52 protein-coding genes (2 of these 52 cut by a window edge) are annotated in these 56427 nt (G+C 70.2%); 30 read left to right on the top strand and 22 right to left on the bottom strand.

All coding sequences use genetic code 11. The features are described from left to right. On the bottom strand, positions 1 to 182 hold the start of the coding sequence (locus AC07VM_RS11525; RefSeq protein WP_494911279.1) for a LysR family transcriptional regulator. Its footprint begins 754 nt before the window's first position; the window shows 182 of its 936 coding nt (coding positions 1-182); it begins with the start codon at positions 180 to 182; its stop codon lies off the left edge, out of view. 71 nt (positions 183 to 253) lie between these two features. Between AC07VM_RS11525 and AC07VM_RS11520 the strand changes: the two genes are divergently transcribed. Further along, complete coding sequence (locus tag AC07VM_RS11520; RefSeq protein ID WP_494911278.1) at positions 254 to 1984, top strand: L-aspartate oxidase; 1731 nt, start codon at positions 254 to 256, stop codon at positions 1982 to 1984. Between the two features lie 69 nt (positions 1985 to 2053). Here AC07VM_RS11520 and AC07VM_RS11515 read toward each other — a convergent pair whose 3' ends face one another. Next, positions 2054 to 2350, bottom strand: a complete 297-nt coding sequence (locus tag AC07VM_RS11515; RefSeq protein ID WP_494911277.1) for a hypothetical protein — start codon at positions 2348 to 2350, stop codon at positions 2054 to 2056. Between the two features lie 126 nt (positions 2351 to 2476). Between AC07VM_RS11515 and AC07VM_RS11510 the strand changes: the two genes are divergently transcribed. From AC07VM_RS11510 to AC07VM_RS11490, 5 genes are all read left to right on the top strand, one after another. After that, on the top strand, positions 2477 to 3973 hold the full coding sequence (locus AC07VM_RS11510) for an L-serine ammonia-lyase, iron-sulfur-dependent, subunit alpha (RefSeq protein ID WP_494911276.1): 1497 nt from the start codon (positions 2477 to 2479) through the stop codon (positions 3971 to 3973). A gap of 70 nt (positions 3974 to 4043) precedes the next feature. Further along, positions 4044 to 4796 (top strand): AAA family ATPase, encoded by a 753-nt coding sequence (locus AC07VM_RS11505; RefSeq protein ID WP_494911275.1) that lies wholly within the window; start codon positions 4044 to 4046, stop codon positions 4794 to 4796. 45 nt (positions 4797 to 4841) lie between these two features. Continuing rightward, on the top strand, positions 4842 to 5438 hold the full coding sequence (locus AC07VM_RS11500; protein WP_494911274.1) for a TetR/AcrR family transcriptional regulator: 597 nt from the start codon (positions 4842 to 4844) through the stop codon (positions 5436 to 5438). Positions 5439 to 5484: 46 nt separating this feature from the next. Then, positions 5485 to 6306: an ABC transporter ATP-binding protein gene (locus AC07VM_RS11495; RefSeq protein WP_494911273.1), complete on the top strand. Its 822-nt coding sequence runs from the start codon at positions 5485 to 5487 to the stop codon at positions 6304 to 6306. Beyond that, positions 6303 to 7037 carry an ABC transporter permease gene (locus AC07VM_RS11490; protein ID WP_267417303.1) on the top strand — a complete coding sequence of 245 codons (735 nt, stop codon included), beginning with the start codon at positions 6303 to 6305 and terminating at the stop codon, positions 7035 to 7037. The genes AC07VM_RS11495 and AC07VM_RS11490 overlap by 4 nt, the downstream gene beginning before the upstream one ends. Positions 7038 to 7052: 15 nt before the next feature. Here the strand turns inward: AC07VM_RS11490 and hrpB are convergent, their stop codons facing one another. The 3 genes from hrpB to AC07VM_RS11475 form a co-directional block, all read right to left on the bottom strand. Next, on the bottom strand, positions 7053 to 9605 hold the full coding sequence (gene hrpB / locus AC07VM_RS11485) for an ATP-dependent helicase HrpB (protein ID WP_494911271.1): 2553 nt from the start codon (positions 9603 to 9605) through the stop codon (positions 7053 to 7055). A 120-nt stretch (positions 9606 to 9725) separates the two neighbouring features. After that, entirely contained in the window at positions 9726 to 11333 is a 1608-nt protein-coding gene (locus AC07VM_RS11480) for an SPFH domain-containing protein (protein ID WP_494911270.1), read from the bottom strand. A gap of 167 nt (positions 11334 to 11500) precedes the next feature. Then, positions 11501 to 11929: a MarR family winged helix-turn-helix transcriptional regulator gene (locus tag AC07VM_RS11475; RefSeq protein WP_267417306.1), complete on the bottom strand. Its 429-nt coding sequence runs from the start codon at positions 11927 to 11929 to the stop codon at positions 11501 to 11503. Between the two features lie 301 nt (positions 11930 to 12230). Here AC07VM_RS11475 and AC07VM_RS11470 point away from each other — a divergent pair, with 301 nt between their 5' ends. Beyond that, positions 12231 to 12776 (top strand): DUF6611 family protein, encoded by a 546-nt coding sequence (locus tag AC07VM_RS11470; RefSeq protein WP_494911268.1) that lies wholly within the window; start codon positions 12231 to 12233, stop codon positions 12774 to 12776. 63 nt (positions 12777 to 12839) lie between these two features. Here AC07VM_RS11470 and AC07VM_RS11465 read toward each other — a convergent pair whose 3' ends face one another. Further along, entirely contained in the window at positions 12840 to 13385 is a 546-nt protein-coding gene (locus AC07VM_RS11465; RefSeq protein WP_494911267.1) for a hypothetical protein, read from the bottom strand. Positions 13386 to 13526: 141 nt separating this feature from the next. Between AC07VM_RS11465 and AC07VM_RS11460 the strand changes: the two genes are divergently transcribed. After that, entirely contained in the window at positions 13527 to 14516 is a 990-nt protein-coding gene (locus tag AC07VM_RS11460) for an NAD-dependent epimerase/dehydratase family protein (protein WP_494911266.1), read from the top strand. Between the two features lie 13 nt (positions 14517 to 14529). Here the strand turns inward: AC07VM_RS11460 and AC07VM_RS11455 are convergent, their stop codons facing one another. From AC07VM_RS11455 to AC07VM_RS11445, 3 genes are all read right to left on the bottom strand, one after another. Then, positions 14530 to 15636: a fatty acid desaturase family protein gene (locus AC07VM_RS11455; RefSeq protein ID WP_494911265.1), complete on the bottom strand. Its 1107-nt coding sequence runs from the start codon at positions 15634 to 15636 to the stop codon at positions 14530 to 14532. 63 nt (positions 15637 to 15699) lie between these two features. Further along, positions 15700 to 17016 (bottom strand): MFS transporter, encoded by a 1317-nt coding sequence (locus AC07VM_RS11450; RefSeq protein WP_494911264.1) that lies wholly within the window; start codon positions 17014 to 17016, stop codon positions 15700 to 15702. Further along, positions 17009 to 17785: a DeoR/GlpR family DNA-binding transcription regulator gene (locus AC07VM_RS11445; RefSeq protein WP_267417312.1), complete on the bottom strand. Its 777-nt coding sequence runs from the start codon at positions 17783 to 17785 to the stop codon at positions 17009 to 17011. Before AC07VM_RS11445 ends, AC07VM_RS11450 begins: the two co-directional genes overlap by 8 nt. 206 nt (positions 17786 to 17991) lie before the next feature. Between AC07VM_RS11445 and AC07VM_RS11440 the strand changes: the two genes are divergently transcribed. Next, on the top strand, positions 17992 to 18624 hold the full coding sequence (locus AC07VM_RS11440; protein ID WP_494911263.1) for an HAD-IA family hydrolase: 633 nt from the start codon (positions 17992 to 17994) through the stop codon (positions 18622 to 18624). A 73-nt stretch (positions 18625 to 18697) separates the two neighbouring features. Here AC07VM_RS11440 and AC07VM_RS11435 read toward each other — a convergent pair whose 3' ends face one another. The 3 genes from AC07VM_RS11435 to AC07VM_RS11425 form a co-directional block, all read right to left on the bottom strand. Continuing rightward, complete coding sequence (locus tag AC07VM_RS11435; protein ID WP_494911262.1) at positions 18698 to 20068, bottom strand: MFS transporter; 1371 nt, start codon at positions 20066 to 20068, stop codon at positions 18698 to 18700. A 101-nt stretch (positions 20069 to 20169) separates the two neighbouring features. After that, positions 20170 to 21015, bottom strand: a complete 846-nt coding sequence (locus AC07VM_RS11430; RefSeq protein ID WP_494911261.1) for an amidohydrolase family protein — start codon at positions 21013 to 21015, stop codon at positions 20170 to 20172. Between the two features lies 1 nt (position 21016). Continuing rightward, the gene (locus tag AC07VM_RS11425) at positions 21017 to 22024 is read right to left on the bottom strand and encodes an aldo/keto reductase (RefSeq protein WP_494911260.1); all 1008 of its coding nucleotides are present in this window, start codon (positions 22022 to 22024) and stop codon (positions 21017 to 21019) included. 229 nt (positions 22025 to 22253) lie between these two features. Here AC07VM_RS11425 and AC07VM_RS11420 point away from each other — a divergent pair, with 229 nt between their 5' ends. After that, positions 22254 to 23450, top strand: a complete 1197-nt coding sequence (locus tag AC07VM_RS11420) for a mandelate racemase/muconate lactonizing enzyme family protein (RefSeq protein WP_267417317.1) — start codon at positions 22254 to 22256, stop codon at positions 23448 to 23450. A 110-nt stretch (positions 23451 to 23560) separates the two neighbouring features. On the opposite strand, the gene AC07VM_RS11415 is transcribed toward AC07VM_RS11420, so the two are convergent. The 3 genes from AC07VM_RS11415 to AC07VM_RS11405 form a co-directional block, all read right to left on the bottom strand. After that, positions 23561 to 24880: an enolase C-terminal domain-like protein gene (locus AC07VM_RS11415; RefSeq protein ID WP_494911258.1), complete on the bottom strand. Its 1320-nt coding sequence runs from the start codon at positions 24878 to 24880 to the stop codon at positions 23561 to 23563. Between the two features lie 138 nt (positions 24881 to 25018). After that, a complete protein-coding gene (locus AC07VM_RS11410) occupies positions 25019 to 25972 on the bottom strand; it encodes a LysR family transcriptional regulator (RefSeq protein WP_267417319.1) in 954 nt (317 codons plus the stop codon). 9 nt (positions 25973 to 25981) lie between these two features. After that, a complete protein-coding gene (locus tag AC07VM_RS11405; RefSeq protein WP_494911256.1) occupies positions 25982 to 27187 on the bottom strand; it encodes an ROK family protein in 1206 nt (401 codons plus the stop codon). A 227-nt stretch (positions 27188 to 27414) separates the two neighbouring features. On the opposite strand from AC07VM_RS11405, the gene AC07VM_RS11400 reads away from it, so the two are divergent. The 6 genes from AC07VM_RS11400 to AC07VM_RS11375 all read left to right on the top strand — a co-directional run bounded on the left by AC07VM_RS11400 (position 27415) and on the right by AC07VM_RS11375 (position 36067). Next, complete coding sequence (locus tag AC07VM_RS11400; RefSeq protein ID WP_267417321.1) at positions 27415 to 28356, top strand: carbohydrate ABC transporter permease; 942 nt, start codon at positions 27415 to 27417, stop codon at positions 28354 to 28356. A gap of 6 nt (positions 28357 to 28362) precedes the next feature. Further along, the gene (locus AC07VM_RS11395; protein WP_267417322.1) at positions 28363 to 29322 is read left to right on the top strand and encodes a carbohydrate ABC transporter permease; all 960 of its coding nucleotides are present in this window, start codon (positions 28363 to 28365) and stop codon (positions 29320 to 29322) included. Positions 29323 to 29426: 104 nt separating this feature from the next. Continuing rightward, on the top strand, positions 29427 to 30767 hold the full coding sequence (locus AC07VM_RS11390; protein ID WP_494911255.1) for an ABC transporter substrate-binding protein: 1341 nt from the start codon (positions 29427 to 29429) through the stop codon (positions 30765 to 30767). Positions 30768 to 30869: 102 nt separating this feature from the next. Next, positions 30870 to 33041, top strand: coding sequence for an alpha-galactosidase (locus AC07VM_RS11385; RefSeq protein WP_494911253.1), 2172 nt, complete (start codon positions 30870 to 30872; stop codon positions 33039 to 33041). A 17-nt stretch (positions 33042 to 33058) separates the two neighbouring features. Next, positions 33059 to 35374, top strand: coding sequence for a glycoside hydrolase family 95 protein (locus tag AC07VM_RS11380; RefSeq protein ID WP_494911252.1), 2316 nt, complete (start codon positions 33059 to 33061; stop codon positions 35372 to 35374). 126 nt (positions 35375 to 35500) lie between these two features. Continuing rightward, positions 35501 to 36067, top strand: coding sequence for a dihydrofolate reductase family protein (locus AC07VM_RS11375; protein WP_267417326.1), 567 nt, complete (start codon positions 35501 to 35503; stop codon positions 36065 to 36067). Between the two features lie 12 nt (positions 36068 to 36079). On the opposite strand, the gene AC07VM_RS11370 is transcribed toward AC07VM_RS11375, so the two are convergent. Next, positions 36080 to 37042, bottom strand: a complete 963-nt coding sequence (locus tag AC07VM_RS11370) for an arsenic resistance protein (RefSeq protein ID WP_494911250.1) — start codon at positions 37040 to 37042, stop codon at positions 36080 to 36082. Positions 37043 to 37150: 108 nt separating this feature from the next. On the opposite strand from AC07VM_RS11370, the gene AC07VM_RS11365 reads away from it, so the two are divergent. The 4 genes from AC07VM_RS11365 to AC07VM_RS11350 all read left to right on the top strand — a co-directional run bounded on the left by AC07VM_RS11365 (position 37151) and on the right by AC07VM_RS11350 (position 41199). Beyond that, positions 37151 to 37837: a GntR family transcriptional regulator gene (locus tag AC07VM_RS11365; RefSeq protein ID WP_494911249.1), complete on the top strand. Its 687-nt coding sequence runs from the start codon at positions 37151 to 37153 to the stop codon at positions 37835 to 37837. Between the two features lie 85 nt (positions 37838 to 37922). Continuing rightward, entirely contained in the window at positions 37923 to 38609 is a 687-nt protein-coding gene (locus AC07VM_RS11360; protein ID WP_494911247.1) for a GntR family transcriptional regulator, read from the top strand. A gap of 201 nt (positions 38610 to 38810) precedes the next feature. After that, complete coding sequence (locus tag AC07VM_RS11355; protein WP_267418514.1) at positions 38811 to 39833, top strand: TerC family protein; 1023 nt, start codon at positions 38811 to 38813, stop codon at positions 39831 to 39833. A gap of 94 nt (positions 39834 to 39927) precedes the next feature. Next, the gene (locus tag AC07VM_RS11350; protein WP_494911246.1) at positions 39928 to 41199 is read left to right on the top strand and encodes a hemolysin family protein; all 1272 of its coding nucleotides are present in this window, start codon (positions 39928 to 39930) and stop codon (positions 41197 to 41199) included. A 16-nt stretch (positions 41200 to 41215) separates the two neighbouring features. On the opposite strand, the gene AC07VM_RS11345 is transcribed toward AC07VM_RS11350, so the two are convergent. The 5 genes from AC07VM_RS11345 to AC07VM_RS11325 all read right to left on the bottom strand — a co-directional run bounded on the left by AC07VM_RS11345 (position 41216) and on the right by AC07VM_RS11325 (position 44746). Beyond that, positions 41216 to 42118 carry an arginase family protein gene (locus tag AC07VM_RS11345; RefSeq protein ID WP_494911245.1) on the bottom strand — a complete coding sequence of 301 codons (903 nt, stop codon included), beginning with the start codon at positions 42116 to 42118 and terminating at the stop codon, positions 41216 to 41218. Positions 42119 to 42159: 41 nt separating this feature from the next. Beyond that, positions 42160 to 43068 (bottom strand): SDR family NAD(P)-dependent oxidoreductase, encoded by a 909-nt coding sequence (locus tag AC07VM_RS11340; protein ID WP_494911244.1) that lies wholly within the window; start codon positions 43066 to 43068, stop codon positions 42160 to 42162. Between the two features lie 34 nt (positions 43069 to 43102). Further along, positions 43103 to 43804, bottom strand: a complete 702-nt coding sequence (locus tag AC07VM_RS11335; protein WP_494911242.1) for a cation diffusion facilitator family transporter — start codon at positions 43802 to 43804, stop codon at positions 43103 to 43105. Further along, positions 43804 to 44139: an ArsR/SmtB family transcription factor gene (locus tag AC07VM_RS11330; RefSeq protein WP_267417335.1), complete on the bottom strand. Its 336-nt coding sequence runs from the start codon at positions 44137 to 44139 to the stop codon at positions 43804 to 43806. The genes AC07VM_RS11335 and AC07VM_RS11330 overlap by 1 nt, the downstream gene beginning before the upstream one ends. A gap of 64 nt (positions 44140 to 44203) precedes the next feature. Next, a complete protein-coding gene (locus AC07VM_RS11325) occupies positions 44204 to 44746 on the bottom strand; it encodes a small multidrug efflux protein (RefSeq protein WP_494911240.1) in 543 nt (180 codons plus the stop codon). A gap of 154 nt (positions 44747 to 44900) precedes the next feature. Here AC07VM_RS11325 and AC07VM_RS11320 point away from each other — a divergent pair, with 154 nt between their 5' ends. From AC07VM_RS11320 to erm, 3 genes are all read left to right on the top strand, one after another. Continuing rightward, positions 44901 to 46112 carry a sensor histidine kinase gene (locus tag AC07VM_RS11320; RefSeq protein WP_494911238.1) on the top strand — a complete coding sequence of 404 codons (1212 nt, stop codon included), beginning with the start codon at positions 44901 to 44903 and terminating at the stop codon, positions 46110 to 46112. Next, the gene (locus AC07VM_RS11315; protein WP_494911236.1) at positions 46109 to 46711 is read left to right on the top strand and encodes a response regulator; all 603 of its coding nucleotides are present in this window, start codon (positions 46109 to 46111) and stop codon (positions 46709 to 46711) included. Before AC07VM_RS11320 ends, AC07VM_RS11315 begins: the two co-directional genes overlap by 4 nt. Positions 46712 to 46935: 224 nt before the next feature. After that, the gene (erm, locus tag AC07VM_RS11310) at positions 46936 to 47700 is read left to right on the top strand and encodes a 23S ribosomal RNA methyltransferase Erm (RefSeq protein WP_494911234.1); all 765 of its coding nucleotides are present in this window, start codon (positions 46936 to 46938) and stop codon (positions 47698 to 47700) included. A gap of 12 nt (positions 47701 to 47712) precedes the next feature. Here erm and AC07VM_RS11305 read toward each other — a convergent pair whose 3' ends face one another. Continuing rightward, positions 47713 to 48537, bottom strand: coding sequence for an alpha/beta fold hydrolase (locus AC07VM_RS11305; RefSeq protein ID WP_494911232.1), 825 nt, complete (start codon positions 48535 to 48537; stop codon positions 47713 to 47715). 139 nt (positions 48538 to 48676) lie between these two features. Between AC07VM_RS11305 and AC07VM_RS11300 the strand changes: the two genes are divergently transcribed. The 7 genes from AC07VM_RS11300 to AC07VM_RS11270 all read left to right on the top strand — a co-directional run. Beyond that, positions 48677 to 49183 (top strand): methylated-DNA--[protein]-cysteine S-methyltransferase, encoded by a 507-nt coding sequence (locus AC07VM_RS11300; RefSeq protein ID WP_267417342.1) that lies wholly within the window; start codon positions 48677 to 48679, stop codon positions 49181 to 49183. An 89-nt stretch (positions 49184 to 49272) separates the two neighbouring features. Then, complete coding sequence (thrC, locus tag AC07VM_RS11295; RefSeq protein ID WP_494911230.1) at positions 49273 to 50676, top strand: threonine synthase; 1404 nt, start codon at positions 49273 to 49275, stop codon at positions 50674 to 50676. A 238-nt stretch (positions 50677 to 50914) separates the two neighbouring features. Continuing rightward, positions 50915 to 52252 carry a purine-cytosine permease family protein gene (locus AC07VM_RS11290; RefSeq protein WP_267417344.1) on the top strand — a complete coding sequence of 446 codons (1338 nt, stop codon included), beginning with the start codon at positions 50915 to 50917 and terminating at the stop codon, positions 52250 to 52252. 40 nt (positions 52253 to 52292) lie between these two features. Beyond that, positions 52293 to 53840, top strand: a complete 1548-nt coding sequence (locus AC07VM_RS11285) for a hydantoinase/oxoprolinase family protein (protein WP_267417345.1) — start codon at positions 52293 to 52295, stop codon at positions 53838 to 53840. Between the two features lies 1 nt (position 53841). After that, positions 53842 to 54942, top strand: coding sequence for an S-methyl thiohydantoin desulfurase family protein (locus tag AC07VM_RS11280; protein WP_267417346.1), 1101 nt, complete (start codon positions 53842 to 53844; stop codon positions 54940 to 54942). After that, positions 54939 to 56057 (top strand): S-methyl thiohydantoin desulfurase family protein, encoded by a 1119-nt coding sequence (locus AC07VM_RS11275; RefSeq protein WP_494911229.1) that lies wholly within the window; start codon positions 54939 to 54941, stop codon positions 56055 to 56057. The genes AC07VM_RS11280 and AC07VM_RS11275 overlap by 4 nt, the downstream gene beginning before the upstream one ends. Before the next feature lie 10 nt (positions 56058 to 56067). Next, on the top strand, positions 56068 to 56427 hold the 5' end (the start) of the coding sequence (locus AC07VM_RS11270) for an S-methyl thiohydantoin desulfurase domain-containing protein (RefSeq protein ID WP_494911227.1). It continues 669 nt past the right edge of the window; the window shows 360 of its 1029 coding nt (coding positions 1-360); its start codon is at positions 56068 to 56070; the stop codon falls past the right edge of the window.

Raw genomic sequence — 56427 nt, 5'->3', positions numbered from 1 at the left:
GCCGTGAGGGCGATGTGGCCGCGTGCACGGTGGAACAGCTCGGCGCCGAGCTCGCGCTCGAGCGTGGAGATCTGCCGGCTCAGCGACGGCTGGGCCAGGTGCAGGTGCTCGGAGGCGCGGGTGAAGTGTCCGAGACGCGCGACCTCGACGAACCCGCGGAGCTGCTCGAGGTTCATGACCATAGCCTACCCGCATCGTTTCCAGTCGGACTATGCATTGGAGTTATTAGGATCCCCTAACTAGCGTGGATCGCATGTCTACCCCCGAACGTCAGATATCCACCACCGTCCTCGTCATCGGCACCGGCGGCTCCGGGCTGCGGGCGGCGATCGAGATCGCCGAACACGGCGTCGATGTGCTCGCCGTCGGCAAACGCCCTCGACAGGATGCGCACACGTCTCTGGCGGCCGGTGGCATCAACGCGGCGCTCGGCACGATGGATGCGGACGACAGCTGGCAGCAGCACGCCGCCGACACCATCAAGGAGAGCTACCTGCTCGCCAACCCTCACACGGTCGAGATCGTCACGCAGGGCGCCGAGCGCGGCATCCGCGACCTCGAGCGCTGGGGCATGGACTTCGCCCGCGAGGACGACGGGCGCATCTCGCAGCGGTTCTTCGGCGCGCACACGTTCCGCCGCACGGCCTTCGCCGGCGACTACACGGGCCTCGAGATCCAGCGCACGCTCGTGCGCAAGGCCGAGCAGCTCGACGTCCCGATCCTCGACCACGTCTACATCACGCGCCTGCTCGTGCGCGACAACGTGGTGTTCGGCGCCTACGGCTTCGACCAGGCGGACGGCACCCGGTACCTGATCCACGCGGATGCCGTCATCCTCGCCGCCGGAGGGCACAACCGCATCTGGCGGCGCACCTCCTCCCGCCGTGACGAGAACACCGGCGACTCCTTCCGCCTCGCGGTCGACGCCGGCGCCCGGCTGCGCGATCCCGAGCTCGTGCAGTTCCACCCGTCCGGCATCATCGAGCCCGAGAGCGCCGCGGGCACGCTCATCTCGGAGGCCGCCCGCGGCGAGGGCGGCATCCTCCGCAACGCCCTCGGCGAGCGGTTCATGTCGAAGTACGACCCCGAGCGCATGGAGCTGTCGACCCGTGACCGCGTCGCGCTCGCCGCGTACACCGAGATCCAGGAGGGACGCGGCACCGAGAACGGCGGCGTCTGGCTCGACGTCTCGCACCTGCCGCGCGAGACGATCATGACCCGTCTGCCCCGCGTCTACCAGACGATGATGGAGCTGCAGATGCTCGACATCACGACCGATCCGATCGAGATCGCCCCCACCGCGCACTACTCGATGGGCGGCGTCTGGGTGCGCCCGGAGGATCACCAGACAGATGTGGAGGGGCTCTACGCGATCGGCGAGGCCTCGAGCGGACTCCACGGCGCGAACCGTCTCGGTGGCAACTCCCTCATCGAGCTGCTCGTCTACGGGCGGATCGTCGGGCAGGCGGCCATGGAGCATGCCGCCGGTCTCGACGCGCAGCGACGGTCGGCCGAGGCCGTGGCCGCGGCGCGTGCCGAGATCGACGACCTGCTGTCCGCCGAGGGGCGCGAGAACGTCCGCGCCCTGCAGCGCGCGATCCGCAACCTCATGACCGAGTACGCCGGCGTGGTCCGCTCGGAGGAGGGGCTGCGCGCCGGGCTCGCCGACCTCGACATGATCGAGGGCCGCATGGAGGACATCGGCATCCACCCGGACATCGCCGGGTTCCAGGACCTCGCGCACGCTTTCGACCTCAAGGCCTCGGCGCTCGCCGCCCGTGCCACCCTGGAGGCCGCGCTGGAGCGTCGGGAGACGCGCGGATGCCACAACCGCAGCGACTTCCCCGACAGCGACCCGACGCTGCAGGTGAACCTCGTGTGGTCGCCGACCCAGGGCGTCACCCGCGAGGCGATCCCGGAGATCCCCGCGGAGATCGCCGAGCTCATGCGCGAGGTCGACACCGCGGGCAAGCTCGTCGAGTAGGAGCCCGAACGCGTCGACAGGCTCAGGGACCCACCGGTCCCTGAGCCTGTCGAACGGCTGGAGAAGGGCTCAGTCGGCCTGCGGCTCCTCCGCGTCGATCACACCGATGCCCACGGCCTCGTGGTCGGGCTCGGGCTCGTCGCGCTTCGGGGCCTTGGGCTCCTCGCCGGGGGCCTTCTCGGTGCTCGGCTCCTCCAGCTCCTCGGTGCTGGGCACCTCGCTGGCGTCGGCGTCCTCCGGGGAGTCGGCCTCGGCCGGGGTCTTCACCTCGCCCTGGCTCGTGTCCGACGACGGGGTCGGGGTGGGAGTCTGCGCCTCGGGCGTGAGGTCATCGGTGGCTTCGGGCTCGGGGGTGCTGTCGGTCATGATCGTCCCTTTCGGCGATGTCGTCCGTTCAGGATGTCTCGACGGCGGTCGGCGAGGAAGGGGCTTGACTCGTCGGCGGGTTAACCACGGTGAACCGAGATCGCGGATCCGGCGTAGCCTGGAGGAGTGACAGCGTACGTCTCGGCCTTCGACCTCTTCTCCATCGGTGTGGGACCTTCGAGCTCCCACACGGTCGGACCGATGCGGGCGGCTCTCGACTTCGCCCGACGCCTCACCGCCACCGGCATCCTCCCGCGGGTGGCCCGCGTCGGCAGCACGCTGTACGGCTCCCTCGGCGCGACGGGCATCGGTCACGGCACGCCGGATGCCGTCGTCGCCGGCCTCCGCGGCCTCACCCCCGAGACGTGCGATCCCGCCGACGTGCGTGCCGCGTGGACCGACCTCCCGGAGGGCGCGGTGATCCGCCTCGCCGGTACCCACGACGTGCCCTTCGTGAAGTGTGACATCGTGTTCGCCCCGCGCACGCGCCTTCCCGGCCACCCGAACGCCATGACCATCACGGCGTGGGATTCCACGGACGCGGTCCTCGCCGAGGAGACGTACTACTCGGTCGGCGGCGGCTTCATCCGGCGGGACGGCGAGGAGGCGAAGCTCACCACCGCGGGTTTCCCCTATGCCTACGCCGACGCCGCATCGCTGCTCGCCCTCTGCGACGAGCACGGTCTGTCGATCGCCGAGGTCGCCCGCCTCAACGAGACCTCCCTGCGCAGCGAGGAAGAGGTCGCCGCAGGGCTCGACGCGATCTGGGACGCGATGTCGGACTGCGTCGACGCCGGGCTGCACGCCGACGGGGTGCTTCCGGGCATCCTCAAGGTCAAGCGCCGCGCGGGGACGATCCGCGCCCAGCTCGAAGAGGCCGAGGCCGGCGGGCATCGCGAGCTCCCCGGCGAGTGGCTCGGTGCCTTCGCGCTGGCGGTCAACGAGGAGAACGCGGCGGGCGGACGGGTCGTCACCGCGCCCACCAACGGCGCAGCCGGTATCCTCCCCGCCGTCGCCATGTACTGGTGGCGGTTCCTCGCCGACTCCGGGCTCGGAGCCGGGAACGCGGTCACGCCCTACGGCGAGCTGGTCGGGAGCGCGCTCCTCGGGTTCGAGTCCGACGCGCACGCCCTGTCCGAGGCGAGCGACCTCGATGAGGAGCAGACGGCCGAGGCGAACCGGCGCCGCGGTATCCGCCGCTTCCTCCTCACCGCGACCGCGCTCGGCTCGCTGTTCAAGGCCAACGCGTCGATCTCCGGAGCCGAGGGCGGATGCCAGGCCGAGGTCGGATCCGCGTGCGCGATGGCGGCCGGCGGACTCACCGCGGTGATGGGCGGCACCAACAGGCAGATCGAGAACGCCGCCGAGATCGCGATGGAGCACCACCTCGGTCTCACCTGCGATCCGATCGGCGGGCTCGTGCAGATCCCGTGCATCGAACGCAACGCCATCGCCGCCTCGACCGCCGTGACCGCCACGCGCCTCGCGCTGCGCGGTGACGGCAGCCACTACGTCTCCCTGGACGCCGTGGTCGAGACGATGCGCCAGACCGGTGCGGACATGTCGACGAAGTACAAGGAGACCAGCGAGGGTGGCCTCGCGGTCAACGTCATCGAGTGCTGAGCGGGCGCTCCGCCTCGACCGTGTCGGTGGATGCCGGTAGCCTCACGGGACACCACCACGGAGGGACACGATGGATCCGTTCTGGGACCCCCGTTCCCGTCGCCGACGCCAGCAGCCGATCGTGGCGGTGCGTCCGAACGACGATGCCCCGACCCCCGGTGCGGAGTGGCCGACCAGCATCCCCGCCGTCGCCCAGGTGCTGCAGGAGGGGATCGATCTCGACCCGGGAGTGACCTTCCTCGTCGGGGAGAACGGCAGCGGCAAGTCCACCCTGGTCGAGGGCATCGCGATCGCGTACGGGCTCTCGCCCGAGGGAGGTTCCCGGCAGGCGCGGCACACCACCCGAGCCACCGAGTCGCCGTTGTCGGAATGGCTTCGGCTGCAACGGGGTGTGGGGGCCAGCCGGTGGGGATTCTTCCTCCGTGCCGAGACGATGCACTCGTTCTACACCTACCTCGAGGAGAACCCGTCGGCCAACGGAGACGTCCCGTTCCACGAGATGAGCCATGGGGAGTCGTTCCTCGCGCTGCTGGAGAGCCGCTTCGACGAGCCCGGCTTCTACTGCCTCGACGAGCCAGAGGCCGCGCTCTCGTTCAACTCGACTCTCGCCCTCATCGCGGTGCTCCGTCGCATCGCCGACGAGGGGGGACAGGTGCTGTGCGCGACGCACTCGCCGGTGCTGGCGGCACTTCCCGGCGCGAAGATCCTCGAGGTCGGGGAGTGGGGCGTCCGCCCGGCGGCGTGGGACGACCTGGAGATCGTGAACCACTGGCGCTCGTTCCTCGACCACCCGGGACGCTACCTCCGTCATCTCCTGGACTGACCCTCGGCCCGTGGCGCTCCCGCACGAAGTCGTAGGCTGGCGGGCATGACCGAGCAGAAGGGGCCCCGTCGGCGAGGCCGCCCGCGCGGCGGGTCCGACTCGCGGGCCCGCATCATCGCCGCGGCGGTCGACGACTTCGGGGAGAAGGGCTACGACGGCGCGACGATCCGCTCCATCGCGGCGCGGGCCGGTGTCGATTCCGCTCTCGTGCACCACTACTTCGGCACGAAGGCCGACCTGTTCGCCGAGGCCGTCGGCATCCCGCTGCGCCCGGATGTCGACGTTCCGGGAATCCTGGCCGGTCCGCGCGACGAGATCGGCGAACGGCTGATCCGGTATGTGCTGGAAGCCTTCGAGCAGCCCGAGGTGCGGCGGCGCGGCGTCATGTTGCTCCGCACCGCCATCGGGAGTCGACTCACGACGCCGTTGCTGGCGGGTTTCCTGTCGCGCGAGCTCCTCTCGCGTGTGGCGGGGAGCCTCGACACCGACGACGCGGAGCTGCGGGCGTCCCTCGTCGCCTCGCAGATCGCGGGAATGCTGATCGCCCGCTATGTGCTGCGGCTTCCGGCCCTCGCGGCCGCACCGGTCGAGGAGCTCGTGGACCGGGTGGGACCGACCGTGCAGCGCTACCTGTTCGGCTGAAGCGATCCCGTTGACGGGATCGACCTCGGAGCGGATAATTCATCGCATGATGAATATCTCGCACGCGGTGGACATCTCGCAGCTGCGCGTGACCCGCGGACGCACGCAGGTCTTCGACGGCGTCGACCTCGCGATCCCGCGCGGGCAGATCACCGGGCTGCTCGGGCCGTCGGGCTGCGGCAAGACGACCCTGATGCGCTCGATCGTCGGCGTGCAGAAGGTCGCGTCGGGCGAGGTCACCGTGCTCGGAGAGCCGGGCGGGTCCCGTCAGCTGCGGCACCGGGTCGCCTACGGCACGCAGGGCGCCGCGGTGTACGGAGACCTGACCGTGAGACAGAATCTCGCCTACCTGGCCGCGCTCCTCAAGGCGCCCCGCGGCGACGCCGACCGGGTGATCGACGAGGTGGGACTCCAGGCGCAGGCCGGACAGCTGGTGGACTCGCTCAGCGGCGGGCAGTCCACCCGGGTGTCGCTGGCGATGGCGCTGATCGGATCGCCGGAGCTGGTGGTGCTGGATGAGCCGACGGTGGGCCTGGATCCGGTGCTCCGGGTCGAACTGTGGGGCCTGTTCCGGGGGCTCGCGGACCGCGGGGTGACCATGATCGTGTCGAGCCATGTCATGGACGAGGCGCTGCGCTGCGATCGGCTGCTCCTGATGCGTGACGGCCGCATCATCGCCGACACCACTCCGGCGTCGCTGCTCGAGGACACGGGCACCGCCGACCCGGAGGCCGCCTTCCTGGCGCTGATCGAACGCGATCGTGCGGCCGACCGGGAGCGGGGCTCGGACGGTGCGTCGCCTCCCGCGGGTGCGGCCCCGCGATCCCGTCGGGAAGCGCGGCGACAGCACGAGGAGGCCGGAGAATGAACGGCCGCAGGATCTTCGCCACCGCCGGCCGCGTGCTCGCGCAGCTGCGGCACGACCCCCGCTCGATCGCCCTCATGCTCGTCGCACCGAGCCTGCTCGTCGGGCTGTTCGCCTGGCTGTTCAGCGATCAGGACGGTGTCTTCGACCAGTTCGGCGGGGCGATCCTGGCGCTGTTCCCGTTCATCGTGATGTTCCTGATCACCTCGATCACGACCCTGCGCGAGCGGCGCTCCGGCACGCTCGAGCGTCTGATGACGACACCCCTCGACAAGGCCGACTTCATCCTCGGATATGCACTCGCCTTCGGGGTGATGGCTCTGCTGCAGGCCGTGATCACGGTGTCGTTCGCGGTCGGGGTGTGCGGGCTCGACGTCGACGGTCCGCTGTGGCAGCTGGGACTGGTCGCGATCGTCGACGCGCTCCTCGGCACGGCACTCGGGCTGCTGGCGAGCGCCTTCGCGCAGACCGAGTTCCAGGCGGTGCAGTTCATGCCGCTGCTGGTGTTCCCGCAGATCATCCTCGGCGGGCTGTTCATGCCCCGCGACCAGATGCCCGATGTGCTGCACGCGATCTCTGATTGGCTGCCGCTGAGCTACGCGATCGACACGATCAACGCGGTGACCGCCGGGGACGAGGGGTGGGATGTGTTCGGACCACTGCTGGTCGTGCTCGCCTTCGCGGTCGGCGCTCTGGTGCTCGCTTCGCTGACGCTCCGCCGTCGGACGCGCTGAGGCGGCTGTCCGACCTCAGCCCGCGGTGCGGCGCTTGGTGTGGCGGGTCGGTGTGGCCGCCCACGGGTCCTCGGGCCACGGATGCTTCGGGTAGCGGCCGCGCATCTCGGCGCGCACCTGGGCGTAGGGCCCCGACCAGAACGAGGTGAGGTCGTCGGTGACGGCGAGGGGGCGTCCGGCGGGGGAGAGCAGATGGAAGAGCACGGGGACGCGGCCGTCGACCAGCCGGGGAGTCTCCGACCAGCCGAAGCACTCCTGCAGCTTCACGGCGACGACGGGTCGGGCATCCGGGTCATCGGGCGCCGGGTAGGCGATGCGCACGCGTGACCCGCTGGGCACCTCGAGGCGCTCGGGTGCCAGCTCGTCGAAGCGCACCGCCGCGGGCCAGGGCAGCAGCCGGCGGAGCGCCGACGACAGATCCACTCGCGCCGCCGGGGTGCCGTTGGCCAGCGCGTCGAGCTCGGGTGCGAGCCAGGCATCGAGGGCGGCGAGCAGCCCCGTGTCCGACACATCCGGCCACGGCGATCCCAGCTCACGATGCAGCAGTGTCAGCCGGGACCGCAGCTCGACGGCGGGCCCGGACCAGGCGAACATGCTCAGCCCCTCGCGCCGGAGCGCTCGGCGCACGGCATCCCTTCCCTCTTCGGCCGAGGCCCGCACCGGCGCCGAGGACAGCGGGATCGCCCCCACCCGGCGCTCGCGGCGGGCCTGGACGCGGCCCCCGACGAACTCGGCCTCGACGCGGTCGGTGATCAGGTGGTCGGCCGCCTGTTCCATCTGCGCTTCGGTGAGCATCGCCCCGGATCGGATGATCGCCCCGGAGCCGGCGGCCGCGCGACCGGACCCGCGCGTGACATCGGCGATGGCCAGCCACTCGACCGCTGCGAGCGGTCCGGTCACGCCTGCGCGGGTGCCGGAAGCCAGCAGGAACGTGGCCCCGTCGCCCGTGCGGTCCACGCGGCGGGCGACCCGCTCCGGGAAGGCCAGTGCGATCACGAGGCCGACGCCGTCGAGATCGGAGCGCACGCCCGGCGTGGGCGTGCTCATGCGTTCGAGGCGATCCGCATCGCTGCGCCAGCGGCGCGCGTCGGGGGTGCGCCCGCCCCGCAGCGTGACGAGGGCCTTCGCCACGTCGGAGTCCGCGGTGCGCAGGTCGCCGCCCAGCAGCGCGACGACCTCGGCGGCGAGTCGAGCGCCCACCGTCGGGCTGCCGTCGCGCAGGGCTCGGGCGAGCCGCGGATCGGTCGGGAAGCGGGCCAGGTCGCGACCCTCGGCGGTGGCGCGGCCCTCGTCGTCGATCGCCCCGAGTCCGCGCAGAACCGTGAGGGCGTCGGCCAGGCTCTCGGCGGGCAGAGGGTCGATCAGTCGCAGTCCGACCCCGCCCGGTGCGCCCCAGCAGGCGAGCAGCAGGGCCGCGTCCGCGAGGTCGGTCGAGGCGATCTCCGGAGTCGGGCGTGCGGGGGCGGTGGCGTAGGTGCGTTCGTCGACGCAGCGGACGACGGTGCCTGCGCTCTGGCGGGTGGCACGGCCGGCGCGCTGCACGCACGACGAGCGGGAGGCGGCGGCCGTCACGAGCCCCGTCATCCCCCGTGCCGCGTCGCGCTGCGGGGCCCTGGCCAGACACGTGTCCACCACCAGTCGCACGCCGGGGACGGTGAGCGACGACTCCGCGAGCGAGGTCGTGACGATGATGCGGGGCGGTTCGTCCGGGCGGCGGCCGCGGATCACGGCGTCCTGTTCGGTGGCGGGCATCCGGCCGTGCAGCTCCCGGACATCGCAGGCATCGGTCGCGTCGCGGATACGCCGCGCGATCTCCGACACCTCGCGTGCACCCGGCGCGAACACCAGCACGTCGGCGGCCGGGTCGTCGCGGACGAGGTCCAGCGCGGCGGATGCCGTGGTGCGCGCGACGTGGTCGAGGAACGCCCAGGTGACTCCCCGTTCGTCGAGACGCGGGGCAGGACTCGGCGCCCAGCGCTCGGTGAGCGGGAAGGCGGGAACGTCGTGGTCGACGATCGGAGCCGGCTGGTCGTCCGTGCCGATGACGGCCGCGATGCGGGCGGCATCGAGGGTCGCGGACATGGCGATGAGGACGAGGTCGTCGCGCAGTTCGCGGACCTCCGACAGCAGGCCGATCAGGAGGTCGGTCTCGAGCGCGCGCTCGTGCACCTCGTCGATGATCACGGCGTCCACGCCCGCGAGGCCCGGGTCGTCGAGCAGGCGTCGGAGCAGTACACCGGCGGTGACGAACTCGACCCGGGTCTCCCGTCCGACCACGCGCTCGCCGCGGACGGTGAAGCCCACGCGCGAGCCGAGCGGCGATCCGTCGAGCTGCGCAAGCCGGCGCGCGGCTGCCCGGGCGGCCACACGGCGCGGCTGGGTGACGATCACGCGGCCGGGGGTGCGGGAGGCGAGTAGCGGTGGCACGAGCGTGGTCTTGCCCGTGCCGGGAGGGGCGCTCACGACCGCTGAGGTGCTCCTGTCGAGCGTCGTCGAGAGCTCGTCGATGGCGCCCGCGAACGAGAGACCCGCGCCGATCGTGGCGAGGTCGAAGGCGGCGGGCGTCATGCTCCCAGTCTGCCCGGATCTCCGGGGCCGTGGAGCGCCGGCGGAGCAGCCTCGCCCGGAGACAGCGGATGCCGCGACCTGATCGATCGCGGCATCGGCTGTGCAGTGGTGACGGTGCGACTACTCCGTGTCGGCGACGGGCGAAGCAGACGGCGGCGGAGTGGTCGGCTGCGACGCCCGGGTCGCGGTCGGCGCGGGAGCCGCGGCAGAGGCGGACACGCCTTCGCCGATGCCGCGACCGACGGCCTGGCCCTGGATGATACCGGCGAGGTCGAGCCCCGTGGCCGCGTGGACGCTGTCGAACACCGAGCGCAGAGCCTTGGCGTTGTCTGCCCCCACGACGTTCGAGGCGCCGTCCTCGCCCGAGCTGCCGATGATCGACACGTTGCCGATCGCCGCGTAGCCCTTCGAGAACTCGGCCATGATCGACGGCAGCACCTCGAGCACGCGCTGCGAGAGGAACGCGTCCTGGTTGGAGGCGATGGCCTTGGCCTCGGCCTCGAGGGCGGCGGCGCGGGCGTCACCCTCGGCGCGGATGGCGTCTGCCTCGGCGCTGGCGCGCAGACGGCGGGCCTCGGCCTCGGCTTCGGCCTGTGCGCGTAGGGCGTTCGCCTCACCGCTGGCCTTCGCGATCGCGGCCGCCGCTTCACCGTCGGCACGGGCCTTGTCGGCCTGGGCCTGCTGCTCGGCGATGCGGGTGCGGGCCTCGGCCTGCTTGACCTGCTCGATCGCGGCGGCCTCGGCGGCGCGCTCACGTGTGTAGAGCTCAGCCTGGGCGCGGGTCTCGGCTTCGTACCGCTGGGCGTCGGCGACGCGCTTGACGTCGGCGTCGAGCTGGGCCTGCTTGTTCTCGGCCTGCTGCTGCAGAACGGCCTGCTCGGCCTGGGCGCGGGCGAGAGCCTCGGCCTGCTCGGCCTCGGCGCGGGCCCGACCGATGCCGGAGTCGGAGTTGGCCGTGTTGGTGTCGAGCGCGGTCTGCTCGATCAGGTTGGCTTCCTTGTTGGCGATGTTCTTCTGGTTGATCGCACGGTCGGCGTTGGTCTGCGAGATCTCCGCCGACTGCCGCTTCGCCTGGATCTCGGGGGCGCCGAGCGACTGGATGTAGCCGACCTTGTCGGTGATGCCCTTGATCTGGAACGAGTCGAGGATCAGGCCCTGCTCGGCGAGCTCCTGCGAGACGTCGGCGGCGATCTGGTCGGAGAACTTCTTGCGCTCGCGCATCAGCTCGACGACGGAGAGCGTGGCGACGATGCCACGGAGCGCACCTTCGAGCTGCTCGGTGGTGAACTGCTCGATGGCCTTGTCCTGCGAGGCGAATCGCTCGGCGGCCCGACGGACCAGGATCGGGTCGGAGCCGATCTTGACGATCGCGACGCCGTCGACGTTCAGGGTCACGCTGTCGAGCGACTGCGCCTCGGCGTTCAGGGAGACCTGGCGCGAGCGCAGGGAGATGATCTCGTGGCGCTGCGTGATCGGGTTGACGAGCGACTTGCCGTTCACGATGACCGTGACGGGCGACTCCGACATCTCGGACGTGCTCGACCCGTCGGCGGCGATGACGGCGCGCTGCACCTTCTGCTTGCGCCCCGAGATGACGAGGGCCTCGTCGGCTCGAGCGACCTTGATCCAGCTGCGCGCGAACAGCAGCAGGATGAGCAGCAGGACGACGGCGACGACGACCGCGATTCCGACGATGACGAGGATGCCGACGATTCCGGCGATCTCCATGGATGACCTCCCTGGTTCCCCCCGAGGGGGCGGTCTCGGGCACGCCGTGGTGCGCGCCTTCGCCTCCACCCTGCCAGATCGGGGCCCGCTCGCGTCGGGCCGACCGTCATCATCGGCCGATCAGGGGAGAACCGCAGCAAGAGTGCGGGTCGTGCAGGGGGACGGGCTCAGCGCGTGCGGAGCTTCTCCGCGAGGTCGCGCAGCGTGCGGAGCTCGTCGTCGTCGAGGCGCGACATGCGCTCGGCGATCGAGCGCCCGTGCACGGTGGCGAGCGAGCGGAAGGCACGCGCGCCCTCCTCCGTCGCCCGGATCAGTGCGCCGCGCCCGTCGTCGGGATCGGCGCACTTCGACACGAGTCCGCGCGTGACCATGCGCTCGACGAGGCGCGAGACGCTCGGCTGGCTGATCAGCATGTTCGAGGTGATGTCGCGCAGCCGGGCGGTCATGTCGGGGGAGCGGGTGACGGTGAGCAGGACGTCGTATTCGGCCTGCGCGAGATGACTGTGCTCGAAGTCGGCGAGCATCTCGGTGAACAGCTCGTGCTGCGCGCGGAACAGGCTCTCCCATGCCTCCAGGGCGAGCTTGCGATCGGTCATCCTCACAGAATAGTGCGAACAGTAAAGGGCCGGTCGGAGAGGCTCCCGACCGGCCCTTGTCCCTTGCACCAAGAGTGTCCTGCAATCACATGCGGTGGATGCCACAGCAAACATTCACCGTGTGATCACTGTATAACGGCGAGATAACGAATGCAACGGTTTGATCACGGAAACTTCCGGACAGGTGATTCCGGTGAGGTCCTGGTCGGGTCGTCATCATTCCGCATGGAAAGCGCCGGGCACCGCATGGGTTCCGTCTGCAGCAGATCCTCGTGAGCGCAGCCGGAGGAACGTGGGATGCATGTCCGTGATCCACCGCCCCCACTCGCTCTCGCCGCACGCGACGCCTTCGGATTCGCGTCCTCCACGGTGGGGCTACGTCTCGCGGACCGTGAGCCATTTCGGCACCGTCGCGTGCGTGCTCGCGGTCTACCCGCCCGACTCCACGGAAGCGGAACGGCGTCTCGCCGAAACGCACCGCTGGTTCACACCGCTGTCGCTCGGTGGTGGTGTCGTCGCGTGGGTGATGCTGTGCGCGGCCGGCTTCCCTCCGCTGCTCGCCGCGGTGCTGCTGGTCGCCGTTCTGCTTCCGATCGGCATCGTTCTTTCGCGGCGCTCGCGGGGCATCCGCCGGCGCACGGTCACGGTGTCGGCATGCCGGTCCGGTCTCAGCGAAGACACCGTCGCCGAGCGCACGCAGCAACGTCGTCTCGACAACCTGGCCGAAGCACTCGGTGATGCCTCTCTCGCGTGCCGCCAGGGAGTGATCGGGCGCGACCGGTTCGACCGGATCTGGACAGCCGCCTACGCGCAGGCCGCTGCCATCGCCGCGGCGTCCGTCCGCTGACGACGCCCCCTCGACGCCGGACCTTCCCCGTGCGGCGAAGGCCGGACCGCACCCCGCGTTCGCCTAGTCCGCGAGGGGGCTGCCCAGATACTTGCGGCACGCCCCGCCCGGCTCCTCGGCATCGTGCGCGCGAACGTTCCGCAGTGTGACCGCGCCCGCGCAGGGAACGACGACCACGTCTCCCTCGCGAAGGTCGGCCGGCAGGGTGGCGACCGGGTGAGGCCATGCCGCGTTGCCCTCCTCGCCGGGGATCAGCTCGATCGTCGTCGCACGAGCTGTCGACGCTCGACCGATGAGGCGGCACTCCTTCCAGGCGGCATCGACACCCTCGAAGGAGCAGTCCGTGAGCGCGATGCGCTTGCCCTCCTGGCTGTCGACGCGCAGCGTGATCCGGAACAGCAGCACCGTCACGTCGGTCCCGGCGCCCGCCACCGGGAGATCTCCGGTGAGCACGGCGGGCGAGCCGCCGACCTCGAACAGGCGCATCAGTGAGATCCCGCCGACCACGACGTCCGTGGTCGTCGGCGTCGTGTGCACCGGCCACCGCCAGCGGTCGAAGGGAGCGGGGATGCTCTGGCGCAGCGTGGGAAGGATGTGCGTGAGGGTCATGATCCCGTCCTACGCCGCGACGTCCGCTCCGGTGAAGGAGGCCTCATGGAACCCATGCGCCCGCGGGCCGCTCGCTCACGGGTTCGCGACCGGATCCACACGACACCGCCTGGGGAATCACCGGCGTGCCAGGATGGGGCGATGAGCACCCGGGACATCCTCTTCATCGGCGGCAGCGGCGTCATCAGCGCCGCCTCGGTGCAGCGGGCGGTGGAGCAGGGGCATCGGGTGACGGTGCTCAATCGCGGACGGTCCACCGAGCGACCGCTCCCGGCCGAGGTCGAGCTGCTGCAGGCCGACATCCGCGACGCGGCTTCGGTGCAGGACGCCCTGGGAGGCCGGGAGTTCGACGTCGTGGCGCAGTTCACCGCGTTCACGCCCGCCCACGTCCAGGCCGACATCGATCGCTTCGCCGGCCGGACCGGGCAGTACCTGTTCATCAGCTCGGCGTCCGCCTATCAGAAGCCGCCGCTGCGCTATCCGGTCACCGAGTCGACGCCGCTGCGCAACCCCTTCTCGGAGTACGCACGGGACAAGATCGCGTGCGAGGACCTCCTGACCGCCACGTACCGCGACCAGGGGTTCCCGATCACGATCGTGCGCCCCTCGCACACGTACGACCGCACCAGCATGCCGACGCTGGCGGGCTGGAACGACGTGGCGCGGATGCGGGCGGGGCGGCCGGTCGTGGTCCACGGCGACGGGACGACACCGTGGACGATCACGCACACGACGGACTTCGCGGTGGGCTTCGTCGGACTCTTCGGGCGACGCGACGTGGTGGGCGACACCTTCCACATCACCGGTGACCATGCCCCGACGTGGACCCAGATCTACACCTGGCTGGCGGACGCCGCCGGCGTCGAGGCCGACCTGGTGCCCGTGTCGTCGGAGGCGATCTGCGCCGTCCGTCCGGCGCTCGCGGCAGACCTGTGGGGCGACCGGGCCTACCCGATGGTCTTCGACAACAGCAAGATCCGCCGCCTCGTGCCCGAGTTCGAACCCCGCGTGCCGTTCTGGGCGGGTGCCGAGGAGATCATCGCCCACCACGACGCCACCCCGGCGCGCCGGGTGGTCGACGCCGAGCTCGACGCCGACCTGGACCGCATGATCGCGAGCGTGCGCGGCTAGAGCGTTCCGCGGCTCACGAGCGGATCGGCGCCCCGATCGCGAGGCGCTGATCGGCGAGGGGACAGCTGAAGACGTCGCGCTCGCCGAGCCCGACGCGGTTGATGTACCGGACGACGATCGCGTACGACGCGAACAGTCCCGTCTGCGTGTACGGCACGCCCTGGGCCCGGCAGTACTCGGCGATGATCGGCGCCGCGCGACGCAGGTGCGGACGCGGCATCGACGGGAACAGATGGTGCTCGATCTGGTAGTTCAGCCCTCCCATCGCGACATCCAGGATGCGGGTGCCGCGCACGTTGCGGCTCATCATCACCTGGCGACGCAGGAAGTCCAGCGTCAGGTCGCGCGGGACCACCGGCATCCCCTTGTGATTCGGGGCGAACGCGATGCCCATGTAGAACCCGAAGAGCCCCAGCTGCACCGCGAGGAACACGAACGCGATGCCGGGGGACAGCACGAGGAACACGATCACGAGGTACCCGATCATCCGGATGCTGAGGAACGCGATCTCCACCCACCGACGCTCGAGCCTGCCCCGCGTGACGACACGGCGCACGCTCGAGGCGTGCAGGGAGATGCCCTCCAGGAAGAGGATCGGGAAGAACAGCAGTCCCTGGTGCGCACGCAGCCACTGCACGCCGGGACTGTGATGCCGGGCGGCGGTCTCGGCGGTCACGGCGATGACCGGGAGCTCGATGTCGGGGTCGGCGCCGAGCTTGTTCGGGTGGGCGTGGTGTCGCGTGTGCTTGTGCTGCCACCAGCCGTAGCTCATCCCGACGAAGAGGTCGCCGAGGACCAGGCTCGTCCAGTCGTTCCAGCGGCCCGAGACGAAGATCTGCCGGTGCGCCGCGTCATGCCCGAGGAAGGCGATCTGCGTGAAGACGACCGCCAGCACCGCAGCCGTGAAGAGCTGCCACCAGGTGTCTCCGATCCAGAAGAAGACGACCAGGCACGCGGCGAGGACGAGGGGCGCGCCCACGAGCTTCGACCAGTAGTAGCCGTATCGTCGACGCAGGAGTCCGCGGCTGCGGATCTGCTGGGCCAGGTCGGTGAAGCTGCTCGACCCCCGGTTCGCGCGGTCGCGGGGGCGGGTGCGGATGGTCGGACGGATGCCGTCCATGATGACCTCTTCTCCGGCGTCGCCCTTCGGGCGGCGGAGGTTCTGATTGTTGGCGACTATCGCTCAGGGCGTCGCGTTCTGATCTTCAGTTGTGTTTTCTTCCATCGACGGTACGCGCCCAACCTGGGTGGGCGTCCAGGAACGAGACGACTCGCGACGGCTCATGATCAGCAGTCCGACCACCGCGATCGCCGCGAAAGCAGCCGGGATCACGAAGACGAGCGGGAGGCCGATGGCCGCCGCTCCCAGACCGCCTGTCAGGCCGCCGAGGGCCGAGCTGATCGCGGTGGAGCTGAGGAAGATCGCCGAGGCCGTCGCGACGGCCGTGGGCAGCAGACGCTGCGCGACGATGATGCCGAGCGCGGCGAAGACGCCCCAGACGGCACCCATCAGGATCTGCCCGGCGAAGAGCCCGGCCGCGTTGCCCGAGAAGGCGAAGAAGAGGTTCGCGCCGACACCGCACGCGGCGGCGAAAGCCATGAGCCGCGTCATGCCGACCCGCCGCCCGACCACCACGGCGAGGGGCATCAGGGCGAGTTCGACCAGGGGCTGGATGCCGATGATCGCGCCGCTGATCTCGGGCGCGAGGTGCAGCTGCTCGTTCATGTACAGCGGGAGGAACGCGTACTTCACGGACTCGCCCGCGTAGACGCAGATGTACAGCGCCGTGAAGGCCAGGAGCGGCATCATCGCGCGCAGGCCGGGCGCGGTCTTCGCGCGCGAGGCGGCCCCGGGCGTCGTGGCGGCGTCGGGGAGCGGTGGCGGGGTGGTGCGGAGGGTTCCCAGCGGAAGGATCTGGGCGAGGGTGGCGACCGCGACGAAGATCAGCATCGTGCGGTAGCCGGCGTAGGCCGCGAGGAACGACCCCAGCACGGGACCGATCACCCATCCGGCGGTGAGGGCCATCCGCACCACGGCGACGACACCGTCGTCGGCGGACGTCGGCTCTGCGGTGAGCTCGTCGTGGATCGCCGCGAAGAGCTGCGAGGTCGCCGCGCCCGCGAAGCCGAGGACGATCGCGCTGATGACGAACGGCATCCACAGCTCCGTGGAGTACGCGATGCCGAGCCATCCGAGGAAGCCGGCGACGGCGCAGATCCGGAACAGTCCGAGGCGTCGGCCGGTGCGGTCCGAGCGCGCCCCGACGAGATACCCGGCGACGGGAGCAGTGAGACTGGTGAGGTAGTAGAGGCCGGCGACGGTGAACGACGCCCCGAGCTCGGTGACGAGGAAGGAGGCGATGAGCGGGGCCGCGGCCGACATGCCGAGGCCCGAGAGGAAGAGCGCGAGCGTCGACGCCCGATAGAGCGGATGCGTCAGGACCACACGGACCGTGGACGCCTTCTCCGTGGGCTTCGCCGCGACGCCGCCCTCACTCACCGGAGGCACCCGATGCGATGACCACCTCGACGCCGGCAGCACGGAGCTCGTCGAGCACCTCGGCCGGAGCGGATTCATCGGTCACCACGACATCGACGTCGGTGAGAGCGCACACCACGGACATCGCCGACCGCGCGAACTTCGCCCCCTCGGCCACGAGAACCACGCGTCGACCCGCGCCGATCATCGCGCGCTTGGCCGCCGCGTCGTCGAGGTCGTACGCCGTGACTCCCGCGTCGAGCGCGGCGCCGCAGCAGCTGAGGAACACCGTGTCGAAGCGGAGATCTCGCAGCGACTGCTCGACGAGCGGGCCGACGATCGATCCCTCTTCCGGATGGACCGAGCCGCTCGGCAGGATCACCCTGGCCACCGCGCCCCGGGTCAGGGCCTCCAGCGCCTGCACGCTGAACGGCATCACGGTCAGGCGCCGCGACGCGAGCTGCTGGGCGACCGCCGCACCGGTCGTCCCGCTGTCGACGCACACCGCCTCGCCGTCGACGACCAGCTGCGCCGCCGCTTCGGCGATGCGCTCCTTCGCGTCGGACGCTTCGAGTCGGCGCATCGAGTAGGGGAGCCCCTCGCCGCGCAGCCGCGCACTGACCGCACCGCCTCGCACCCGGCGGAGGACGCCGGCACGCGCGAGGTGGTCGAGGTCCCGCCGCACGGTGACCTCGGATACCGAGAACTCGGATGCCACGTCCGCGACGCTGACGCGGCCGCTCGTGTAGAGGGCTTCGAGGATGGCGTCGTGCCGTGACAGTCCGGTCATCGTTCGAACATACAACAGGTGTGTTTCATTCGGAAGCTCGCAGCAGCATTTCGAAAGTCTCTTTGCGGACATCGCCGCTCGTGAATCCCGGCTTCATGTATCGATGCCCGAATTTCCGGGCGAATACTCACGATCTCAAAACGCACATGGAAATGTCTGTTCGATCATGTAGCGTGTGCGTTCTACGAATCGACCAAGGAGACATCATGACGACGCACCTGCTCGTGGACTTCGGTGAGGTGATCAGCGAGCCGCAGTCGGCCGCGGCTGTCCAGGGCATGGCGGCGGTCCTCGGGATGCCCACGACGACGTTCCGCGACCGGTACTGGGTGCATCGCGCCCTCTACGACCGCGGGATCCCCGCCGCGGAGTACTGGGAGGACGTGGCCGGACGGCGGGTCCGCGGGGAGGAGCTGCGCACGCTGCGGAGCCTCGACGTCGAGAGCTGGACGCATCTCAACTTCGGCACGATCACGGCCCTGCGCGACGCCCGTCGCCGCGGTGCTCAGCTGACGCTGCTGTCGAACGCTCCGTGCGACCTCGCGGCCGAGATCCGCGGCTCTGCCGTCCTGCAGGGACTCTTCCCGCTGATGGTGTTCAGCGCGGAGCTGCGGTTGGCGAAGCCCGACGCCGAGATCTTCGACACGGCCCTCGCCCTCGCCGAGGTCGCCGCGGAGGACACCCTGTTCATCGACGATCGGGTCGAGAACCTCGAGGCGGCGTGCGGTCGGCGCATCCGGACCCATCGATTCCGCACCGCCGCCGAGCTGGGGGCGGAACTCGACGGGCTCGCCTTCGGCGCCGTCCCGCAGCGTCGTCCGTGGTGGACGCGCGTCTGACCGCCGGCATCCGCCCTCCGATCTGCGGGGGTGAACGGGTGCGACGCTCGGTGAGAGCGCCGCAACCGGATGGTCATCCCTCGAACGAGCCGGTGGAGGCGCGCAGTTCGGCGACCGACGACGCGTTCATGCGCCGTCCGCGCGTCTCCCCGCCGAGGATCACCGCGATCGCGCCGACGATGCACGCGCCGATCACGAACAGGCTGACGCCCCAGGTCGCTCCACCCGCCGCGGCGACCAGTGCGATCGCGATCAGTGGCGTGGTGCCCGCGGTCACGGCGCCCGCCGTCTCGCGGGCGAACGCGAGCCCGGTGAAGCGGGAGCCGCCCGTGAACAGCTCCGCGAAGTACGCCGCCTGGGGGCCGAACATCGCGCCGACGCCGATCCCCAGGCTGAGCACGATCGCGAGCGTGATCGGGAGCGGCGCTCGGCCGCCCTCGATCAACCAGAAGTACGGGAATGCGAACGCGGCCGAGAACACGATGCCGATGAGCATCACCGGGCGACGGCCGATGCGGTCGGACAGGTGTCCGAACACCGGCAGCAGGACCATGGTGACGGCCGTGCCGATCGTGGTCGCGAACGGGCCGATCGAGGAGGAGAGCTGAAGGTTCCCGACGAGGAACGCCGTGATGAACGCGAGATTCAGCGTCGACACGATGTTCTGCGGCACCTGCGCGAAGAACAGCGTGAGCATCCCCTTCTTCTCCTTCGCGAAGACCTCCTTGACGGGCGACGCGGGAGCGGTCTCCTCCTCCTTCATCTCCAGGAACGCCGGGCTCTCGGCCAGGCGGAGACGGATGACGAGCGCGGCGACGACCACCACGGCGCTCAGCAGGAACGGCACCCGCCACCCCCAGCTGAGGAACTGGTCCTCGGGCAGCGTCGTCACGATCGCGAACACCCCGGAGGCGAGCAGGAGACCGAGGTAGACGCCGGCGGCGGGCCAGGCGCCGTGCAGTCCGCGACGCCGTGGATCGGCGTGCTCCACCGCGAAGATGGCCGCGCCGCCGAACTCGGCACCGGCGCCGATCCCCTGCACGAGGCGGAGGGTGATCAGCAGGATCGGCGCCCAGATGCCGATGTCGGCATACGACGGGATGAAGCCCATCAGGAAGGTGGCGACCCCCATCACCAGGAGGGTGAGGACGAGGACGAACTTCCGTCCGTGCGTGTCACCGAGCCGTCCGAAGATCAGCCCGCCCAGCGGCCGGATCAGATAGCCGACCGCGAACGTCGCGAACGCCGCCATGGTGGCCACCAGCGGGTCGGAGTTGACGAAGATGATCCGGTTGAACACGAGGGCGGCGGCCGTGCCGTAGAGGTAGAAGTCATACCACTCCAGGGCCGAGCCGACCAGAGCGGCCGTGCCCACCCCGAGCATCGAGCTCCGTTCGCGGGGGCCGGTGCTCACCGGGGGGTTGGCGGTTTCGCGAGACATCATCGTCCTTTCTGTCGTGCGGATGGCGCGCCGGAGCGGCCCCGTCGTGCGGGGTGTCCGGTGAGCCGGGGCGACCGGCGAGCGGAGCTGCCGGTGGTCGGGTGCTAGAGCGCGTAGGCCCGGATGGCGGTTCCCCCGAAGACGGCGTCGTGCTCCGCGGGGGAGATCCCCGCGAGCGCGGAGTCGAGTGCGCCGACGACGGTGCCGTAGTCCGCGGCCGCGAGCAGGCACACCGGCCAGTCGGAGCCGAACATCGCCCGCTCGGCGCCGAACACCTCGAGGACGTGCGCGATGTACGGGGCGAGCACGGCGGCGTCCCACCGGTCCCACCGTGCCTCCGTGACCATCCCGGAGAGCTTCACGTCGACGTTCTCGCTTCGGGCGAGCTCGGCGATGAGGGTCGACCAGGGCTCGTGCACGCCCTCGGCGATGGGGGGCTTGGCGATGTGATCCAGTATGAAGCGCAGCGCGGGCAGCCGCCGGACCGTCTCGATCGCGGCGGGGAGCTCGCGGGAGCGGACGAGGAGGTCGTAGGCGAGCTCGCGTCCTGCCACCTCGGCGAGACCGCGCTGCACGTCATCGCGGAGGAGCCACTGCGGATCCGCCTCGTCATGCACCTGATGCCGGATGCCGACCAGGGTGCCCGGAGACGACTCGATCAGACGATCCAGCGTGTCGCCGACGGCGGGGTCGGTGAGGTCGACCCAGCCGACGACACCGCGGACCCAGGGGGTCGTCGCGGCGGTCGCGAGGAACTGCTCGGTCTCGGCGACCTCCGAGACGGTCTGCACGAGCACGGTCCCGTCGATGTCGGACGTGCTCAGCGCGGGAGCCAGGTCGGCGGGAGTGAACGGGCGGCGCACCGGGTCGAGCGCGGCATCCGCCATCCAGGGATAGTCGAAGTCCGCCGGGTCCCAGAAGTGGTGGTGGGCATCGATCCGCAGCGCCATCTCAGCGGCCCTCCGGGGTCGGCACGTCGTCGGGCAGCAGGCCCGTCGAGCGCAGCTCGCGCCACAGATCCCCGGGGATCGGCACCGCCAGAAGGTCGAGGTCCGCCTGGAACTCCTCCGGCGACCGCGCGCCGATCAGCAGGCTGCCGACCTCGGGGTGAGCGAGGGGGAACTGGATCGCCGCCGCGCCGAGCGGCACGTCGTACCGGCCGCACACCTCGGCGATCGCCCGGGCCTTCTCCAGCACGCCGGACGCGGCCGGTGCGTAGTCGAACCGGGCGCCCTCGGAGGGGTCCAGCAGGACACCGCTGTTGAACACCCCGCCGGCGATCACGGAGGTGCCGCGTCGACGGCAGGCGGGAAGCAGCTCCTCCATCGACGACTGGTCGAGCAGCGTGTACCGGCCGGCGAGGAGCACGACGTCGAGGTCGCACGTCTCGACCAGACGGGTCAGCACCGGGGTCTGATTCATCCCCGCGCCGATGCCCTTGACCGCGCCCTCGGCACGGAGATCGCGCAGTGCGCGATAGGCCGTCGTGCTCGCGACGTCGAAGTGCTCGTCCGGGTCGTGCAGGTTCAGGATGTCGACGTGGTCCACGTCCAGCCGTTCGAGGCTCTCCGCGAGCGAGGTGCGCACGCCCTCGTAGCTGAAGTCCCAGATCGGACCCACCTCCGGCACGTCGGTGTAGAACGGCTCGCCGTCGACGTACTGGCTCTCATCGCGGGGCGCATCGGCCCGCAGCAGACGACCGACCTTGGTGGAGATGACCACGTCGGAGCGGTGGGCGCCGAGGCCCTCCGCGAGCCGACGCTCGGCGAGCCCGTGACCGTACAGCGGGGCCGTGTCGAAGTACCGCACTCCCGACCGGTAGGCGCCCGCGACCGTGTCCGCCGCCTGCTCGTCCGAGATCGCGCCGAGGAAGTTGCCGAGGGATGCCGTCCCGAGGCCGACCCGCGGAAGCGTGAGGCCGTGGTCGCCGACGGCGACCGAATCTGTGATCCAGGTCATGATGCAGCTTTCGATCGGGAGAGCGGGACGTCTCTTCGATTCAGTCAGTGCTCCGGCGCGCGGACAATGCCGGACTGCGGATGAGCATCATCCGCAGTCCCGATATCGCCCGCGTCCGCTGCATCCGCCAACCGCATCGACGGCATCCGGGACACGCGATTGACCGCTCGGAGCGCCCCGTGACCGAATGGATGACGGGCCGAGGGGCCCCGGAAGAAGGAGCTTGTCCATGGTTGTCGAACTGCCGAGCGCTCGCGGAGTGCTCTCCACGGAGGTCTCCGATCTCCTCCTCGGAGACGAGGCCAGCGAGATCGTGTCGATCGAGACGTTCGCGCTCGCGGTCCCGCTGCGCACCCCGATCGCGGATGCCACGGCCGCGATGACGCACTGGACGGTCCCGGTCGTGCAGATCACCACGCGCGACGGCCGGGTCGGCACCGGGATCAGCGGCGTGCACACGGCGCCCGAGCTGCTGTGCGACGTGATCAGCGACTACTACGCACCCGCCCTGCTCGGCACCTCGTCGGAGGACATCCTCGGCACCTGGAAGCGGCTGTACTGGCTGCCGACGCACTGGGTGGGCCGCGCGGGTGCCGTGCACATGGCACTGGCGATGGTCGACATCGCGCTGTGGGACCTCGCGGCGCAGCGGGCGGGAGTGCCGCTGTGGCGTCTGCTCGGCGGAACGGCGGAGCCCGTGCAGGCCTACAACACCGACGGCGGCTGGCTGAACCTGAGCGAGACCGAGCTCGTGCGCGACCTCTCCTCGCTGATCGACGGCGGCTGGCGGCGCGTGAAGATCAAGGTGGGCAAGGCCGACTGGCGCGAGGACGCCCGCCGCTCCCGCGCGGTCCGCAAGGCCATCGGCGACGACGTGACCCTGATGTGCGACGCCAACCAGCGCTGGGACCTCTCCACCGCGAACCGCCTGCTGCCGGTGTTCGAGGAGGTGCAGATGGACTGGGTCGAGGAGCCGCTGCATGCGGACGACCTCGAAGGGCATGCGGCTCTGCAGGCGAAGACCTCGCTCGACATCGCCTCGGGGGAGAGCATCTACAGCTTCCAGCAGTTCAGCAGCTTCATCGCGCATGACGCCATCCGGGTGGTGCAGGTGGACGTGACGCGGGTCGGCGGAGTGACGGAGTGGATGCAGGTGGCCGCGCACGCCGCGGCACGCGGACTGCGTGTGGCCCCGCACGCCGGTGACATGATGCAGGTCCACCAGCATCTCGTCGGGACGGTGCTGTCGGATGTGGCTCCGCTGATCGAGTTCATCCCCTGGACACAGCACGCCTTCGCGGAGCGCAGCGTCATCCGGGAGGGGTATCTGGAGCGTCCGCAGCAGCCGGGCGCCTCCACCGCGATCGCTCCGGACGCGCGGCAGAACTGGCAGCTGCGAGGAGTCGGCGCGCTGCGGCGCCTGTGAGGCGCGAGGCTCACTCGGAACCGGAGAAGGGGTCCCGACGCGAATCGCGTCGGGACCCCTTCTCCGTCATCGGCGGGGGTGGTGTCGTCGGCGGGCGGCGGCCCGTGCCGTCAGCGCACCGCCTCGGCGTTCTGCGCCGCCCAGTAGGTGCCGTCGGGGAAGGCGTACTCGGCGATGGACTCGTCGTGGATCTGCGCGCTGTAGCCGGGGCGGCCGGGCATCGTGTAGTGCCCGTTCTCGACGATGCACGGGTCCGTGAAGTGCTCGTGCAGGTGGTCGACGAACTCGGTGACCCGGTCGTCGAGCGTGGCCGACACCGCGACGTAGTCGAAGATCGACAGGTGCTGCACGAGCTCGCAGAGCCCGACTCCGCCGGCGTGCGGGCACACCGGGATGCCGAACTTGGCCGCCATCAGGTAGACCGCGACGATCTCGTTCACGCTGCCGAGGCGGGCGGAGTCGAGCTGGCAGAAGTCGATGGCCTCGGCCTGGAACATCTGCTTGAACAGCACCCGGTTCATGCCGTGCTCGCCGGTGGCGACGCCGACCGGTGCGACCGCGCGACGGACGGCCGCGTGCCCGAGGATGTCGTCCGGGTTCGTGGGCTCCTCGATCCACAGCGGCCGGAACTCGGCGAGGCGCTCCATCGAGGCGATCGCCTGCGGGACGTCCCACACCTGGTTCGCATCGATCATCAGATTCACGTCCCAGCCGATGACCTCGCGGGCGATCGAGAGGCGGCGCACGTCGTCCTCGATGTCGCCGCCGACCTTGAGCTTCACATGCGTGTAGCCCTCGTCGAGCGCTTCGGTGAGCAGTCGGCGCAGCTTCTCGTCGCTGTAGCCGAGCCAGCCGGCACTCGTCGTGTAGCAGGGGTAGCCGCCGATGCTCTCGAGGTGCGCGATGCGCTCGGCGCGGGTGTCGACGTTCGCGCGGAGGATCTCGAGCGCCTCGTCCTCGGTGAGGGCGTCCGACAGGTAGCTGAGGTCGGCGACCTCCACGAGCTGCTCGGGGGACATCTCGGCGAGCAGACGCCACAGGGGCTTCTCCGCACGACGTGCCGCGAGGTCCCACATGGCGTTCATGACCGCGGCCAGGGCGAGGTGCACGACGCCCTTGTCCGGGCCGAGCCAGCGCAGGTGCGTGTCGGACTTCATCTCGCGGTAGACCTCGCCGAGGTGGGCGACGAGCTCGTCGACGTCGCGTCCGAGGAACGGGAGCGCGCGCTGGCGGGCCGTCTCCGCGACGATGTCGGTTCCGCGACCGATCGTGAACGTGAAGCCGTAGCCGGCGAGGCCCGGCTCGTCGGTCTCGAGCACGACGTAGGCCGCCGAGTAGTCGATGTCCTTGTTCATCGCGTCGGACCCGTCCATCGTGATGGACGTCGGGAAGCGGATGTCGTGGACACGCACGCTGGTCAGGATGGGCACAGAGATCTCTCTTCTTCGTTCGGGGGTGGCTCGACAGCGCTGAGGGCGGCCGATCCTCCCATTGCCCCACACCGCGCCGCGCGCATCAACGGCGTCCTGCGGATGCCCTGCATCCGTCCTCCGGATGCACGCCCGCGCTCAGGCGTCGGCGGGCACGGGCTCGGTGCCCGCGGGCAGGGGAGCGGCCAGCACGGCGTCGATGAACGCCTTCGACGCCCGGCTCAGCGGCCGTTCGGAGTGCCACCACACGCCCACGTCGCGGAAGCGGTTCAGGCCCGAGATCGGACGGACCTCGAGACCGTCGGAGCGCACCATGTCGGTGGCGAGCTGGTTCACGACGCCGATGCCGAGACCGGCGCGGACCATCGACGCCAGGGTCGTCGGCTGCTGCGAGACCATCCCGAGGGGGATCTCGACGAACGCGGCGTGCAGGGCGGCCTCCGCCTCGTACCCGAGGTAGGAGTCGAGGAGCGGATTCCCGATCGTGATCACGCGGCTGTCGGCGATCTCGGCGAGGTCGATGGTCTCCCGCTCGCAGAGCTCGTGCCCGGTCGGCAGCAGCACCAGGAACGACTCCCGCCAGAGAGGGCGGCTGATGAACGCGTGGTCGGCCGGCTCCGGGCGGAGCGGGCGGAGGGCGACCGTGACACGGCGGTCGCCGAGCGCCGATTCGATCGACTGCACGTCGCCGTCGAGCACGCCGACCTCGAGGTCCGGATGCTCGTCCTTGAGGCCGGCGAGCACCCCGGGGAGGAAGCTCGAACTCGCGCTCGCGAAGCTCGCGACACGGAGCGAGCCGCGCAGCGCGGCTCCGTCCTGCCGGCCGTCGACCAGGTCGTCGGCGGCGGTCAGCACCGCCCTCGCCTTGGGAAGCAGGGCGCGGCCCTCCTCCGTGAGCGCGAGCGGGCGCACACGACGTTCGATGAGGACGCGTCCCAGCGCCCGCTCGAGGTTCGCGATGTGCGCGGACACGCGCGGCTGGGACAGGTGGATCGCCTCCGCCGCCTTGGAGAAGCCGCCGGCGTCGACCACCTCGACCCAGGTGCGCAGCCACACGAGTTCGAACTTCGGGGCATTCGAGGAGATCGTCACGCCAGGCCCTCAGCTCGTCAGGGTCTGGTGCAGCATCGAGTGCACGACGGAGGCTGCCGCGCCGCGCGCCCAGTCCTCGAAGGTGTGCGTGCGGGTGATGATCCGGCAGTCGCGCACGGCGCCGAAGGCATGCTGCTCGAACGCGGCCCGCAGGTGCTGCTCGAACAGGTCGTAGTTCGTCACGGACTCGCCGGCGACGAGCACGACGCTCGGGCCCACGAGGTTCGCCATGGTCGCGATGGCCAGGCCGATCATGGATCCGGCGGCTTCGAACGCGGCCACCGCGTCGTCGTCGCCGGCGCGGCCGAGCTCCACCGCGTCCTGCATCGAGAGGAACGGCGCGTTCTTCGCCGAGCGGATGCGCGCGAGGATCGCCGCAGACGAGGCCACGGTCTCGACGCATCCTCGGCGACCGCACGTGCAGCGCTCGCCGGTCGTCGCGAGCGGGAGGTGTCCCAGCTCGCCCGAGACGCCGAGAGCGCCCTCGACGACATCGCCGTTGACGTAGAGGCCGCACCCGATGCCCACGCCGATCGTGACGATCGCGAACGAGTGCGAGTCGACGCCGATGCCGAACCACTCCTCGGCGATGGCGAGGGCGCGGACGTCGTTCTCGATCACGATCGGGAGGGGGATCCGCGAGCCCAGCAGGCTGCGCAGCTGCACCTGCGACCAGTTCAGCCGGGGGGAGTCGCGCACGATGCCGTGCTCTTTGTCCACGTCGCCCGAGACGGCGACGCCGACGCCGATGATCCGGTCGGCGGTCGGTCCGAGGGCGTCCACCAGCGCGTCGACGACCTCGGCGATCGCCTCCACGACGTCGTCGACCGCGATGCTCGCGAGGGGGCGGTGGATCGAGTGCAGCACGTTGGCGCGGATCGTGGTCGCCACGGCGAAGATCTCGTCGACCCGGACGGTGACGCCGATCGTGACCTGCGCGTCCTCGATCACGCTGATCGGCTGCACCGGTCGCCCGGGAGTCGACGACGGGGCCGCGTCATGGGTGGAGATGAGCCCGCGGAGGTCGAGCCGGTTCACCGCCTTGGTGACGGCGGCCTGCGAGAGCCCGGTCCGCTGCGCCACCGTCACCCTCGCGACCGGCCCGTGCTTGAGCAGATCGGCGAACACCGTGGTCACGGCGGGGGCTTCGCGGAACTCTCCGGGGACGGTCGAGGTCTGCGGCTCCTCTTCGACCGACGTCGGCGTCTGCGTCATCCGGGCTCCTTCGCTGGTGGTCGTCGCTGGTCCTGCCATAGCTCGCCTCGGCAGCGAGGGCGAGATTAACTTTCGAATGTCAATCATATGTGAATCCGATATCGGCGCAACAGAAGGAGAACGCCAATCAGAGTTACTTGACAAGTTATTCTAATTGCGCTTACAGTCATCCCAGTCCTGCTCTCGTCGGCAGTTCTCGATGGGTCAGAAAGTCGAAGGAGACCTCCATGGCAACGACCGCCGCGCCGCGCAGAAATGCCCCAGGGCGTGCACACGGACTGGCGAGCAGGCGGAATCCGTCGCATCGCAACGACTGGAAGCTCGCCCTCCTCCTGATCGCCCCCGCGGTCCTCGGATTCGCGGTGTTCGCGGTGTACCCGACGCTCCGCGGCATCTACCTCAGCTTCACCGACTTCCAGGTGCTCTCGCCGCCGGAATGGACCGGCCTGGAGAACATCCAGACCCTGCTCGGCGACAAGATGTTCTGGCAGTCGCTCGGCATCACCTTCTACTTCGTCGCCCTGTCCGTCGTGTTCGGCATCCTGGTGTCCCTGGTCACCGCGGTGATCCTGCACCGCCTCACCGGTTCCCCCTTCATCCGCGGGCTCGTCATCCTCCCGTTCCTCATCTCGGGCGTGGTCGCCGCCCTCGTCTGGCAGTGGATGCTGGATCCCCAGCTCGGCATCGTCAACATCGCCCTCGAGGCGCTGACGGGGGAGCGGATCAAGTTCCTCAGCTCGCCCGAGTGGGTCATCCCCTCGGTCGCCGCCATCAGCGTGTGGAAGTCGATGGGCTACAACGCCATCCTGATCGTCGCCGGCCTCTCCACCATCCCGAACGAGGTCTACGAGGCGGGACGCCTGGACGGCGCCTCCGAGATCCAGATGTTCCGTCGCCTGACCATCCCGCTGCTGCGGCCCATCCTCGCGATGGTCATCGTGCTCACCGTCATCAGCGCGTTCCAGGTGTTCGACATCGTCGCGGTGACCACGAAGGGAGGGCCCGCGAACTCCTCGAACGTGCTGCAGATGTACATCTACGACAAGGCGTTCAACCAGTTCGACTTCGGCTACGCGGCGACCATGTCGCTCTCCCTGTTCGTGATGCTCATCGCGATCACCTTCCTCCAGATGCGGCTGCTCCGAGCCGACGAATCCGACACGAACTGAGTGAACATGACCGTCATCCCGACCGCACCCCTCGCGGCGCCCGAAGGCATCGAGTCCCGCCGGAAGCGCCGTGCTCCCCGCAAGCCCGTCCGTCCCTTCTCCTGGGGCCGCGTGCTCGCCTGGACGTACGTGATCGCCTTCCTCCTGGTCACGGTGTTCCCCTTCTACTGGATCCTGCGCACCTCGCTGTCGAACAACTTCGCGCTCAGCACCGATCCCGGCTCGTTCCTCCCCGTCGGCTTCTCGTTCGACGCGTTCGCCCGCGTGCTCGGGTTCGCCAGCCGGGACGAGGCGCTCGCCGCCGGCGGTTCCGGTGCGTCGATCGACATCCTGCTGTCCGTCCGCAACTCCGTGATCTATGCGGGGCTCATGACCGTCATCGTCGTCACGGCGTCGGCGCTCGCGGCCTACGCGTTCGCCCGACTGCAGTGGCGCGGGCGCAACTTCGTGTTCTCGCTCCTGCTGACCGCGCTGATGGTGCCGGGCATCCTCACACTGCTGCCGAACTTCGTGCTCATCAACGATCTCGGGCTGCTGAACACGTTCGCGGGTCTGCTCCTGCCGGGCGCCCTCTTCTCCGCCTTCAACATCTTCTTCCTGCGGCAGTTCATGCTCGGCCTGAGTGCCGAGGTGGAGGAGGCCGCCCTCATCGACGGGGCCGGCCCGTGGAAGACGATGTTCCGGATCACGCTCCCGATGACCTCGGGGCCGCTCGTCACCCTGTCGATCCTGACGTTCATCGGCACCTGGAACGACTACTTCTGGCCCCTGCTCGTCGCGAACGACGCCGAGGTGCGTCCGCTGACCCTCGCGCTCGGGGTGTTCCAGCAGGCGTCGCCGCAGAGCCAGCCCGACTTCTCCGGGCAGATGGCGGCGACCCTGATCGCCGCGCTGCCGATGCTGCTGCTGTTCATGATCTTCGGCAAGCGGATCGTGAACTCCATCGGCTTCAGCGGCATCAAGTGACAGACCTCCCGGTCCCGCCGGGAAGCGCTGCGAGGGGCGCCCGAATCCTCGAGAACCATCCCGCACCATCCATCCAGCACCATCACATCCTCTGAGAGGCAAACATGAAGACCGGAAAGATCACCGCCGCAGTCGTCGGTGTCGCACTCGTCGCAACCATGACCGGTTGCGCGGGCGGCCAAGGGGACGACGGAGGCTCGGCCACCGTCAACTGGTGGACGTGGGACCCGAACCAGGCCGCGGCCTACAGCGAGTGCATCCCCGCGTTCGAGAAGGCTCACCCCGACATCAAGGTCGAGGTCAGCCAGTACAACGTGTCCGATTACTTCACGAAGCTGACCACCGGCTTCGTCGCGAAGAACGCCCCGGACGCGTTCCAGAACAGCGTCACGTTCTTCCAGTCCTACGCGGACCAGGGGCAGATCATGCCGCTCGACGATCTCATCAAGAGCTCCGACTACGACCTCGACACCTTCGCCGTGGGCGTGGACCTCTGGAAGTTCACCGACGGCAAGCAGTACGCCCTTCCGCTGGACTGGGCGGCCACCGCCTACTACTTCAACCAGGACCAGGTGGCCGATGCCGGTCTCACCGAGGACGAGGTCAAGAACATGACCTGGAACCCGGAGGACGGCGGCACCTTCCTCAAGGTCGTCAAGCGGCTCACCGTCGACAAGAACGGCGTCCGCGGTGACGAGGCCGGCTTCGACAAGAACAAGGTGGCGGTCTACGGGATCGGCTCCCTCGAGTCCGACGACAACCTCGGTCAGACCACCTGGGGTCCGCTCGCGGGCAGCGCGGGTTTCGAGCTCACCGACAAGCCCAACTGGCCGACGCAGTTCAACTACGGCGACAAGACGTTCATCGCCACGATGGACTTCGTCCGTCAGCTGAGCGAGGACGGCTTCGCGCCCAAGCTCGGCCAGTTCACCACCGGCGGGGCCGACCAGATCGGCTCCGGCCAGGTCGCGATCGTCCCCGGCGGATCGTGGGAGGCGGCGTCCATCACCAAGCTCCCCGGCGTCAAGGTCGGCATCGCTCCGGTGGTCTCGTCCGCCGACGGGAAGCGCTCGATCATCTCGAACATGAACGGCAACAACGTCTGGGCCGGCACGAAGAACAAGGATGCGACCTGGGCCTGGGTGTCGTACATGGGCTCCGAGGAGTGCCAGACCACCGCCGCGACGTTCAACGGCTCGTTCTTCCCGTCGATCGAGGCGTCGATGCAGGCGCTGGTGGAGAAGTCGGCCGCTGACGGGCTCGACCTCTCGGCCTTCGGCGACTACCAGTCGTCCGGTGCCCTGTTCTCCGCACCGGCGTACAACAACGGCGCCGCGATGGAGGCCGACATCCGTCCGCAGTTCGAGGCCTACTTCCTCGGCCAGGAAGGCGACGACCTCTGGCCGCGCCTGCAGGACCAGACGCGCGACATCATCGCCGGCTGACACCTTCCCGGTCGCGGTCGCCCTCGCCGGCGGCCGCGACCGGGACGCCACTGACAACACCCCGCACCGCCCCGCACCACACCGCACCACCTCGAAGGAATCATGTCTCTCTCCGCTGCTCGTCCCGATCTGGTGCACCTCCGTGCCGCCGGCGTCAGTCTCGTCATCCAGCTCGCGGAGCCGCTGCCGCGGATCCTGCACTGGGGTGCCGACCTCGGCGACCTGAGCGCGTCCGAGGTCGAGTCCCTGCTGGTGACGTCCGCGCCCAGCGCGACGCACAACTCGACCGATGCGCCGCGCCACTTCACGGTGCTGCCCACCGAGGCCGACGCGTGGTCGGGGACGCCGGGCATCGAGGGGCGCATCGGACCGGGCGGAACGCCGTACCTGCGGTTCACGCTGGACGAGGTCGCCGTCGCCGAGCAGTCGGCGACCTTCCGGCTGACCGACGGCGGTGCGGGCGTCTCGGTCACCATGACCTTCGCGCTCGATGCCTCCAGCGGTGTCCTCGCCGCGTCCGCGGTCGTCGAGCGGAGCGCGCACGCCGACGGCGTGCTGGACCTCCACCAGCTCACCCTGATGTTGCCGCTGCCCGATCGCGCCGTCGAGGTCGTCGACTTCACGGGCAAGTGGGCGCGCGAGCGCAGCCCGCAGCGCACACCCCTCGGCTTCGGCACGCACCTGCGCGAGAGTCGTCGCGGACGGTCCTCCCTCGACTCTCCCTACCTGATGATGGCCGGCACCGCCGGGTTCGGCTTCCGCAGCGGTGAGGTGTGGGGGACGCACGTCGGCTGGAGCGGCAACCAGCGCTACCTGGTCGAGCAGCTGCCGGAGGGCGCCGGTGCGCACCGATCGACACTCGGCGGCGGCGAGCTGCTGCTCCCCGGTGAGATCGCGCTCGCCCCGGGTGAGACCTACGCCTCGCCGACCGTGTACTTCAGCTGGTCGGACCGCGGGATGGACGGCGTCGCCGACAGGTTCCACGACTGGTTCCGCGCCCGTCCGACGCATCCGGCGGATCCGCGTCCCCTCGTGCTGAACACCTGGGAGGCCGTGTACTTCGATCACGACCTCGACGCCCTGCTGCGACTGACCGACGCCGGGGCCGAGGTCGGTGTCGAGCGCGTGGTGCTCGACGACGGCTGGTTCCTCGGCCGCCGCAGCGACCGGACCGGTCTCGGCGACTGGTTCGTCGACGAGGAGGTGTGGCCCCAGGGCCTGACCCCGTTCGTGGACCGCGTGCGCAGCCACGGCATGCAGTTCGGGCTCTGGTTCGAGCCGGAGATGGTCAACCTCACCTCCCGACTCGCGATCGAGCATCCGGAATGGGTGCTCGCACCGGCCGAGGCGGGCCCCTCGATCCGGCATCAGCACGTGCTCAACCTCGCCCACCCGGAGGCCTGGCGGTTCATCTTCGACCGCATCGATGCGCTGGTCGCCGAGTATCGGATCGACTACATCAAGTGGGACCACAACCGTGAGCTGCACGAGGCCGCACGGCAGGATGCGGACGGTCGTGCCGGCGTCCACGTGCAGACCGAGGCCCTCTACCGGATGCTCGACGCGCTGCGTGCGAAGCACCCGGCCCTCGAGATCGAGTCCTGTGCGAGCGGCGGAGGGCGGGTCGACCTCGGGATCCTGCAGCGCACCGACCGCGTGTGGGCCTCGGACTGCAACGACCCGGAGGAGCGTCAGCGCATCCAGCGGTGGACCGGGCAGCTCGTGCCACCGGAGCTCGTCGGCACGCACGTCGGGGCGACCGAGTCGCACACGACCAAGCGCGTCACCTCGCTCTCGTTCCGCCTGATCACCGCGCTCTTCGGCCATGCGGGCATCGAGCAGAACCTCGCCGACCTGACCGCCGACGAGCGCACGGTGATCCGCGCCTGGGCCGAGCTGTACAAGGAGCAGCGCGGACTGCTGCACTCCGGCCGCGTCGTGCGCGCCGACCTGGCCGATGAGGAGAGCCTGCTGCACGGCGTGGTCGCCCGCGACGGTGCCGAGGCCCTGTTCGCCTGGGTGCGACTGGGCACCTCGGTGCCGATCCAGTCCGGGCGCATCGCGTTCCCCGGACTCGCGTCCGACACGATGTACCGGGTGCGACTGCGTGAGGAGATCGGGGCGAGCGAGCTCCACGAAGCAGAGCCGGAGTGGTTCGCCGCCGCCCGCGAGGGCCGTCTGGTGCTGCGAGGCTCCACCCTCGCCGGCCTGGGACTGCCGATGCCGACCCTGCAGCCCCAGCAGGCGATGCTGCTGCAGCTGAGCGCCGTCTGACGGCGAGGATGGACGACATGCGTACGATCAGCACCCCTTCCGACTCGCTCCGGTTCGACGGCGCCGCCGACCGCTGGTTCGACGCGTTGCCGATCGGCAACGGACGTCTCGGGGGCATGGTTTTCCACGCCCTCGCGCACGACCGGATCCAGCTCTCCGAGTCCACGGCCTGGTCCGGCGGGCCGGCGGAGCACGATGTGAACCCCGGCGCGCGCGCGAACCTGGACCGCATCCGACAGGCGCTGTTCGCCGGCGAGCACGACGAGGCCCACCGCCTCACCGAGGAGCATCTGCTGGGACGCCCCACCTCCTTCGGCACCAACCTGCCGCTGCCCGAGGTACGGGTGGACTTCGACGGCGAGGCCGCGGAGGTCGGGCGGGTGCTCGACATCGGGCAGGCCATCGCGAGCGGGCGGGCCCTTCGGGGCGGTGTGCGCCTGACGAGCGAGACCTTCTCCTCCCGCCCCGACCGGGTCCTCGTGCATCGCCTCGACGCGGATGGGGCGTTCTCGGCGCGGATCTCGGTCTCGGAGACGGTGTTCCCGCTGCGGACGACGGTCGAGGGGGACACCCTGGTCCTCACCGGGCGCGCGGTGGAGACGCTGCACAGCGATGGCGTCCAGGGAGTGCCCCTCAGCATCCGCGTGCGGGTGATCGTCGACGGCGGGAGCATCACCGCCGACGGGGCAGGGCTCCGGATCGCTGATGCGACCTCGCTGACGCTGCTCATCGCCGTCGGCACCGGCTGGGACGACGCCGACGAGATCCGCGACGCGGCGCAGAGCATCGCCGGAGCCGTGGCGCTCGGATACGCCGAGCTCCGCGAACGACATGTCGCCGACCACCGCGAGCTCTACGACCGCGTCTCGATCGATCTCGGGGAGACGCCGGAGCCCGTACGCTCAGCACCTATCGACGAGCGCCGTCGACGGTACGCGGAGGGTGGGGAGGACCTCGAGCTGGAGGCGCTGTATTTCCGTTACGGCCGCTATCTGACGATCGCGGGCTCGCGGCACGACTCTCCGCTCCCGCTCGCCCTGCAGGGACTGTGGAACGACGGCCTGGCGAGCAGTGCGCCGTGGACCAACGACTTCCATCTCGACATGAACACCCAGCAGAACTACTGGGCGGCCGAGGTGACCGACCTCGGCGAGACGCAGGAGCCGCTGCTGCGCTTCGTGGAGAGGCTCAGCCGCACGGGCCGTGCGACGGCGCGCGAGATGTACGGGGCGAACGGATGGGTCGCGCACACGGTGGCGAACGCCTGGGGCTACAGCGCCCCGGGCTGGGGCATGGGGTGGGGGATGTGCCTCATCGGCGGCGCCTGGATCGCCCTGCAGCACTGGGAGCGCTGGGACTACGGTCGCGACGTCGACTTCCTGCGTGAGCGGGCCTACCCCGTGCTCAAGGGCGCGGCCGAGTTCTTCCTCGACCACATGGTCGAGCACCCGGAGTCCGGATGGCTGGTGACCGGACCCTCGGACTCGCCGGAGAACTGGTACCTGTCCGGGACGGGCCGCCAGTGCGCCGTGTCGATGGGTCCGACGGGCGACCGGGTCTTCGTCGAGGCGGTGCTGCGGATGGTGACCGAGGCGGCCGGAGTCCTCGGCGTCGACGAGGAGTTCGCCGCCCGGGCGCAGCAGGCCCGAGAGCGCCTCGCCCCGTTCCGGATCGGTCGGCATGGGCAGCTGCAGGAATGGCTCGAGGACTTCGAGGAGGCCGTTCCCAGTCACCGCCACACAAGTCACCTGATGGGTTTGTTCCCTGAGCGGCAGATCGTCCCCCGACGCGATCCGGAACTCGCCCGTGCCTGCGAGGTGGTCATCGAGCGACGTGAGGCCGCCCCGGGATGGGAGCAGACGGAGTGGGCGGAGGCGAACCTGATCGCTTATTACGCACGGCTGCTGAACGGCGACACGGCCCTCGTGCACGTTCGCAACCTCATCGCCGACGCCAGCGAGTCGAACCTGATGTCGTACTCGCAGGGCGGCGTCGCGGGCGCGGCCCAGAACATCTACTCCTTCGACGGCAACGCCGGTGGCACCGCCGGCATCGCGGAGATGCTCCTGCAGTCCGACGGCGAGGAGATCGAGCTGCTGCCCGCTCTGCCCTCGTCCTGGCGCCGGGGCTCCGTGACGGGCCTCCGGGCGCGGAACCGTGTCCGGGTCGATCTGCACTGGTCCGACGGCGGCCTCGATCACGCCGTGCTCCGCTCCGACCGCGATGCGCCGGTGCGGGTCCGCGTGGGAGACGACGTGACCTCGGTGTCGCTGCGCGCGGGGGAGCCGACGGTCATCCGTCCCGCGCACGACGGACTCGCCGGCGAGGGGTAGGCGCGCTGCACGGCAGGGGGGTTCCGGCGGGTCGGCGACCGACCTAGACTTCTGCCCGAAGCATCCACTCGACCCGGCGATGGTCCCCCTGGACGGAGGGCGTCGCGGACTGCGAAGGAGGCGACGATGCAGACGCTGACGATCGATTTCATCTGCTCTCTCGACGGATACGGCGCCGCGGAGGGGTGGCCCGGATGGTGGGGGCTGGAGAGCCCCGAGTACCTCGCCTGGTTGGAGGAGGCGCCGGATCGGGACGCGCCGCTTCTCATGGGCGCCGCGACGTACCGTGTGATGTCGGCGCTGACCGGGGCGGGCGAGCCGGGGACGGACGTGCTCGAGGGGATCCCGAAGTACGTGTTCTCGTCGTCGCTCGAGGCTCCTCTCACCTGGGCCCATTCGACGCTCGTCTCCACCGACGCGGTCGAGTACGTCCGGCGGCTGAAGGAGGAGTCGGACCGTCCGCTCCGCACGATCGGCAGCATCGCGTTGTGCCGTTCGCTCCTGGAAGCGGGGCTCGTCGACCGCTACCGCGTGGTGATCTTCCCGGTGATCACCGGGGCGACCGGCACCGAGCGCATCTACGACGGCTATCCGGATGTGGCTCTCGAGCTCGTGGAGTCCCGCACGTTCGACCACCGCACCCAGCTGCTGGAGTACATCCCCACCGTGTTGGACGGCCCGCCCGGTCGATGATCGATCCGGCCGTCATCCCGCCCGGATCAGGCGCGGGACGATGGCCACCATCGCCACCATCACGAGGAGCTCGACCATCGTCTGGGTGACGACGACGAGCGGGGTCAGTGCGAAGTCGGCCGGCAGCGCGAGCGCCAGCGGGAGCACGACGAGGGAGTTGCGGGTGACGCCGCTGAACGTCACGGCCCGTCGACCGGAGAGGTCCAGCCGTGCCGTCCGTGCCAGGAGGGCGCCGAGGGGCGCGACGATCGCGGCGAACGCGATGAAGAGGGGCACGGTCAGCAGCAGTCGGCCGAGGGCATCGCCGACGCCGGAGATCTGAGAGGCGACCACGGTCGCGAGCGTGAGCATCATCAGCGAGACCATCGCCGCCGGAGCTTCGCGCTCGACGGCCTGCGCGAGGGGGAGCCTCGCGGCGAGCACCTGCGTGAGCGCCGCGAGCCCGAGGGGCAGCACGATCAGCAGCACGAACGCCTCGACGAAGGGGAGGGGATCGAACGCGGCCAGCGCCTCCCCGCCCGCGAAGAGCGCCAGGAAGAGGGGGAGCAGTGCGATCTGCAGGAGCATGAGCAGCGGTGTGGCGGCCAGCAGTCGCGAGCGGTCTCCGCCCGCGAGGCCGGTGAAGACGATCACGTAGTCCACGCACGGCGTGAGCAGGACGAGCAGCACGCCCAGGAGGATCGCCTGATCGGCGGCCACCAGCCGACTCAGCCCGAACACGACCACCGGCACCACGACGAAGTTCAGGACCAGAACGACGGTGAGGAAGCGCCAGTCCGAGAAGGCCCGTCCGATGGCGGTGAACGGCACGCCGAGGAACGTCGCGAACAGCAGGAGGCCGAGCAGCGGGTTGATGACCGCCTCGAGCGGCCGTGCCACCGGCGGCAGCAGCAGCCCGACGACCGCGCCGACGACGATCGACGCCAGGAAGAGGGTCACCTGATGCCGCTCTGCCCACGTCAGGACTGCGCGCACGGACACCTCCTCGCCCCCTCGATTCTGCCGGTCGCCGCATCCGATGCGATACATTGCTGTGCAGGTAGAACTTCAGGCTCTACTACATTCCCGTGGAGTGGAGGACACATGGCACTCTCTGGCGGACCCCTGGAGCGCACGTCGATGAGCGACGAGGCGTATGCCCGTCTGCAGGAGGCGATCATCAGCGGCGAGCTTCGTCCGGGTGAGCGTCTGCGTGACTACGAGCTCGCCGAGCGACTGGGGACCTCGAAGACCCCGATCCGCCACGCCCTCGATCGCCTCGCCGACCACGGCCTGGTCGAGATGCAGCGCAACCGCTACACGCGGGTGGCTCCGATCGACCTCGACCGGGTCCGCAACGCCGTCGACCTCTTCGGCGACATCTGGATCGGCTCGGTCCGCCACGTGATGCCGCTGCTCCAGGACGACGACGTGTCGTATCTCGCCGATCTGACCGATGAGATGTCCGCGGCGGTCAAGAAGCGCGACGTGGCGAGCTTCGGCACCGCCCTGCGTGCTGCCGCCACCGGTTTCGCGCGCATCGAGGGCAATGCCTCGCGCGCGGTGATCATCGAGCGCCTCGGACCGCAGATCCGTCGCTTCGGCGAGCACGCGCGTGACGCGTTCGACTGGGACGCCGTGAACGCGTTCGTGGTCTCGCTGCGGGAGGCCATCGTCGAGCGGGACGCCGTGAAGACCCGTGCCGTGCTGGTGCCCTTCTTCGACGAGGTGCTGCTCGCCACGATCGATCGCGCCGAGGAGCAGGAGCTCACGCGCGCCGAGGCGGAGTAGCTCCCGCCGCCGCACCGGTGGTGCGATATATTGCGAGAGGTAGAACGTCACGCTCTACCATTCGTACCCCGAAGCGGAGGACGCGATGTCACTCTCAGGCGGACCCCTCGAGCGCAGGTCGATGAGCGACGAGGCGTATGCCCGACTGCAGGACGCGATCATCAACGGTGAGCTCCGTCCGGGTGAGCGTCTGCGCGACTACGAGCTCGCCGAGCGACTGGGGACCTCGAAGACCCCGATCCGCCACGCCCTCGACCGTCTCGCCGACCACGGCCTGGTCGAGATGCAGCGCAACCGCTACACGCGGGTCGCTCCGATCGACCTGGATCTCGTCCGCAACGCCGTCGCGCTGCTCGGGGACATCTGGATCGGCTCGGTCCGCCACGTGATGCCGGTGCTGGAGGACGACGACGTGTCGTATCTCGTGGAGCTCACCGACGGCATGGCGGCGGCCGTCGAGCAGCGCGACGTCGTCGACTTCGGCACGGCCGTGCGTGCGGCGGCCACAGGGTTCGCGCGCATCGAGGGCAACGAGATGCGCGTGGCGATCATCGAGCGCCTCGGGCCGCAGATCCACCGATTCTCGCGGCACTCCCGGCATGAGTCCGACTGGGGCGGCATCGCGGCGTTCATCGAGGACTTCCGAGAGGCTGTCCGCGCGCGCGACGCCGTGAAGACCCGGGCCGCGCTCGTCACCCTGTTCGATGACGTGGTGCCCGCGACCATCGACCGCGCCGAGGCCGAGGGCCTCGCGGAGTTCGACGAGGACTGAGCCGGCTCCCGCCGCCACGCTCTGGGCGAATCCATAGGAAGCGCTGCGCGAGGACCGATACTCTGGAGATCCCAAGGGGAGTACTCCGATACGGTCGGGTCGTCATTACGGATGCACGTCGCATCCCGGGCCACCGGTTCCTGTTCAGGAATGGAGAAGACTTTGGCGGTGCTGTCGCACCCCGAAGTCTGGAGTTCCCTTTTGGATATCACGCCGCTGATCTGGATCATCACGATCGCGATCACGATCGCCTTCTTCGTGTACGAGTTCTTCGCGCACGTGCGCACACCGCATGAGCCGACGATCGCCGAGTCGGCGCGCTGGTCGATCTTCTACATCAGCCTCGCGCTGCTGTTCGGCGTCGGCATCGGCGTCTTCTCCGGCTGGACCTTCGGCGGCGAGTACTTCGCCGGGTATCTGACCGAGAAGGCCCTGTCGATCGACAACCTGTTCGTCTTCCTCATCCTGATGACGGGCTTCGCCGTGCCGAGGATCTATCAGCAGAAGGTGCTGATGATCGGCATCGTCATCGCGCTGATCCTGCGCGGCATCTTCATCGCCGTCGGCGCCACGCTCATCGAGAACCTCTCGTGGATCTTCTACGTTTTCGGCGCGCTGCTGCTCGTGCTCGCGTACCGTCAGGCGTTCGGCAACCACGACACCAATCCGGCGAACGGGCGCTTCATGACGTTCGTGCGTCGGCACCTGCCGGTCAGCGACGAGTACAACGGCGACCGGCTGACGGTCGTGAAGAACGGCAAGCGCTTCGTCACCCCGATGCTGCTCACCATCATCGCGATCGGGTTCATCGACCTGGTGTTCGCGGTCGACTCGATCCCCGCGATCTACGGCCTCACCGACCAGGCGTACATCGTGTTCACCGCCAACGCGTTCGCCCTCATGGGTCTCCGCCAGCTGTACTTCCTCATCGGCGGCCTCCTCGAGCGCCTCGTCTACCTGGCGCAGGGCCTCGCGGTCATCCTCGGATTCATCGGCGTCAAGCTCGTCCTGCACGCTCTGCACGTCAACGAGCTGCCGTTCATCAACGGCGGTCAGGGCGTCGAGTGGGCGCCCGAGATCCCGATCTGGTTCTCGCTGCTGTTCATCGGCGCGACCATCGCGGTGGCCACGGTGGCGAGCCTGATCAAGACCCGTCGTGCACCGGGCGCCGTCACCGCCTCGACGGACACCACCCCCACCATCACTCAGAAGGAGCACTCTTGAGCGCGCAGCGCTGTTCTGACTCTTCGGACTCCGACAGTACGAGCGCTCGGTTCGCCCCGGGCGCTCACCCCACCTCGGACGAGGTCACCCGCTGATGGGTGATCTCCTCTGGAACATCGCCCTCGTCTTCGCGTTCGTCCTGATCGGCGGTGTCTTCGCTGCGACGGAGATGGCGCTGGTCACCCTGCGCGAGAGCCAGATCAACGCGATCGGGCAGCGCGGTCGGCGCGGCGCGAAGGTCGCCGCGCTCGCCCGCAACCCCAACACCTTCCTCTCCGCTGTGCAGATCGGCGTGACCGTCGCGGGTTTCGCGTCCGCGGCATACGGGGCGACCTCGATCGCTCCGTCGCTGGCGCCGGTGCTCGAGACCTGGGGCCTCGCTCCCGCGCTCGCGCTCACGATCGCCACCCTCGTGCTCACCCTCGTGATCGCGTATCTGTCGCTGGTGCTCGGCGAGCTCGTGCCCAAGCGCCTCGCGATCCAGCGCAACGCGCAGTTCGCGTATGCGGTGGCTCCCGCCCTCAACGGCTTCGCCACGGTCATGCGACCGGTGATCTGGTTGCTGTCGGTGTCGACGAACGCGCTCGTGCGCATCCTCGGCGGCGACCCCCACAAGACCAGTGACGAGATGACCGACGAGGAGGTGCGCGACATCGTCGCCAGCCATCAGGGGCTGCCGGACGACGAACGACGCATCCTCGACGACGTGCTCTCGCTCCGCGGACGGCAGGTCAGCGAGGTCATGCGGCCGCGGCCGGACGTCGTCGCGCTCGACGAGGCCGCGAGCGTCGGCGAGACGCTCGCGCTGGTGCGGGATCTTCCCTTCTCGCGCTATCCCGTCTCGAAGACCTCGATCGACGATGTCACCGGGTTCGTGCACGTGCGCGACCTCTTCGACGCGGCCGACGACCCCACGCGCACCGTGAGCAGCCTGGTGCGCGAGATCCCCTACATCCCCTCGACCGCGGGGGTGCTGCCGACGCTCACCCGCATGCGTGCCGAGGGGCACCACATCGCGGTGGTCGTCGACGAGTACGGCGGCACCGACGGGCTGGTCACCCTGGAGGACCTGGTCGAGGAGGTCGTCGGCGAGATCTTCGACGAGTACGACGCGGAGGTGTACATCTCCGCGGACGAGGGGCTCGACGGGCGGCTCAATCTGCAGGACTTCGAGGAGGTCACGGGACTCGCCATGCCGCGCGGCTCATCCGACACGATCGCGGGGTTCGTGACCGAGCAGCTGGGCCGACTCGCGGTCGTCGGCGACACGGTCGCGGTGCCGGGCGCGACGATCCAGGTCGCGGAGCTGGATCGTCGACGGATCTCCCGGGTGCGGGTGACTCCGGTGCACGAGCCGGGGGCGTGATCTCCGGCGCAGGCGGTCAGGCCCGGTGTGCGCTGCCCAGCTCGGCGAGCCCCTCGGTCAGGACGTCGACCAGCAGGCGTGCGTAGCGCCCGTCGGGGTCGAGGTCGGGATCGAAGACCGTGATCGAGGCGCCGACCGCGTGCGGCGCGAGCTCGCGCAGCAGAGCGATGAGATCGGCCGCGCCGAGCCCGCCCGGGTCGGGGCTGTCGACCGCGGGCATGACCGCGGGGTCGAGCACGTCGACGTCGACCTGGAGCCAGTAGGCGTGCCCGGCGACGGCGGCGGACTCCGCGCCCACCCGTGCCGCGCCGAGGGAGAGGACGTCGGCGGCGGGCGTCACCCTGCCCAGGATGCCGCGCACCTCCTCCTGCTCCTCGTCGTCGGCGCGGTGCCCGATGTGCGCGGTGCGCTCGGCGCGGAAGTACGGCCCGAGCCCGTCGATGTCGGCGATCGCCGGCCGGTGCTTCCCGACGGCGGCGGCGAGAGCCTCTCCGGCCACGCTCGCGCACTCGTCGCTGTTGCCGGGGTGACGGAAGTCGGTGTGGCCGTCGATGTGGACGAGCCCGATGCCGTCACGGCGCGCGGTCGCGATGCCCGCCCCGAGGAGGATCGCGCAGTCGCCGCCGATCACCAGGGGCGCCTCGCCCCGCTCGAGCGCGGCGCCGATGCGTGCCGCCAGACGTCGGGAGTGGTCGATCATCGCGCTCTCGTTCCGCACCCGGTCGGCCGGTCTCGTCTCGTCGTCGTCGACGTAGCGGCCGGCGAGGACGACGCCGGAGTCGGTGGCGCCGAGCGCCGCGAACCGCGTGAACAGGCCCGCCTCGCGCAGGGCCTCCGGCGCCTTCGCGGCGCCGGGGACGCTTCCGGGCTCCGGCGGACGGAGGCCGAGGTTCGACGGGGCGGCGAGCAGCGTGATCATCCCCTCATCCTGCCGAGGGGGTCGGACACGGGGAGCGCGGGTCAGGTCGGGAAGGGCACGCCGGTGATGCGCTCGGCCGCCGTCCACAGTGCGGCTCCGGTCGCGGGTGCGCGCACCTCGTCGGAAGCGGTCACGCGCGCGGGAGCTCCTCGGAACTCGAGCAGGCCGCCCGGGCCCCAGTAATCCCCGTTCGCGACATCCCCGGCGGTGGCCGCATGCACGATCGGCAGGGCGCCGCCGTCCTTGCCCTGCACGAGGACGCGGGTCGGAGCGGCGACCGCGCGGACGAAGCCCGACACCTCCGCCAGACCCGGACGCGACGGGGTGAGCGGATCGACCGCGTACCCCGGGTGCGCGGACACCGACGAGCGTGCCGAGCCGGACCAGCGCCGGGCCAGCTCGAACGCGAAGGCCATGAGCGCGGCCTTCGACCTCCCGTACTGCCGAAGCGAGGAGCCGGTCCACGGGGCGTCGAGGCTCCCGGCGTCGAGGCGCGCGAAGCGGTGCGCGATCGATCCGACGGCCACCACCCGGGCGTCCGGCGCGAGGAACGGCTCGAGCCGGGCCACGAGCGCGAAGTGGCCGAGGAAGTTGGTGCCGACCATGAGGTCGAGTCCATCGCTGGTGCGGGCCGAGCGGTCCGCCGCCTTGACCCCCGCATTGCAGACGACGCCGTCGAGGTGCTCGCCGAGGTCCGCGGTCGCGCGCGCGATGCTGTCGAGGGAGCCGAGGTCGAGCGGGAGGACACGCAGATCGGCCTCCGGCACCTGGCCGCGGATCGCCGTCACCGCTGTCGCCGCGCGTTCGGGGGAGCGGCATCCGAGCAGCACCCGCGCACCCCGCGCGGCGAGCTGCTCCGCGCACCAGTACCCGATGCCGGCGTTCGCGCCGGTGACCAGGAACGTGCGGTCGCGCAGGTCTTCGGGCGGCGAGGGGTGTGCGGCATCCATTCCCCCAACCTAGGCGGAGCGGGCGCCGCGCGCGTCAGCGGCGGTGGTGGTCGTGCTGGTGGTCGTGATCGTGGTGGTCGTGATCGTGGTGCTCGTCGTCCTCGTCTTCGAGGAGCATGCCGACAGACGTCGCGCAGGCGTCTCCGCGCCAGGCCTCGATGCCCTCGCGCACGGCGAAGGCCGCGATGACCAGTCCGGCGACGGCGTCGGCCCACCACCAGCCGAGCAGCGAGTTGGCGACCAGCCCGACCAGGACCGCGGCCGACAGGTAGGTGCAGATCAGGGTCTGCTTCGAGTCGGCGACGGCCGTGGCCGATCCGAGCTCACGACCCGCGCGCCGCTCGGCGTAGGAGAGGAAGGGCATGATCGCGACGCTGACCGCGGTCAGGACGATGCCGATCGTGCTGTGCTCCGGGCGCTCCGCCGTGAACAGGGCGGTCAGGGAGGTGGCGGTCACGTAGATCGCGAGGGCGAAGAACGCGACGGCGATCACGCGCAGGGTCGGCTTCTCCCAGCGCTCCGGGTCGCGGCGGGTGAACTGCCAGGCCACGGCCGCCGCGGACAGGACCTCGATCGTGGAGTCGAGTCCGAAGCCGACGAGTGCTGCGGACGACGCGACGGAGCCGGCGGTGATCGCGATGACCGCCTCGATCAGGTTGTAGCCGATCGTGACGCCGACGATGAGGCGGATGCGGCGGTGCAGGATGTCCCGCCGCGATGCGGTCGCGGTCGCCATCAGCAGGTGCAGCCGTCGCCCGAGCAGCAGTCGGGTTCCACGATGAGCGTGACCCGCATGAGCATGTCGAGGGCCGGGGCGAGGTGCCGGTCGGCCAGTCGATAGCTGCTCCGACGGCCGTCGGCGACGCTCTCGACGAGCCCGCATCCGCGGAGGCAGGCGAGGTGGTTCGACATGGTCTGACGGGAGACGCCGAGGGCGTCGGCGAGGTCGGCGGGGTAGCGCGGGGACTCCCGCAGCGCGAGGAGGACGCCGGCGCGGGTGGGATCGGAGAGCGCGTGCCCGAGACGGGCGACGGCCGCCGTGTGGCTGAGCGAGGCGAGTGCGGTGGTCACGCCTTCACTGTACAGAAAAGACTGAATTCAAGAAAGTCTGAATTCAGCCTCTTCCGCGTATCGGTCAGCGGATCGCGTAGACCGCGCTCCCGACGATGACGGCGACGACCGTGGTCCAGCCGATGATCGCGAGGGCCTGCCAGAAGAGGATGCGCGCCTTGCCGATACCGGATGCCGCGAGCATGGTCGCGGTGAACTGCGTCGGCAGCAGGAGCGGGCCGAGCAGGCTGACCCCGGGGACCCCGTAGCGTTCGAACGCGCGCTGGAACTTCTCGCGGCGGGCGGTGCCGCGGTCCGGAGCCGTGTCGTCGGTCGTCGGCTCCGCTGCCGTGCCGCCGCCGGCGAGGGCCGCCGTCCTGGCGCGCGAGCGGTTGACCACGGCCTGGCGCGCACCGGAGCTCACCAGCACCACCACGAGGACGCAGAGGAAGTTGCCCACGATCGCGGCGATCGAGGCGATCACCGGCGGGATGCCGCCGATGATGCCGATGCTCACGGCACCCTCGCCCTCGACGAAGGGGATCGCGCCGGCGAGGGCGACGATGAGCGGCTGCACGAGTTCGGGAACCTGCGCGACCAGGTTCTGGAACGTCTCGATGAGGTTCATGGGTGCTCCCGGATGTCGGTGCGGACGGTGTCTCCGCCGCGATGACTCCAGTCCACTCGAGTACTGCCCGGCGCGGCAGTGTCGCGCCGTCACCGCTTTCCGGGTGGATCGCACGGGGCATCCATGACAACTGTCACGGCCGTATCGTGGGGACGTGAGCAGCCGCGTCCAGCCCCTCGCCCCCGTCGAGCCGAGTCCGGGGGCGCGACAGCTGTCCCGTGGAGTGACGGCCACCTGGTGGTACACCGTGACGGCGGTCCTGGCGTTCGAGGTGGCGCTGGTCGCCGCGTGGGGGATCGTCACCTTCGCGCTCGACCTCCCGGGGTATCGCGGGCTGATCGTGGGCCTCGGCGGCCTGCTCTGGTGTGCTGCCACCGTGCCGCTGCTGATCGACTACCGGCACAGGCTCGACTCCGAACCGGGCGTGCGCTGGGCCCGCCTGCTGGTGCCGTTCGCTGTCGCCGTCGCCTACGGGGCGGCGGCCGGCCTCGCCTCCGGCAGCTGGCAGCTGGGCCTGATGCCCGTCGTGCAGTCGCTCGTGCTGCTGAACTGGCCGCGCGGGGTGCGGTACAAGGTCGTGATCGCGGCGACGATCGTGCTCGGCTGCCTCGCTGTCGTCGATTCGGTCATCGATGTCGCCGACCCGATCCCGCTCCTCGTCCCGGTCCTGTACACGGTGTTCCTCCCGATCATGACGGTCAGCTCGCTCTGGTGGTGGGATGTGCTGAACGCCCTCGACAGGGCCAGAGCTTCCGAGGCCCGCCTGGCCGCGACGCAGGAGCGTCTGCGGGTGGCGACCGACGTGCACGATCTGCAGGGACACCACCTCCAGGTCGTCGCTCTGCAACTGGAGCTCGCCGAGAGACTCATGCCGCAGGATGCAGAGGCCGGCATGGAACAGCTCCGCGCGGCACGGGCGAGTGTGGACGATGCGCGACAGGGAACGCGCGATCTCGCTCTGCAATTCCGGTCCGTTCCGCTCGGCGACGAGATCGCCAACGCCCGCGATCTGCTCCGTGCGGCCGGTCTCGACGTGGAGGCGCTGATCGCCGCGGATTCCGATGCGGCTCCCGCATCCGCTCTCGGCCCCGTCATCCGCGAGACGACGACCAACGTGCTCCGCCACGGGGGAGGGCACCGCGCACGACTCGAACTCGTCCGGATCGACGGCGGGTGGCGGTACGTGATCGCGAACGACGTCGTCGCCGGTGGTGACGGCGTGGACGGAGTCGGCGCCGCGGGCTCGGGCCTCGACGGCATCCGACGTCGCATCGACGAAGCCCACGGCTCGCTCGAGGTGGTCCCGGGCGCGGAGGAGTTCACGGTCACGGTGACCGTGCCGGAGCAGACGGGGCGGGTCCGATGATCCGGGTGCTGCTCGCCGACGACGAGGCGATGATCAGGTCCGCGCTCGCCGCCTTGCTCCGGCTGGAGGATGACATCGAGGTCATCGCGGAGTGCGCGGACGGCGAGCAGGCCGTGGCCGAGGCGCTGCGCCTGCAGCCCGATGTCTGTCTGCTCGACCTGGAGATGCCGGGCCTCGACGGCGTGCAGGTCGCCGAGAGGCTGAACAGGGCCATCGCGACGCGCTGCGTGGTCGTCACCCGTCATGCGCGACCGGGCGTGCTCCGTCGAGCACTGGCCTCCGGGGTGGCCGGGTTCCTGCCGAAGTCCCGTGGCGCCGACGAGGTCGCCGCGGTCATCCGCAAGGTCGCGGCGGGGGCGCGGTACGTCGATCCCGAGATCGCGGCCGATGCCCTGAGCGACGAGCGCTCGCCGCTCACGGATCGCGAACTCGACGTGCTGCGTGCCGGACGGCGCGGCGAGACCACGGGGCAGATCGCCCGCGCACTCGCGCTCGCGCCCGGGACCGTGCGCAACCACATCTCCGTGATCCTCGGGAAGCTCTCGGTCGGCACGCGTCAGCAGGCCGTGCTCATCGCCGAGGAGCGCGGCTGGATCTGACTGCCGATATGCTGGCAGGCATGGGAACGATATGCGCAGCGCCCATGATGGGGCGCAACCTCGTGGTCCGCGACCGCCGCGCCTGACGGCGCGCTCGCACTCCGCACGCATCTGCGCGCCGTCCACCGAGATGTCATCGCACCTCGGGACGGGCAGTCTCTTCGACGCGTCTTCGCGTCGTCCCCTCCTTCGAGGTGCTCCGATTCTTCTTCTGGAGCGCACTCATGCCTCGTTCAATCCATGGCGGCCGTCACGAACTCGGCCAGAACTTCCTCACCCACCGTCCGACCCTCACCCGGATCGCCGCGCTCGTGCGGCAGACCTCGGGGCCGATCCTCGAGCTCGGCTGCGGTGACGGCGCCCTGACCCGCACACTGGCGGAGCTCGGCAGACCCCTCACCGCGATCGACATCGACGAGCACCGGGTGCACCGGCTGCGTCGAGCGCTGCCCGGCGTGCGCATCGACGTCGCGGATGCCACCCGCCATCCGCTCGACGCCGAGGTCGTCGTCGGGAACATCCCGTTCCACGTGACGACCCCGATCCTCCGGCGCCTCCTGTCGCAGGGCCGCTGGAGCGATGCCGTGCTCCTCACGCAGTGGGAGGTGGCGCGCAAGCGTGCCGGTGTCGGCGGTGGAACCATGATGACCGCGCAGTCGGCGCCCTGGTTCGAGTTCTCCCTCGAAGGTCGCGTCCCGGCGTGGGGATTCTCGCCGCAGCCGAGCGTCGACGGCGGTGTGCTGGCGATCACGCGCCGCGGTTCACCGCTCGTCCCGGCCTCCGATCGCCGCGCGTACGAGGCGTTCGTCGGTGCGATGTTCACGGGGCGGGGAGGCAGCCTTCCCGCGGTCGTGGCCGGTGCCGCCCGCGTCTCGATGCCGCGTGCGCGTCGGATGGTGGGGGCGGCCGGCGCGGCCGACCGACGGCTCCCGCGCGAACTGCGACCGGAGCACTGGGCCGCGCTCTGGCATCAGGTCTCGCGGGGATGACGTCGCGGGGCGTCAGTGTGCGCCGAGCCCCGCGAGGACCTCTCGCACGCGCGCGGCGAACGCCTCGGTGTGGTCGACGAACCCGGTGTGATCACCCGGGAATCGTGTCGGCTCGATGCCGAGCTGCGCGCCGAGGGCCGTCGTCGTGCGCTCGCACAGCTGACCCACCGACTCCTCACCGATGCCGAGCACGAGGTGACCGGCGCGTGCGCGCAGCGCGTCGACATCGGGCTCCCAGCGCACGCTCGCCGGGAGCTCGTACCGGAACCAGAACTGCTCGTCGGCCTGGCTCTGCGGGTCGACCTCGCCGCCGAACCACTGCACGAGGGCCTCCTCAGGCATCGGGATGTTCGCCTGGGCGAAGAACAGCCGCCAGGCGCCGATCCGGTCGCCGGAGAGCGCGGCCGTCGTGAGCTCATCCGTGATGCGGCGCTGCTCGACGTGGTCCGGGAGCAGTTCGAGGAGCGGCGGCTCGTGGGCGATGACCGTGGGCGCCAGGTCGGGTCGTGCCTGCGCGAGAGCCAGGCTGGTCACGGCGCCGCCGCTCGAGCCGAACACGATCGCCGGTCCCCGGTCGACGTGCTCGATGAGCGCCGCGAGGTCGGCGGCACGACGCTCCAGCGGCGAGCCCTGGGACGGGTCGTGCAGGATGCTCCGCTTGATGCCGCGCGGGTCGGTCGTCAGCACCGTGTGGTCGCCGGCGAGCTCGTCCGCGAACGGCGCGAAGGCGTCGGCGTCCATGGGAGCGCCGATCAGGACGATCAGCGGTCCGTCGCCGCGGAGTTCGTAGTGGAGGCGGACGTCGGGCAGATCGAGTGCCGAGGTGGTGATGCTCATGGGTGCTCCTTGTCATCGTGGTCGTCGAGCTGCGCGGGCCGGATGCCGACCTCCAGGTTCGCCCGGATCGGTCCGCGACGCCACCCCCTGTGCCGATGCGGGCGATCCGTCCGTCCGAGGAGGGCGATAGCCTCGTCGCATGTCCGTCTTCGGAACGCTCGCGACACCGGTCGGCGTCATCGGCGTCGTCAGCGACGGCACGGCGATCACCCGCGTCACGTGGCGATCGACGCCGCCCGAGGGCAGTGCCCTGTCGGCCGATCCCGCCGGCGATCCGCTGCTCGCGGAGGCCCTCGCCCAGCTGGGCGCCTACTTCGCCGGCACGCTGCGTCGCTTCGACGTCCCGGTCGACCTCGGTGCGCAGACCGTGGCGACGCGGGCGGTCCTCACGGCGCTGTGGGAGACGGTCGGTCATGGCGAGACGATCACCTATGGCGGGCTCGCCGCGCGCAGCGGCACCGAGGTGCCCGCCAGGGGGATCGGGTCGATCATGGGCGCGAACCCCGTCCCTCTGATCGTGCCGTGCCACCGGGTCGTGGCGGGTGACGGCCTGGGCGGATACTCCGGCGGCGACGCGGGGCACGGGCTCGAGACCAAGCGCTGGCTCCTGGAGCACGAGGGCGCGCTGCCGACCTCGCTGTTCTGAGCGCGTCCCGCGGCATCCGTCATCCCGTCATCTCGGACGCGCACACCCTGCGAGAATGGACGGGCCGAGTCCCGAGCCGAGGAGCCAACGTGCAGTTCATCTCCACCCGCGGCGGCATGCAGCCGCAGTCGTTCAGCGAGACGCTGTTGGAGGGCCTCGCGCCCGACGGCGGACTGGCGGTGCCCGAGACCATGCCGACCGTCGACGGCGAGACGCTCGAGCGCTGGCGGGCCCTGACCTACCCGCAGCTCGCCACCGAGGTACTCGGCCTGTTCGCGACCGACATCCCGCGCGCGGACCTGGCGAAGATGACGGATGCGGCCTACGCCGACTTCCCCGACGGCGTCGTGCCGCTGCGGGCGATCGACGACGAGCTGACCCTGGTCGGGCTCTCCGAGGGACCGACGCTCGCGTTCAAGGACATGGCCATGCAGTTCCTCGGCCAGGTGCTCGAGTACACGCTGGAGCGCAACGACGCGGTGCTCAACATCCTCGGAGCCACCTCGGGCGACACCGGCTCCGCGGCCGAGCACGCCCTTCGCGGCAAGGAGCGCGTCGCGGTGTTCATGCTGTCGCCGCAGGGGCGCATGAGCGCGTTCCAGCGGGCGCAGATGTTCTCGCTCGACGACGCGAACGTGCACAACATCGCGGTCGAGGGGGTCTTCGACGACTGCCAGAACCTCGTCAAGAAGCTCGCCGGCGACCTCGACTTCAAGCGCGCTCAGCACCTGGGGGCCGTGAACTCGATCAACCTGGCACGCATCACGGCGCAGACCGTCTACTACTTCTGGGCGTGGCTGCGGGCGACGGATGCCGGGGGCTGGACCGAGCTCTCGTTCACCGTGCCGTCGGGCAACTTCGGCAACATCCTCTCCGGCTTCTTCGCGAAGCAGATGGGGCTGCCGATCCGTCGCCTCGTGCTCGCCGCGAACGAGAACAACGTGCTGGACGAGTTCTTCCGCACCGGCGTCTACCGCCCGCGCAGCGCCGCCCAGACGCTCGCGACCTCCAGCCCGTCGATGGACATCTCGAAGGCGTCGAACCTCGAGCGGTTCATCTTCGAGCTGGTCGACCGCGACCCCGCCCGCGTCGTCGGCGCGTGGGACGACCTCGCGGCGCAGGGTCACTTCGACTTCTCCGCGGAGCAGGAGCGCTTCCTCGAGGAGTTCGGCATCGTCAGCGGCACCTCGACGCACGAGGACCGGCTGGCGACCATCCGCGCCGTGTACGAGACGACCGGCGAGGTCATCGACCCGCACACGGCCGACGGCGTCAAGGTCGCCCGCGAGTACGTCGAACCCGGTGTCCCCATGCTCGTGCTCGAGACCGCCAAGCCCGAGAAGTTCGCGGAGACGATCCACGAGGCGATCGGTGTGGAGCTCGGCTACGCACCGGAGCTGCAGGAGATGCTCGACGCCCCGCAGCACGTGACGGAGATGGCCGACGACGAGCAGGCGCTCCGCGCCTTCATCGAGACCAACGCGCTGCACTGACCTGGCGCTGAGACCGCTCCGCCCGAGACCCACTCCCGCCGACATCGACGCGAGTGGGTCTCGTCGTCTCCTGGGTGGCTCGATACCCGCGGGCACGGGCGATCACTCGTGGCGGAGGAGGGGCAGTGCGGACTGCACAATCGGATGCGAAGCTGGTGCGTAATGCACATGTCGGAGAGGGGTCGGGCCTGATTACTGTGGCCCACAACCCGTTCCCTCCTCCTCCCGAAGGACCCTCATGGCACGCACGGCGCACGCAGACGACTTCGCGCTCTCTCGAGTGACTCCCGAGGCCCGCAAACCCTGGTTCGGCATCGCCGTGCAGCGATTCGGACAGGTCTCGGCCCTCTCGCAGTTCCTCCTCGGCGCGACCCTCGGATACAGCATGACCTTCGGCGAGGCCGTCCTCGCCTTCCTCTTCGGCTCGCTCATCCTCGAGGTGATCATGTGCGTGGTCGGCTTCATCGGTCAGCGCGAGGGCCTCAACACCGCCCTCCTCGCCCGCTGGACAGGCTTCGGCGAGATCGGCGCCTCCCTGGTCGGCCTCGCGATCGGCATCAGCCTGATCGGGTGGTTCGGTATCCAGTCCGCGATCTCCGCGCAGTCGCTCGACGCGCTCATGCCCGGAGCGCTGCCCGTCTGGGCCTGGAGCCTCATCTTCGGCCTCGCGGTCACCGCGATCGTGGCGTTCGGCTTCGTCGGGATGCAGTGGCTCGCGAACATCACCGTGCCGCTGTTCCTGATCCTGGTCGGCTGGTCGGTCATCTCCGAGCTCACCCGCCACGACATCGGCGAGCTGCTCACGGGCCCGGCACCCGGTCCCACCATGAGCGTCTGGGCCGGCACCGGCATCGTGGCCGGTGGTCTCATCGTCGGCGCGATCATCACGGGCGACATGACCCGCTTCAACCGCTCCCGCGCCGACGTCATTAAGCAGACCGTCCTCGGCGTCTCCCTCGGCGAGTTCGTGATCGGCCTCGCCGGCGTGCTGCTGGCCCACGCCGCCGCCACGGGCGACATCGTCGCGATCGTGACCTCCTCGGTCGGCTTCATCGGCCTGTTCATCGTGCTGACCGGCACCCTGAAGATCAACGACTGGAACCTGTACTCCTCGACGCTGGGGCTAGTGAACTTCATCTCCACCGCGTTCGGCAAGAACCTCCACCGCGTGACCACGACGATCGTGCTCGGCATCGTCGGGTCCGTGCTCGCCGCGGTCGGCATCCTCGGGCAGTTCACCGAGTTCCTGATCGTGCTGAGCGTCGCGTTCCCGCCGATCGCCGGCATCATGGTCGCCGAGTACTACATCGTGCGCCGCTGGCGTCCCGAGCTCGACGCGACGCGCGACGAGGGCACCCTCCCGGCGACCGCCCCGCGCATCGTCCCGGCGACCATCATCGTGTGGCTGGTCTCGTCCCTCGTCGGCTACTTCGTCACCTGGGGCATCCCCTCGCTGCTCAGCCTCTTCCTCTCGATGGCGCTCTACATCGTCGCGGGCAAGCTCGGCTGGGTGCGCGGCGTCGGCGTCGCGACGACGCGGCAGGCGGCTCCCGTCGAAGCAGCGGCAGCGGCCTGAGCCACCCGAGACAGACACTCACCACAGGAAAGCGAGAATCATGCACATCGGTATCGACGTCGGCGGCACCAACACCGACGCAGTCCTCATGGACGGCACCCGCACCCTGGCGGGGGTGAAGCACTCGACCACCCCGGACGTCACCAGCGGCATCATCCAGGCGATCGAGGACCTTCGAGCCGGACACGCGTTCGAGGGCGCCGACATCGATGCCGTCATGATCGGCACGACGCACTTCATCAACGCGCTGGTGCAGGCGAGCCGTCTCGCGCCGGTCGCGGCCCTCCGCCTCGGCCTCCCCGCGACGCGGGCGCTGCCGCCGCTGATCGACTGGCCGGAGGTGCTGGTCGAGGCGACCCAGGCACGCAGCTATCTCGCGCACGGCGGCTACGAGTTCGACGGCCGCCCGATCTCGCCGCTCGACCCGGACGAGATCCGGGCGCACGCCGAGGACATGAAGGCACACGGCATCCGCTCGGTCGCGATCTCGTCGGTGTTCAGCCCGGTCAACCACGACCTGGAGGTGCGTGCCGCGGAGATCGTCGCCGAGGTGCTCGGTGCGGATGCCGCGATCTCGCTGTCGCACGAGATCGGGCGCATCGGACTGCTGGAGCGCGAGAACGCGACGATCATCAACGCCGCGCTGCGCGAGCTCGCGTCCGAGATCGTCGACGGGCTCACCTCGGCCGTGCGCGCCCAGGGCATCGAGGCGCCGATCTTCCTCAGCCAGAACGACGGCACGCTGATGGACGAGGAGTACGTGCGCCGCTACCCGGTCGCCACCTTTGCCTCCGGCCCGACCAACTCGATGCGTGGGGCCGCGGCCACCAGCGGTCTCGACGACTGCGCCGTGATCGACGTGGGCGGCACCACGGCCGACATCGGCCTGCTGATCAACGGCTTCCCGCGCGAGACGGCGAACGAGGTCAAGGTCGCGGGCATCCGCACCAACTTCCGGATGCCCGACGTGCTCTCGCTCGGCATCGGCGGCGGAAGCATCGTCGACGAGGAGACGGCCGAGGTCGGTCCGGCATCGGTCGGCTACAAGCTGACGACGGAGGCTCTGGTCTTCGGCGGCTCGACCCTGACCGCCACCGACATCGCGGTCGCTGCCGGTCGCGCCCAGGTCGGAGATGCCAGCAGGGTCGCGCACCTCGATCCCGCGTTCGTCGAGCGCGTGCTCGCCCGCATCGCCGAGCGCGTGTCCGAGGCGGTCGACCGCATGCGCACCTCGCCCGAGCCCATCGCGGTTGTCGCGGTCGGCGGCGGATCCATCCTCCTCCCCGATGAACTGCCGCTGTTCGGCACCGTGCATCGCCCCGAGAACTACGCCGTCGCGAACGCCATCGGCGCCTCGATCGCGCAGGTCGGCGGCGAGATCGACAAGGTCTACGCGATCGAGCCCGGTCGCCGCGACGAGACCCTCGCCGAGGTCCGTGCCGAGGCCGTGGACAAGGCGATCGCCGCCGGGGCCAAGCCGTCGACCGTGTCGATCATCGACTTCGACGAGGTGCCCATCCCGTATCTGCCCGGCAACGCCACGCGCATCCGTGTGAAGGCCGTCGGCGACCTCGACATGGGGGCGTGACATGAGCTGGACGATCACCCCCGCGCATATCGACGGACTCGCCCGCGGCGCCGCCGTGCTCGGCACCGGCGGCGGAGGAGACCCGTACATCGGTGCGCTCCTCGCGCGTCAGGCGCTGACGTCCGGCGACGTCACGGTCGTCGGCCTCGACGAGGTCCCCGACGACGCGCTCGTGCTGTTCGTGGCGATGATGGGAGCACCGACCGTCATGGTCGAGAAGCTCCCGAGTCTCGCCGAGGTCATCGAACCGGTCAAGGCGCTCAGCGTCCACCTCGGCCGCCCGATCACGCACATCGCGTGTGCGGAGGTGGGTGGCGTGAACTCGACCATCCCGATCGCCGCGGCTGCCGCCCTCGGGCTTCCGCTGGTCGACGCCGACGGCATGGGGCGCGCGTTCCCCGAGCTGCAGATGGTGCTCCCGACCCTGTACGGCGTGACCGCGTCGCCCCTCGCGTTCAGCGACGAGAAGGGCAACACCGGCGTGCTGCAGACGGTCGACAACTCGTGGACCGAGCGCATCGCCCGCGTGGCCTGCGTCGAGATGGGCTGCTCGGTGATGATCTCCGGCTTCTCCATGTCCGGGACCGCCGCGCGCGAATCCCTCGTCGCGGGTTCGCTGTCCCGCTGCATCGAGATCGGCCGGCGCATCGCCACCGCGCGCGAGGAGAAGACCGACCCGGTCGACGCCGTCGTCGAGCTGCTCGGCGGCCGTGAGCTCTTCGACGGCAAGGTGGTCGACGTGCACCGTGCCACCACCACCGGGTTCGCCCGCGGGCGGGCGCGCATCGACGGAGACGCCGGAAGCACCCTCACCCTGCAATTCCAGAACGAGCACCTCGTGGCCGAGGCCGACGGCACGGTCCTCGCGACGACACCCGACCTGATCATGGTCCTCGACGGGGAGTCCGGCGAGCCGATCACGACCGAGGGTCTGCGCTACGGGCAGCGGGTGCGCGTGATCGCGGCACCGGCCGACGAGCGCTGGCACTCCGAGGCCGCCCTCGCGATGGTCGGCCCCGGGTACTTCGGCTACGACATGCCCGCGCACCGCTTCGACGGCAGCGTGTCGAACGGAACCGTGACGGCGGGAGCGGGGGCATGAGCTGGCAGCTCACCGCCGCCGACTTGCCCGACCTCGCCCGCGGCGCGACGCTGCTCGGCACCGGGGGTGGCGGCGACCCCTACATCGGCAAGATGCTCGTCGAGCGTGTGCTGGGGGAGGGGAGCATCACGATCCTCGACCCGGACGAGCTTCCCGATGACCTGTTCGTGATCCCGACGGCCCAGATGGGCGCGCCGACCGTGATGATCGAAAAGATCCCGGCCGGCACGGAGCCCACGCTCGCCCTGCGCACGCTCGAGGAGCACCTCGGGCGGACGGCGGATGCGACGATGCCGATCGAGTGCGGTGGCATCAACTCGATGATCCCGCTCATCGTCGCAGCCGAGACCGGGCTCCCGGTGGTGGACGCCGACGGCATGGGGCGGGCGTTCCCCGAGCTGTCGATGGAGACCTTCGCCGTGTACGGCGTGCACGGCTCGCCCCTCGCCCTCGCGGGAGAGCGCGGCGAGAAGGTCGTGATCGACACGGGCGACGACGACCGGCAGATGGAGTGGCTGGCCCGCGGCATCACGATCCGCCTCGGCGGTGTGGGGCACATCGCCGAGTACGCCATGACCGGAGCCGACGTGCGGCGCACGGCCGTGCCCCGCACGATCTCGATGGCCCTCGCGCTCGGCCGCGCCATCCGGGTTGCCCGCGAGGAGCACCGGTCGCCGTTCGAGGCGATCGCCGACGCCCTCTCGACGACGCTCTACCCGCATCTGCGCGAGCTCTGCGTCGGCAAGGTCATCGATGTCGAGCGGCGTACGACCGAGGGCTTCGCCAAGGGCCGCGCGGTCATCGCACCGCTGGGGGCCGAGGAGGGCGACACGTTCGAGATCTCCTTCCAGAACGAGAACCTCATCGCGCACCGGGGGAGCACCCTGGTGGCGATCGTGCCCGACCTCATCTGCGTGGTCGACCACGAGACCGCCGAGCCGATCACCACCGAAGGACTGCGCTACGGGCAGCGCGTGCGCGTGCTCGGCATCTCGACGCCCGACATGATGCGCACGCCCGACGCGCTCGCCGCCTTCGGCCCCGCGGCCTTCGGGCTGCGGGAGGGGTTCACCCCCGTGGAGGAGCTGGCCGCGGGTGAGGGCGTTTCTCCCTAGGCTGGAGCGCATGATGCTGCAGCGCGACGACCTCACCGCGCTCGCCCGCGGCTATGCGCTGCTCGGCTCCGGCGGAGGCGGGTCGACGACCATGCTCGAGCTGATGCTCGCGGGCGCCGGGGACTGGCCGATCGAGGTCTCGCCCATCGCGGCGCTCGACCCGGCCACCCCCTGCCTCGGTGTCGCGTTCGTCGGTTCGACGATGCTGCTGGGGGAGCGGCTGCCGGGTGCCGACCCGTTCGCGCGGCTCCTGGAAGCGGTCGAGCGGTGGATCGGGCACCCGGTTCCCGCCGTCTGCTCCCTCGAGGGCGGCGGCATGAACGGCCTCGCGCCGCTGACCCTGGCCGGCTCGCACGTCGTGGTCGATGCG

The sequence above is a fragment of the Microbacterium sp. GW821-FHT01D02 genome, assembly GCF_059422585.1.
Note: the sequence above shows the minus strand (reverse complement) of the source record. Positions and strands in the feature narration are given on the sequence as shown.

Coding starts and splice junctions, on each gene's coding strand:
- AC07VM_RS11520 (WP_494911278.1), top strand. CDS start 254: ATGTCTACCCCCGAACGTCAGATATCCACCACCGTCCTCGTCATCGGC.
- AC07VM_RS11515 (WP_494911277.1), bottom strand. CDS start 2,350: ATGACCGACAGCACCCCCGAGCCCGAAGCCACCGATGACCTCACGCCC.
- AC07VM_RS11505 (WP_494911275.1), top strand. CDS start 4,044: ATGGATCCGTTCTGGGACCCCCGTTCCCGTCGCCGACGCCAGCAGCCG.
- AC07VM_RS11500 (WP_494911274.1), top strand. CDS start 4,842: ATGACCGAGCAGAAGGGGCCCCGTCGGCGAGGCCGCCCGCGCGGCGGG.
- AC07VM_RS11495 (WP_494911273.1), top strand. CDS start 5,485: ATGATGAATATCTCGCACGCGGTGGACATCTCGCAGCTGCGCGTGACC.
- AC07VM_RS11490 (WP_267417303.1), top strand. CDS start 6,303: ATGAACGGCCGCAGGATCTTCGCCACCGCCGGCCGCGTGCTCGCGCAG.
- hrpB (WP_494911271.1), bottom strand. CDS start 9,605: ATGACGCCCGCCGCCTTCGACCTCGCCACGATCGGCGCGGGTCTCTCG.
- AC07VM_RS11480 (WP_494911270.1), bottom strand. CDS start 11,333: ATGGAGATCGCCGGAATCGTCGGCATCCTCGTCATCGTCGGAATCGCG.
- AC07VM_RS11475 (WP_267417306.1), bottom strand. CDS start 11,929: ATGACCGATCGCAAGCTCGCCCTGGAGGCATGGGAGAGCCTGTTCCGC.
- AC07VM_RS11470 (WP_494911268.1), top strand. CDS start 12,231: ATGTCCGTGATCCACCGCCCCCACTCGCTCTCGCCGCACGCGACGCCT.
- AC07VM_RS11465 (WP_494911267.1), bottom strand. CDS start 13,385: ATGACCCTCACGCACATCCTTCCCACGCTGCGCCAGAGCATCCCCGCT.
- AC07VM_RS11460 (WP_494911266.1), top strand. CDS start 13,527: ATGAGCACCCGGGACATCCTCTTCATCGGCGGCAGCGGCGTCATCAGC.
- AC07VM_RS11455 (WP_494911265.1), bottom strand. CDS start 15,636: ATGGACGGCATCCGTCCGACCATCCGCACCCGCCCCCGCGACCGCGCG.
- AC07VM_RS11445 (WP_267417312.1), bottom strand. CDS start 17,785: ATGACCGGACTGTCACGGCACGACGCCATCCTCGAAGCCCTCTACACG.
- AC07VM_RS11440 (WP_494911263.1), top strand. CDS start 17,992: ATGACGACGCACCTGCTCGTGGACTTCGGTGAGGTGATCAGCGAGCCG.
- AC07VM_RS11435 (WP_494911262.1), bottom strand. CDS start 20,068: ATGATGTCTCGCGAAACCGCCAACCCCCCGGTGAGCACCGGCCCCCGC.
- AC07VM_RS11430 (WP_494911261.1), bottom strand. CDS start 21,015: ATGGCGCTGCGGATCGATGCCCACCACCACTTCTGGGACCCGGCGGAC.
- AC07VM_RS11425 (WP_494911260.1), bottom strand. CDS start 22,024: ATGACCTGGATCACAGATTCGGTCGCCGTCGGCGACCACGGCCTCACG.
- AC07VM_RS11420 (WP_267417317.1), top strand. CDS start 22,254: ATGGTTGTCGAACTGCCGAGCGCTCGCGGAGTGCTCTCCACGGAGGTC.
- AC07VM_RS11405 (WP_494911256.1), bottom strand. CDS start 27,187: ATGACGCAGACGCCGACGTCGGTCGAAGAGGAGCCGCAGACCTCGACC.
- AC07VM_RS11400 (WP_267417321.1), top strand. CDS start 27,415: ATGGCAACGACCGCCGCGCCGCGCAGAAATGCCCCAGGGCGTGCACAC.
- AC07VM_RS11395 (WP_267417322.1), top strand. CDS start 28,363: ATGACCGTCATCCCGACCGCACCCCTCGCGGCGCCCGAAGGCATCGAG.
- AC07VM_RS11390 (WP_494911255.1), top strand. CDS start 29,427: ATGAAGACCGGAAAGATCACCGCCGCAGTCGTCGGTGTCGCACTCGTC.
- AC07VM_RS11385 (WP_494911253.1), top strand. CDS start 30,870: ATGTCTCTCTCCGCTGCTCGTCCCGATCTGGTGCACCTCCGTGCCGCC.
- AC07VM_RS11380 (WP_494911252.1), top strand. CDS start 33,059: ATGCGTACGATCAGCACCCCTTCCGACTCGCTCCGGTTCGACGGCGCC.
- AC07VM_RS11375 (WP_267417326.1), top strand. CDS start 35,501: ATGCAGACGCTGACGATCGATTTCATCTGCTCTCTCGACGGATACGGC.
- AC07VM_RS11365 (WP_494911249.1), top strand. CDS start 37,151: ATGGCACTCTCTGGCGGACCCCTGGAGCGCACGTCGATGAGCGACGAG.
- AC07VM_RS11360 (WP_494911247.1), top strand. CDS start 37,923: ATGTCACTCTCAGGCGGACCCCTCGAGCGCAGGTCGATGAGCGACGAG.
- AC07VM_RS11350 (WP_494911246.1), top strand. CDS start 39,928: ATGGGTGATCTCCTCTGGAACATCGCCCTCGTCTTCGCGTTCGTCCTG.
- AC07VM_RS11345 (WP_494911245.1), bottom strand. CDS start 42,118: ATGATCACGCTGCTCGCCGCCCCGTCGAACCTCGGCCTCCGTCCGCCG.
- AC07VM_RS11340 (WP_494911244.1), bottom strand. CDS start 43,068: ATGGATGCCGCACACCCCTCGCCGCCCGAAGACCTGCGCGACCGCACG.
- AC07VM_RS11335 (WP_494911242.1), bottom strand. CDS start 43,804: ATGGCGACCGCGACCGCATCGCGGCGGGACATCCTGCACCGCCGCATC.
- AC07VM_RS11325 (WP_494911240.1), bottom strand. CDS start 44,746: ATGAACCTCATCGAGACGTTCCAGAACCTGGTCGCGCAGGTTCCCGAA.
- AC07VM_RS11315 (WP_494911236.1), top strand. CDS start 46,109: ATGATCCGGGTGCTGCTCGCCGACGACGAGGCGATGATCAGGTCCGCG.
- erm (WP_494911234.1), top strand. CDS start 46,936: ATGCCTCGTTCAATCCATGGCGGCCGTCACGAACTCGGCCAGAACTTC.
- AC07VM_RS11305 (WP_494911232.1), bottom strand. CDS start 48,537: ATGAGCATCACCACCTCGGCACTCGATCTGCCCGACGTCCGCCTCCAC.
- AC07VM_RS11300 (WP_267417342.1), top strand. CDS start 48,677: ATGTCCGTCTTCGGAACGCTCGCGACACCGGTCGGCGTCATCGGCGTC.
- AC07VM_RS11290 (WP_267417344.1), top strand. CDS start 50,915: ATGGCACGCACGGCGCACGCAGACGACTTCGCGCTCTCTCGAGTGACT.
- AC07VM_RS11285 (WP_267417345.1), top strand. CDS start 52,293: ATGCACATCGGTATCGACGTCGGCGGCACCAACACCGACGCAGTCCTC.
- AC07VM_RS11280 (WP_267417346.1), top strand. CDS start 53,842: ATGAGCTGGACGATCACCCCCGCGCATATCGACGGACTCGCCCGCGGC.
- AC07VM_RS11275 (WP_494911229.1), top strand. CDS start 54,939: ATGAGCTGGCAGCTCACCGCCGCCGACTTGCCCGACCTCGCCCGCGGC.